Source organism: Flavobacterium lacisediminis (assembly GCF_025909975.1).
GTDB classification, from domain to species: Bacteria; Bacteroidota; Bacteroidia; order Flavobacteriales; family Flavobacteriaceae; genus Flavobacterium; species Flavobacterium lacisediminis.
In genome coordinates this window covers 461,103-518,773 of the sequence record NZ_JAPCIO010000002.1, presented here as the reverse complement: position 1 = coordinate 518,773, position 57,671 = coordinate 461,103, and the positions used below count along the sequence as shown (strand labels likewise).

Sequence of the window (57,671 nt, the reverse complement as noted above, 5' to 3'; positions counted from 1 at the left end):
CTTCCGCAGCTTGCTCTTTATATTCCCAACTTCTCCATAAGATAGAAGAACAAGATTCTGGTGAAATTACAGAATACCAAGTGTTTTCCAACATGTATACTCTATCTCCTACTCCAATTCCTAATGCTCCTCCTGAAGCTCCTTCTCCAATAATGATAGAAATAATAGGCGTTTTTAAACGAGCCATTTCGAAAATATTTCTTGCAATAGCTTCTCCTTGACCTCTTTCTTCAGCTTCTAGTCCTGGATAAGCTCCCGGAGTGTCGATTAATGTTAAAACAGGAAGATTGAATTTCTCAGCCATTTTCATTAAACGTAAAGCTTTACGATATCCTTCTGGATTTGCCATCCCGAAGTTTCTGTATTGGCGCATTTTAGTATTAATACCTTTTTGCTGTCCAATAATCATATACGATTGTCCGTTGATTTGACCTAATCCACCTATCATCGCTTTATCATCTTTAAAACTTCTGTCTCCAAAAAGTTCTAAAAAAGTTCCATTAGTAATATTCGTAATATGCTCTAATGTGTATGGACGATTAGGATGACGTGATAATTGTACACGTTGCCAAGCCGTAAGATTTTTGTATATTTTTTTCTTAGTTTCTTCTAATTTCTTCTCGATTTGCTTGCAAGTATTAGATACATCAACATCTGATTCCTGACCAATGATTTCACATTTATCTAACTGGTCTTCAAGCTCTTTAATTGGTAATTCAAAATCTAAATATTCCATAATCGGTTTATTTGGGTTTGTGTTTGTTGTGACAAAGATAAAATTTTCAATTAACTTTGGTAAACTTATCGTTAATTAGTTGTAACTTTTTTATAACTTTTTACAATTCCGTTAGCAATAACAGTGGCTAAAATTATCAAAGCGCCTACATAAAACAAAGGTGACATTTCTTCTCCATCTTTGAAAATCAGTAAGGCTAAAATGATTCCGTAAATTGGCTCTAAGTTAATGGTTAACATAACGGTAAACGGACTTAAAAATTTCATCACTTTTACCGAAGCTGAGAACGCATAGGCTGTACAAATAGAAGACAACAAGAATAACCAAATCAAGTCGTTTACAGAAAGTGAAAAGAAAGCAGGTGTAAAACTTCCAGCAAAAAACAAATAGATACTTAAAAAGAAAACACCACTTGATAATTCGTAAAGAGAAATAACATTTGGGTCATATTCTTTAGCATATTTTCCATTTATAACCGAAAAAAGCGCTGATAAAAATGCCGATGTTACAGCAAGATAAATTCCAGTCTTATATTTAGTCTCTACATTGAAAATAATTCCTAAACCTACAACTACAATAATTCCAAAAAGTAATTCGTACCAAATGACTCTTCGCTTATAAAAAATAGGCTCTAATATCGAAGCAAAAAAAGCACCAGTTGACAAACAAGCTAATGTTATAGAAACATTAGAAACTTTAATAGCTTGATAAAACGTGAGCCAATGTGCAGCAATAATAATTCCGGAAACAATAAATCCAATCAAAACATTGAATGGCACTTTAATTTTTTCTTTATTAAAAAGTACTACAAAAGTCATAATCACCGAAGCAAAAAGCATGCGATACCAAACCAAATCTAAAGCTTCTAATGAAATTAGTTTCCCTAGAATGGCTGTAAATCCCCAAATAAATACAATTACATGAAGATGTAAATAACTTTTTAGATTATCGTTTTGCATTGCGTAATAAATAAGCAGCTAAAATTCCGAAAACAATATTTGGAAACCATACGGCTAAAAACGGAGGAATACTCGATTTCTCTGCTAAGGTTCCGAAAACTTTATCAAAAAAGATAAAGGTAAAAGCAATAACAATTCCGATGGCAAGATTAATTCCCATTCCACCTCTACGCTTCATAGAAGAAACCGCAACGGCAATAATGGTTAAAATGAAAGCCGAAATTGGCAAACTAAATTTCTTATAAAAAACAACTAAATACGTATTGATATTGGCGTTTCCTCTTTCTCTTTCTTTATTGATAAAAGCATTTAATTGCCCTATTGTCATAGTTTCGGCAACATAAACAACCGGAGTTAAATCATCAGGTTCAAAATTATATTCTTTTGTTATTTTTTCACTTGATGTTATCTGATCGTTAGTTTCTCCTACAATTCTTTGACTGTAATTATATAACATATAACGCTTTGTAACATCATTGTAACGAATTCTATTAGCAGTTACTTTTTCAACCAATACATTGTCTTGAAATTTTTCAAAAGTAAAATTAAAACCTGTTTGTGATAAGTAATTATAATTACTTACATAAATATTCTCTTCAATTTTGCCTTCTTTCTTAATTTGCCTGAAAACATCAGTTGTTTCTCTGGTTTTAGAGTTATTTTTTAGATTTTCATATCTAAAATCATTAAATCCTTTACTGGCTTTTGGAACCAAAAAGAATCCCATTAATAAAGCAAATATGGAAACTATAACTGCTCCAAACATAAAAGGCCGTAAGAATCGACCAAAGGAAATTCCAGAACTTAAAATGGCAATAATTTCGGTGTTATTAGCCAATTTAGATGTAAACCAAATGATAGATAAAAACAAAAAAATCGGAAATAATAGGTTTGCAAAATAAATTGTAAAGTCACCATAATAAACCAAAATATCAGTTAATGGAATTTTCTTTTCAATCATTTTGTTTACTTTTTCCGAAACGTCAATTGTAATTCCAATCGGAATAAACATAATCAACATCACCGAAAAAGTGACCAAATAGCGTTTTAAAATGTATTTATCTATTATTTTCATTTTACAATTTAGAATTTAGAATTTAGAATTCAGAAAGAATTGATTGTAAATCCATTTTCTAAATTCTAACTTCTGATTTCTGACTTTATAATCGTTGACTCATTTGAATCACCATTTTATCTTTCCATTCTCTAAATGTTCCGGCAATAATTTGTCTTCTTGCTTCGCGCACTAACCACATATAAAAACCTAAATTATGAATGGTAGCAATTTGTTTTCCTAAGAATTCATCTGCAGCAAATAAGTGTCTAAGATATGCTTTTGAATATTCAGTATCAACCCAAGTGTGTCCCATTTCGTCAATTGGCGAAAAATCGGCTTCCCACTTTTTGTTTTTCATATTGATTGTTCCGTGAGCTGTGAATAACATTCCGTTTCTAGCGTTACGTGTTGGCATAACACAATCAAACATATCAATTCCTAACGCAATATTCTCTAAAATATTGATTGGCGTTCCTACACCCATTAAATATCTTGGTTTGTCTTCTGGAAGAATTGCTGTAACAATTTCGGTCATTGCGTACATTTCTTCAGCAGGTTCTCCTACAGAAAGCCCACCAATGGCGTTTCCTTGTGCTCCTGCATTTGCAATATATTCTGCCGATTGTTCTCTTAAATCTTTATAAGTACTTCCTTGAACAATAGGGAAAAACGTTTGTTCGTAACCGTATTTAAATGGTAATTTTTCTAAATGATTGATACATCTGTCTAACCAACGATGTGTCATGTGCATCGAACGTTTTGCATAACGATAATCACAAGGATAAGGCGTACATTCGTCGAAAGCCATGATGATGTCAGCACCAATAGTACGTTGAATTTCCATCACATTTTCTGGCGAAAAGAAATGATATGAACCATCAATATGCGATTTGAATTTTACACCTTCTTCTTTAATTTTTCTATTCGAAGAAAGCGAATATACTTGATAGCCTCCAGAATCGGTTAAGATATTTCTATCCCAATTCATAAATTTATGCAAACCTCCAGCGGCTTCTAAAATTTTGGTTTGAGGTCTTAAATATAAATGATAGGTATTTCCTAAAATAATATCTGGATTAATATCGTCTCTTAGCTCACGTTGGTGCACTCCTTTTACAGAAGCCACGGTTCCTACGGGCATAAAAATTGGGGTTTCAATAACACCGTGATCAGTAGTTATTTTTCCAGCTCTGGCTTTACTTTTTGGGTCTTTGGTAATTAAATCAAACTTCATATTGTGCTTTTACGAACCGCAAAGATAATTTATTTTAGAATTTAGAAATTGGAATTTAGAATTATTTATGATTAACACTGATTATTAATAACTTCTAACAAAATGATTTGTACCACCAAAAAAATAAAATTACTTTTGCATCCAATTAACACATATATATCTTTTATAATGTCTAACACGCAACAACTACAAGATTTTACAACACAAGTTCGAAGAGATATTCTTCGTATGGTTCATGCCGTAAATTCAGGTCACCCAGGAGGTTCTTTGGGATGTGCTGAGTTTTTGGTTACCCTTTACCAAGACGTTATGAAACGTAACGAAGTTTTTGATATGAACGGAATTGGTGAGGATTTATTCTTCTTATCAAACGGACATATTTCTCCAGTTTTTTATAGTGTTTTAGCTAGAAGCGGATACTTTCCAGTAGCAGAATTAGCAACATTCAGAAAATTAAATTCAAGATTACAAGGACACCCAACAACTCATGAAGGTTTACCTGGAATTAGAATGGCTTCGGGTTCGTTAGGACAAGGAATGTCGGTTGCAATTGGAGCTGCTCAAGCTAAAAAATTGAACAACGATAACCATTTAGTTTTTGCTCTTTTAGGTGATGGTGAATTACAAGAAGGACAAAACTGGGAAGCAATTATGTATGCTTCAGCAAAAAAAGTAGACAACTTAATTGCAACTATCGATTTAAACGGAAAACAAATTGACGGAACTACAGACGAAGTTTTAGCGATGGGAAGCGTAAAAGCGAAGTTTGAAGCATTTGATTGGATTGTATTAGAAATCAAAGAAGGAAACAACATTGACGCTATCAAAGCTGGTTTAGCTGATGCAAAATCAAAATCAGGTAACGGAAAACCGGTTTGTATTTTATTGCATACCGAAATGGGTAACGGTGTTGATTTTATGATGCACACACACGCTTGGCACGGAAAAGCGCCAAATGATGAGCAATTAGCAAAAGCGTTAGAACAAAATGTTGAAACTTTAGGAGACTACTAGAATTATGAAAAAATATACCAACACAGGCAGTAAAGATACCCGTTCAGGTTTTGGAGCTGGAATGACTGAATTAGGTCAAAAAAACGAAAACGTAGTAGCACTTTGTGCGGATTTAATTGGATCATTAAAATTTGATGATTTCAAGAAAAATCACCCAGAGCGTTTTTTCCAAATTGGAATTGCAGAAGCCAACATGATTGGAATTGCAGCTGGATTAACAATTGGTGGAAAAATTCCATTTACAGGAACTTTCGCTAACTTTTCTACAGGAAGAGTGTACGACCAAATTCGTCAATCGGTAGCGTATTCAGATAAGAATGTGAAGATTTGTGCTTCTCACGCAGGATTAACTCTTGGAGAAGACGGTGCAACACACCAAATCTTAGAAGACATCGGTTTGATGAAAATGTTACCTGGAATGACAGTTATCAACACTTGCGATTACAACCAAACCAAAGCAGCAACTTTAGCTTTAGCTGATCATCATGGTCCTGCTTATTTACGTTTTGGTCGTCCTGTTGTGCCTAACTTTATGCCAGCTGACGAACCTTTCGTAATTGGAAAAGCTATCATGTTAAACGAAGGAACTGATGTTACGATTATTGCAACTGGACATTTAGTTTGGGAAGCATTAATTGCAGCAGAAGCTTTAGAAGCAAAAGGAATTTCTGCAGAAGTAATTAACATTCACACGATTAAACCATTAGATGAAGAAGCGATTTTAAAATCAGTGAAGAAAACAGGTTGTGTGGTTACAGCGGAAGAGCATAATATCATTGGTGGTTTAGGAGAAAGCGTTTCTAGAACGTTAGTACAAAACCATTTAGTGCCTCAAGAATTTGTAGCAGTAAACGACAGCTTTGGAGAAAGTGGAACACCAGACCAATTAATGGAAAAATACAAATTAAACAATCAAGCGATTGTTGAAGCTGTAGAAAAAGTTATCAAAAGAAAGTAATGTTCTTTTAAATTTATATAGAAATCCCCAAGCAATTGGGGATTTTTTTTGTTAGAGGAATTTGTAAATAATTTTTTATATTTGAAAGACACAACTCAGTAGCGTATATACACCCAAAATTGGGTAGATTGGTGCTACTTTGTAGCGCATATATACAAGTTACCTGCTATATTAAGACGACAACGAAAATGATTGAGACTTATCCAAATCCGTGGGACTTTCACAATACTGACAAGAAACTTGTTTCGGTAGACAATCATCACAAAGTTGTGTATTACGACCTACACGAAATTGCAATGGGTGCTCCCATCGGTGGACAATGTTTCTTAGAAACTGCTGACAATAAGAAATTGAAAATACACGATTGGTGTGGTGGACCACCAGCTTGGGAAACAGACGGACAATTGGTAGCAATTCCTATTTGGACACGAAAATTTTTAAAAGGAACGGTTCAACAAATCGCTGTTTTAGATACTGCAAAAATGGAACTTAAAATATTCAGAAAAACATTTGACGTTCTTGACATTCGTTCCTTTGACAAAACGACAATTTATGGATATGATAGTCCAATTCATAAGACCAAAACTGTAACTTTTGACATTGAAAAAGAACGTGTAGAGACATTAATTAAACTGACAGAATGAAAAATACAGCAGGTAACAGGCGTTTGGCAAAAAAGCGGGTTCAGTGCTTTAATGAAGTTTTGTGCTTCGTATCAAGTTCTGTGCTGGCAGACAGTTTAGTACTTCGAAATCCGCTTCTTCGCCAAGCGCCAAAACGTTAGCAGTAATACACCAAAATTGCGAACAAAAAACAAAAAATAAAATGAAAAAAATATCTTATATCTTTTTACTGTGTTCTTCCTTCTTTTTAAATAGTTCATTTTCTCAAAATAATCAAAATGCACAAGATATATTTAAAGAAAATCTAGCCGTTTTTGAAAAGCTAGCAAATGGCGAAGATGCAAACCTAAATTCAATTTATGAAGCGAGAGGATTTTTAATTAGAATTACAGGTATTAGTTATGAAATGGAAAAATCTTTTGATATGCCAATTCTCCCTCCTCAACAAACGTTAAACGAATGGAAAACCTGGTTCGAAAAAAATAAAGAACGCTTATACTGGCATAAAAGAAAAAAAGAAGTAAGAGTCAAAAATAAATAATTGAATCAAATAAGCACTTCCGCTAACAGCAGTTTGTGATACATTACTAAACAATATCCAACAAAAATAATGAGACCATTTTACTTCACCACATTACTAACTTTATTAAGTTCTTTTTCATTTGCACAATCTTTAGATTGTAAAAAAATGCAGGTTGGGAAATTTGAATTGGTTTCCAAAACATCGGGTACAACTATTATAGAAAGAACCAAAAACACACAAACAGAAACTAATGAAACCATGCAAATTAAAACCAGCTATGATTTGGTTTGGACTAGTGAATGTTCCTACGAATTAAGAAACAGAAAAGTCATTGAAGGTTCTTCTAAGTTTGTCATGAAACCAACTGATGTAATTCGTGTTGAAATAATTAAAATAGAAGACGCTAAATTAACCGTAAAAATAACATCCAATTTTAGTGATAAAGTAGCAGAAGCTGAAATTAATAAAATATAAAAAAAAAGGCATAAAAAAAAAGTCCCAATTTCAATGAAACTGGGACTTTTTTTTTAATTTAGTTTTATTCGCAAGTTTTATCTAAATGTTTTCTTAATCGAGTTGTGGTAGTAAAGTCACCTGAGCAACTAGGAATTCCTTTTGTATCATCATAAGGAGTTAATGGATCATCTACTAAAGCTCCATTAAAAGGATAATAATAGTAAGTATCAGGATCTGCTACCAAAGTATAACGAATTTCAAACTTTGTTAATCTACCGTCTCCATCATCATCCACATCTATATAATCTGGAATATCATCTTCATCTGTATCTAATGCTTCTGCATTAAAATCAGAGCCATATTCATATTTAGATAAAATCCTGTCTCTATCATGATCTCTAAAATCTAAATTATGTAATTTAAAATTAAAAATTAAAGGAGAGTATGAAGGAATATTACCAGTAGCTGTATTAAAATATCCTAAACCAGATGGCAAAAACATAACGCCAGCACCGTAGTTATCAAAAGAAATAGTTCCGTCTGGATTCGCCGTATGTGTTCCCGTTTTAAATTGTGGGATAATTTCTCCCCAACCTCTAACAACATCTTCTAATGGAAACCATACTGGATTAACAGATTGATCAAAAGTAACCGAAACATCAGATAATAAATTTCCTTTGTATGATACAAAAGAAGAGTCAATACGTGTTGGGCTTTCCCCTGTACCTTCTCTAAGTTTTAAAAAGTAAATTTTGTAAGTAATATCATGAATATTTCTATCAATAGATTGTAATTCAGGCATTTCAGAAATAGGTGTTTGAGTTCCTCCAACTGGAATTTCAAAAAACTCTGTGTTATAATCTGCATCAACTACTACATAATGAGTATCTAAAAATTCTTCTATTTCCGCTATATCCTCTATGAATACTTCATTATAAGGCCTTGCGGGTGGCACCGTAGCTTCATCTGTTTTTTGACAAGAAAAAACACTACTGATTAATAGGAATAAAAAAACTATTTTTAAAAGACTTCTCATTATTGTAAAATTTATAGGGCGCAAGATACAATTTTCATTTATTTTTGTAGAAATATTAACATGGTTTTTTGATTTATATTATGCGTATAGATAAACTTTTATGGTGTTTACGTTATTACAAGACCCGAAGTATAGCTACAGAAGCTGTAAAAAAAGGACATATAACAATTAATGGTCAGGTTGCAAAGGCTTCAAGAGATGTTTTTCCAACTGACAAAATTACACTGCGCAAGGATCAAATCAACTACAAATTAACTATTTTAGACATACCTCAAAATCGTTTAGGAGCCAAATTAGTCGATATGTATCGAAAAGATGAAACACCAAAAGAAGCTTTTGAACATTTAGAATTACTAAAATTATCCAAAGAGCATTATAGAGCGAATGGAACTGGACGCCCTACTAAAAAAGACCGAAGAGAAATTGACGATTATTTATGGGAAAGCGACGAAAATGAAGATACCGATAAAACAGAATAAATGAATTACTGGGAAGAACGTTATCAAAAAGGAGAAACGGGTTGGGATGCTGGCAAAATAACCACTCCATTAAAAGATTACATTGATCAATTAACAGATAAAAATCTAAAAATATTAATTCCTGGCGCCGGGAATGGTTATGAATTTGATTATCTAATTGAAAACGGATTTCAAAATGTTTATGTAATTGATATTGCAGAAACTCCATTACAAAATATCAAACAGCGAAAACCAGAATTTGCTTCTCACCTATTACATGCTGATTTTTTTACACTCGAAGCTACTTTCGATTTAATTATAGAACAAACATTTTTCTGTGCTTTACCTCCGGAATTAAGACCTCAATACGTAAAGAAAATGGCTTCACTTTTAAACCCGAAAGGAAAATTAGCAGGATTACTTTTCGACTTTCCGTTAACAGCTGAAGGTCCGCCATTTGGAGGTTCAAAAACCGAATATATAAATCTGTTCTCAGAAAAATTCAATATAAAAAAACTAGATAAAGCATATAATTCTATAAAGCCTCGAGAAAATAAAGAACTCTTTTTTATCTTTGAAGTCAAATAACAACACACATGGAAAATATTATTTTAACAAACAAAGAAATTGCGCATAAAACCAAGCGAATTGCTTACCAAATTTTTGAAACGTTTGTAAATGACGAAGAAGTAATTTTAGCCGGAATTGCTAATAATGGGTATATTTTTGCTCAAAAAATAGCAGCTGAATTAGCTTTAATTTCTGATTTAAAAGTAAAGCTTTGTGAAGTTAAAATCAACAAACAAAATCCTCAGGATGTTATTACCACTTCAATTACTAAGGAAGATTACGAAAATAAAGCCTTAGTATTAATTGATGATGTTTTAAGCACTGGAACTACTTTAATTTACGGCGTAAAACACTTTTTAGAAGTGCCGTTAAGTAAATTTAAAACAGCAGTTTTAGTGGATAGAAATCACAAAAAATATCCAGTAAAAGCAGATTTTAAAGGAATATCACTTTCAACTTCATTACAAGAGCATATTCAAGTTGTTTTTGAAGACAACAACTCATATGCATATTTAATTTAACAAGCTCTCTATTTCACTTACAAGTTGCTCTACCGACTTGTTATCTACAACTACTACTTTTGTAGCTTGATGATAATAAAAGTTTCGGTCGAATAAATGTTTGTTTATAAAATCTTTCAAAGAAACCTCATCTTGATTGTGCAATAATGGTCGTTGGTCTTTTTCATTAATTAATCGACTTACCAAAGTATCAACAGACGCTTTTAAATAAATTGAAAAAACACCTTCATGTTGCAATAATTCGTGATTATTATAATAGCATGGTGTTCCACCTCCTAAACTCAAAACAAAGTCTTCCTGTTTTTCTACAAAAACTTTTAATATTTCGTTTTCTTTTTTTCTAAAATATAATTCTCCTTTACTTTGAAACAATTCGGTGATGGAGATTTGAGTTGATTTTTCAATTTCATGATCCAAATCATAGAATGGAACTTGCAACTTTTTTGCCAAAAATGCACCTATTACCGACTTACCACATCCCATGTAACCTAACAACACTATTTTCATATGTAAATAATCCCCTATAAATTAAAGGGTTAAGAAATTAATTATAAAAAAAGACAAATTTATAATAAATTCCCATTGGAAAATAAATAAATGTTTATATATTTGCACCCGCATTCAAGGAAATAATGACTTGGTAGCTCAGCTGGTAGAGCACATCACTTTTAATGATGGGGTCCTGGGTTCGAATCCCAGCCAGGTCACTACAAATAACATATTCTTGAATGCACCGACTTGGTAGCTCAGCTGGTAGAGCACATCACTTTTAATGATGGGGTCCTGGGTTCGAATCCCAGCCAGGTCACTACAAATAACATATTCTTGAATGCACCGACTTGGTAGCTCAGCTGGTAGAGCACATCACTTTTAATGATGGGGTCCTGGGTTCGAATCCCAGCCAGGTCACTACAAATAACATATTCTTGAATGCACCGACTTGGTAGCTCAGCTGGTAGAGCACATCACTTTTAATGATGGGGTCCTGGGTTCGAATCCCAGCCAGGTCACAGAAAAAAGTTATTCGCAATTGTGAGTAACTTTTTTTATTTTAGGCCAAGTGGAGAAACGGTAGACTCGCCATCTTGAGGGGGTGGTGCTCGTAAGGGCGTGAGGGTTCAAATCCCTCCTTGGTCACTATAATACTTTATAAAGCATTATTTTTATTGATATTTTTATTTTTAGGGGAGTAAAAAGGGGACTATTTTTTTTACTTAGTCCTATTAGTTTTTCTGAAGATTTTTTTGAATCATAACATAATCTTAAAAAGGAATATAAATAACTTCTATTGCTTAGAAAATTCTTAAACTACCAAAATATCAATTTGTATTTAAAAAAACCTTAAAACGATTTTAAATCACTTTAAATCTAATTTCAGCATTTCATTTTGATAAAGTAAATTTTTATTTATAAATACCAAAAATTCTAATGCACTCTCTAGATGTATTTGCTTAACAAGAACATCAATTGATTCCGAATTTTTATAAAATTCTTTATAGCCTAATCTGGAAATTAGTTTTGTTTTCATTTGAGTAAATTGTAAAAAAACACAAATTAAGCATCTAGTTATTATTTAAATAAAAATATAAATGAAACCTAGTATTTTCTATACATAGTCTAATTTTTCCAATATTGGTAATCCAAGTTCTTCCTTCCCAAAAATCTAAGGATTGTATTTCATTACCTTCTAAAATTGATTTTCCATCACAATCCATCCCTAATTTTTCGATAAATAATTGTAAAAGTTGATTAATTTCATGTTGGGTGCAAATGAAATAATTAGAAGGTGTTTCTTTACTTAACAAAAAATAAAAATCTTCGTTATTAGTTTTTGGAATTATTATTTTATTGAAAAAATTAAAATGGAAATAATCGCAGAACTTTTCCACACCAAAAAAATCTCCATTATCCAAATACAATGGTTGTCTATTTTCTATATTATTTAAGTCATTAATAACCGCTGCATATGAATCGTCAAATGTTTTTTGATTCAAATATTTGTGATAATAACTAATAAATTCTTGTGGTTTAAAAACTTTAGTTCTTACACCAAATTTATCATACACTTTTTGTGTTTTAAAAAAGTTTTTATTGTCGTTAGTGATAAAAATATCGCATAGTGATGCAAATGCAGTATGAGAGGCATCCTCAGTGGTGTTTTTAAAGGTATTGCTTTCTTTTTCGTTTACTCTAACCTTATCTGCTTTGTAACCATGCATATCTAGAGTGATATAACTATTTGTTAAATCATTAAACCATGCAGGAGCATTTTTATTTTTATCGAAATATTGATCTGGATTAAATGGTTCTATACCTAACTTTTTATAAGCATTTTGAATTACTTCATAGGGATCTTTATCATCATTGAAGTGTCCACTGTTAACACCGATTTTTTGAACTGAATCTCTTAAAAATTTATAATCTTCCTTTTCATTTAAATTTTGATACATATTCCCTAAACTTTTAAAAAAGCCATTCATATTAGGTTCTTCTTTTAAGCCCGGAAACATTTTATTCATCATATCTGCACTTTCGGGATTATCGAAAGCTGCTTTAAAAGCACTATCCAATGGCATTGCTGCCAGCATATTTTTCATTGAATTAATGAAAGGGTCGTTATCAATTGAACTAAACAAACTATCCAAACTAAAATCGGTAAAAAGAGGTGCTTCTCTTATTCTATCATCTAATAATTCTCCTGGATCTATTGTATTAATTAAAACTTGCTCCCCAGTATTGAATAGACATTGATTCTTGGAAATTTTCCTAATAAAATCTAAATCTTGATTAATCATTCTTTGTTCTTCTTCAGAATGATTTTTGATACTTGCAAAAATATCTCCGATGTGCGATGTGGAATAGGGTAAAAAGAATTTCTGTTCGTTTAAAACTATAGTTGACAACTCTGGAAAATGACCGTTTTTCATTCCTGACATTATGTTCCAATCTAGGTATAGTTTTATCATGATTAATTTCTATTTACCCTAAAATAAAGCTTTTAATTATTTGATATTTAAATTACAAATGCAAAAGGATTGGATTCACTGAATTTCCTTAAATACATTAGCGATTGAATTTTTATATTTACAAGAGTAAGCAATTACTTATAAAATCTTTTGAAGGTGAAATATTAATAAACAGTCCAGTACCAATTAGTTTTATAAAAAGTTTCATAGTTACCATTGTATAAAACTCGATATGCTGTCCACATATCCACTTTTTCATCTTGACCCCAATAGTTTTTTCTAGTTCCATATTTAACATTATCATTTAAATTACTGTATACGTAACTTGAAATTCCTATATATTCAGGGGACTTACATTCGTCACTAATTACAACTGATTTATTTACTGGGTTGCCAATCCAAATCAAATCTTTTGTGTTTGTATCACCACCAACCCCAACTTTTACACATAAAATCTTGCCATCATCTAGTCCAATCCCAAAATCTACTGCAGAATATTTTGAAAGTAATGTATTGATTCCAGATTCAGAGTTAGCTATCATATATCGAATTTGCATAGCAGCTTTTACTGCATTACTTAAAGTATCTTTAGTTGTTCCTTGAAAAAATGCAAGAACACTATCACCATTAAAACTTCTTACTTCACCTCCTAATGAAGTAGCAATTTTTACAGTAGTAAATAAATAAGCTTTATGTATTTTTGCTATGGTTGCCTTATTATGTTTATTTAAAATCTTAGTAGATTCCCTTAAATCTATATATAAAACAGTTGCTTCAAATTGTAAACCTTTATTACCAAATGTTAGTTTAGTATCACTAATTTCTGGAACATAATTAACTTCTTCAGTAATAAAATTATTATCTAAAATTTCTTTTACTTTTTGTGTGATATCATTTTTTAGTCCCATTATCTATCTTGATCTAAAAAGAGTTTGTAAATTATGTAGCTAAGAGGAGTTAATAAACCCATAAACATTATTGTTATTGCAATATTAAATAGCTTAAATTTTCGTGCTGCAATCTGACTAGTTATTATAACTTGATTGGCTAAATCTTTCTCATGATTTTCATTAGAGCGTTCACATGCATAACTTTCAATAATTTTTTTTATTAACTCTTCATCAGTCATATGTGCAAGTGTAGCATAGAAAAGCAAATTATTACTTCGATGAAGAGATAAATTATTTGGTGAATGTTTGATTTTTGCAACTAAAGCTGAAAAACTAACAAAAATCGCAATGGAAGACATTAAAATAATGTATATTAAATAATAATTTAAGTAAAGGTTATTTGTATCTGTTATTAACTTGGAAATACCAACTATAATTGCTCCATTAAAGGCAATTAATGCAATATTTTTTGCTTCACCGAATTTAAGCATTTCAAATGCATGACCATATTGTTTTTCTAGATAATCAATTGTTTTCATATAATTTGTATTTGTATGGATTTTAAATAGAAAATTTAATCATTTTTATTATTTACTACCACTAAATTTCTCAATTATACTTGTCGGCATTGTTGGCGAAGAATCTTCTTTTAATAATCCTGTATCTGCTCTACTAAACAAGGACTGTAAAATTAATTGGCGCTCTTCAGGTTCTATTGTTGTATCTTTTTTTAACGCTAAATAAAAATGAGTTAATTGTTCACGCTCTTCAGCATCTCTAGACAAGTGAAGTGAACTAAAAGTCATTTTTGCTAATATTTTTATTGCAAAAGCAAGGAATGAAACTAAAGTAATTAAAATTAATGACCATTTTATTCCTTTTACGGTGTCGCTAAATGCGGTTTCAAAAAATCCTGTTCCAAGGCTCATTAATAAAATGAAAAGAAATAATGCTGAAGTTGTTGAAACTCCAACTAACCAATTCATATAACTTTTACTTTCTTGTTTTAATAGAGTTGCTCTCTTTTTCCAATAATCAGCAGGCGCTTCTAATCTTAATTTTTCTCTATACAAGTCTTCATTTGACTTTATATTATCATTTGCATTTGAAAAAAATCTATCAAATCCAGTTTGAATTCCTTTAAACCAATCTTCAAAATTTTTATCTTTTTCCTCTTTTAATTTATCAATTGTTTCAAAATGATTTGTTAAATTTTCTTTAGAATCAGATAAATAACCATTTAATTGTTGTTCAGCTTCAACTATATATTCATTATACCTATCTCTAATTTTAGCTAAACTAATTTTTTCATTATTTCTTCTGTGGTGTAATTCACTATCTGTTTGATTTTTAAATTCATAACCGAGTAAGATTCCAGTAAAATATTCTCTATTGTTATTTACATTAATACTACCGTTGGTAAAATAATCAATTGCACCTTGAGTGAAATTTTGATTTTTGTTATTTATCTTCAGTAAAAAATCAGTTTCAGCAGAATCATATAAAAAAATATAATATCTATTTCCTGACTTTTCACTAGTGAAATGAGACACTACACTACTCCATTGAATATCAAATTGCTGGTGTGTATTTTCATTTATAAAATCAGTTAATCTAATAATGCTAGACTTAAAGGATTCGAAGAAAGTCTTAGAATGTTTTAAATAATCTGGTATGTTTTCAAGATGGTTCCAACCTTTTACCTGAGAAAGAGTAAATTTATAAATTGATTCTATACCCTCTAATTCAATTTTTGAATTTAAATGAGGGTAATTTAAAGTAATTTTTAAACTTCTAAGTTTATCCTTAATTGGACTATCTAAAATAAACTTTCTAAAATCTTTGAGTTCCATAATGTCTATTTTTTACTTTTCATCTCCTTCACAAACAATCCAGCAGTATATTTCTCATACAACTCAAATAAAAACTCCATGCGTTTAGCTTCACTTGTGAAAGCTTGTTTGCTGTATGCTGCATCAACGGCTTTGTCTAATTCACTGTGGGCTTTTACTAAAGCTGGTGGCATGGTTAATGGATTGTATAAATCTGCTAATGAACTATTAGGAAAAGAAGCTCTTACATCTAATACATTTTGTGCTTTTTCCTCAATAGTTTTTATTTGTTTATCCGAAGGATTTTCTGGCCATGGATAGTTGTTGTAAACAATATCTTTTGAATATCTAAAGTCACTTTTTAATCTACCACAAGTAGTCTTTACCCATGCCATGTGCATAGTTGACATTAATACTCCAAAATGAAATAATGATCCGTTTGGAACTGTATGACAACTATTATTAGCTATGTTATCCTTTAGAAAAAATCCCATTGGAATAAATTTTCGATTTTCTGATGTTGTACTAGGAATTAAAATGTAGGATTCTGGTTGATTTCTATCTCTAAATAAAGTTGGTGTTAATGCAAATTTTTGAGTTGATGGAGCAACACTATTCAATCTGAATTTTTTAACTAGTTCAACACGTTTCAAAACTTCAGGCATTTGTTTTAACTCACTAGGCTGAGCATTTACAAGCCATAAACACCATCGTTTATATCCATTTAAAAATTCAAATGCAGAGATTAAAGGCAAAATGAATCTCTCTGAATCTGGTTCAATAGAAATAAATTTTATTTTTTCTTCATCAGTAAAAAGCAAATTTCCACCATCTAAAGGCATATTGCCAAAACTCATTTTAGGAACATTACAAATTGGATTTGTGTTTTTATCAATTAATATATTTTTAGCATCCACTAAGTATGGATTTATATTTTTTGCTTTTATTTCGTGTGCTTCGCCTTTGATATCTTCATATTCAAAAATTCGCTTATTATTTGTATCAAAATTCGCAAAACCAACTATAACACAATACACCGCTGCGTTTCCTTTTGCTTCGTTACTCCATTTAAAAGTACGATGTGCAAAATGAATTGTAATGCCATATTTGTTTAACATTTGTCCCCAAAGTAAGCTGGTTTGTTCTCCTTGAACTATTGAGTTAGTAGATACAAAAGCTACTTTTATCTTGGTGTTCTGAATATACTTTGCGGCTTTAATATACCAACCACTTACATAATCTAAAACACCCGAGCCTTGACTATTTTCAAACTCTTTAACAATTGCATCTCTTTGTAATTGGCTCATAATCTTCGCACCTATAAAAGGCGGATTTCCAATAATATATGAAAGTTCTTTTTTAGCAACCACTTCTTCCCAATTTACCTCTAAAGCATCACCATGCACAATTTTAGCTGATTTTTTTAATGGCAAACGTGCAAAGTATTGTCCAAATTCATTACTAATTTGCATGTTCATTTGGTGGTCAATTAACCACATAGCTACTTCGGCAATACGTGCTGGAAATTCTTCGTATTCAATACCGCACATCATGTCGACGTCAAGCCAAATGATATCGCTTACATCTAAAACCCCTTGACCTGATTTATAAGTTGCTCTTAAAATCTCTAATTCCAACAAACGTAATTCACGATAGGTAATTACTAAGAAGTTACCGCAACCACAAGCGGGGTCTAAGAATTTGAGTTGGCTAATTTTTTTATGGAACTCGGGTAATTTGTTTTTGTTTCCTTTGATGCTTTCAAACTCCGTCCAAAGTTCATCTAAAAATAATGGCTTTATTAATTTTAAGATATTGCTTTCACTGGTGTAATGCGCTCCTAAATTTCTACGCTCTTTTGGATTCATTACACTTTGAAACATGGAACCAAAAATAGCTGGTGAAATTTTACTCCAATCGATGTAACAACAATCTAATAATGCTTGGCGCATTTTACTATCAAAACTTGCCATTGGCAAAATTTCCTCAAACAATTTTCCATTCACATACGGAAAGTCGTTTAATTGTTCGTCCAAGTTTTTGAATCGTTTATCTTTTGCCGTATTTAAAACCTGGAACAATTCTTGAATTTTTGAAGCTAAATCACTTCCATCTTCAGCGGTTCTATGTTCTATGTAATCTTGAAATTGTTGCTTATCAAAAATAGTAGTGTCTTCAGCAAACAAACAGAATAAAATTCTAACCAAATATACTTCTAACGGATGTCCTTCGTACCCAATTTCTTCTAATCGGTCGTGCAATTTCCCCATTAATTCTGCTGCTTTGATGTTGGCAGGGTCTTGTTCCTTATATGTTTTCTTTTGATACCCTAAAAGATAACCAAAGCTTTGCACATTTAGTACTAATTCGTCTAAAGTAAAGGATAAAGTCGTTTGTTCTTCGGTATCGTATAATCTAAAAATGTGGAAATCACAAACCAAAACGTATTTTGGTAGTTCGTTTTGTTTTAAACCGTGTGTATAATCAATTGCTTGTTGAAAAGCTCTGTCTAGGTTTTTACCACGACTTTTCATTTCGACTAGAATAGTTCCTTTCCATAGTAAGTCGATATATCCATCGGCATCCGATAGTTTTTTTACTCGGTGTTCAAACGTTCCAATCTTCTTACGAGTGATTCCAAAGACATCAAAAAAAGCGTCTAAAAATGGTTTAGCATCCGCTTCTTCATTAGTGGTATCTTTCCATTCTTTTGAAAACTTAACTGCTCTATCTTTTATCTCATTCCAGCTTAACGCCATTTGTGTTTTGTTTTAATTGTAGTATAATTCCCAAATATATCGAATAAAAAGTATCTGTACAACCCGTAAAAATACCTGATTTTCAAACCAAGTAAAAATACGTAGGAAATTACAACAGCTAAGGTAAATAAAGGGATTTATAAAACTTTACGGTTTTCCGTAAATGGAATTTTAAATTTTACTTCCGCAGATTTTATTAAATTTTGTTATATTGAAAATTAAACTTAAAGGAATAAAAAAATCACTTGATTTTATTTAATTGGATTAATCTTCTAATATGCTTAAATGTTATAAATGGTAAAGCAAAAAAACCAATAAATATAGCAGTAAATAACTTAATCAATAAATATCCAAAATAAAAAATAGATAAATTAAAATACATCTTTGGAAAACCTTTATCTAATATTTTCCAACCTGGCACAATACCTGAATATCCATAAAACATGGCTAAATAAAATGAGAATCCAACATTTTGTGGTTGTTTATGTATTGAAAATTTACTAATCATAAACATAACTAGTAAACCAAAACCATAAGCAAAGATCAAATCTTTAACAATTTGACTTTTCTCATTTTGGATTCTAATACTATTGCAAACAATACATATAGGAAAAGAAAACTTTTTTGAGCAATTTCTACAAAGTCCTTTTTTACAATCTTGACATTGTGCTACTGAAACTTCTTCATTGTGGTTGTAACAATTCATATCTCTGCGGTATTAAATAGGTTAAAAAAGCACGTGGGCTAATTCCCCAAGCTAGTCACAGAGGTCCGACCAAGAACCCACACTACATAGCAAAAAGGAACGCCCACGCTTACCGCAGACGTTTCCACTCTTACTTCCTGTAGTGTTAAAAAATTTGGTCGATTTCTGTAACAGGAAATTTTAAGCGAAACGCAATATTTTAATTATATATATCTTATACTTTACTTAACAAAACTAATTTATTTTTGAATACTTAACAACTCTTTTTGAGTTAAACTTAATCTTAAAAACTACCTCTTCAAACTAAAATGCCCTTTTACAACTCGTCCATCTTCTAACTGAACAGAATACCAATAATCTGATGAAGGCATTTGATTTCCATTAAAGGTTCCATCCCACCCTTGACTTAATGGATTAATCTGGTTTATTAGTTTACCATAACGATCAAAAATATAAATGATGGTTTCGGCATTTAAACGGTTGTTTATTCCTTTTATATTCCAATAATCATTATATCCATCTCCGTTTGGCGTGAAATAATTTGGAATTCCTAATACACTAATCTCTTCTGTTGCAACACCACAACCATTTAAATCTTTCACATAAACGGTGTAAATACCTGCTTCAATATTGGTAAATACATTGGATGTTTGCCAATTTTCATTATCCAGACTATATTCATAATCCCCTAATCCTGTTACTAAAACTGTAACGGAATTTTCATCTGACAAATCAACCACTTGAACATTGTCTATTGTAGCAATATTTGATGCTGTAACGGTAAGTGTTCTGGTTCTTACACAACCATTTGAATTCGTTACTTCAACTGTATAAATTCCTTCAGTATTTACAGTTAATATATAATTTGTTTCTCCTATAATTTGATTATTATTCAAAAACCATTGATAGGTATAATTTGAAACAGTAGTTTCATCTAATAATCCTGCGCTGATTTCTTTTGTAAATAATGGATTGTTGCTACAAATTAGCTCATCACCATACAATTCAATTTCAGGAACTGGGTAAACCACTAAAGGAATTGTCAAATACGCTTTACAAGTTGTATTTAATGGATTTATAACTTCAACACGAATATTTTGTGTCGTAGTTAAAAACGGATTTGGTAATGGACTCGAAAGCGAATTACCATTTCCGTCGAAATAATTCACAATCATTCCCGTTTGTGTTCCTATAATCGTATTTTGAAAACTGCTCGTATCAAAAGGATAAATACCATCTTGATTTATTGGATTGGCCTCATCATCACAAACCGTTGTTAAATTGGTTGGAATTGCAAAAGCTTCGGGTAAATCATCCACTTTGAAAGTAATGGTTGATTCATAGTAACAAGCTGATGTGGTATTATTGGTGGCTCTAACTCTTATGATTTGTGAAGTAGTATTGAAAGGATTTGGCAACGGACTTGGTAATGGATTGTTATTTGCATCCCAATAACTCAAGGTAACATTAGTTAATCCGTTTAAAATATCGGATTGTAAATTAGTGATATTAAATGCAAAAAATCCATCGTGATTATCATCACACTGAGAATAAGTTCGAGGTTGAATGATTGGAATTCTTTCTACATGTAATGTTATGTGATGTCCTAAACCAATACACTCGTTATTGAGTTGGCTATCCACACGGACGTAAATATTTTGAGTATTTGGATAACCAATATTCGTATAATGTGAAATGTCTATTATGGCATTTTGTTCTGCTAATGCGTCTGCAATATTTCTGTAATAAGTTATATCTAACAATTGTCCGCTAGGATATTGTGAAGCTATTTGTGCATTGGCACTACTGAAATCAAAAGTAGCAATTCCATCAGTAATGGAACCGGAAGCTACATCATCGCAAACATAAAAATGTTCTTGAATTAAATTCGATATTTGAGTGGTTGAAACGACTAAATTTAAAGTTGCAACTCTAAAACAACCATTACTATTTTGAACTCTTACAAATACTTGATCTGTACTTACGGTTTGATTGGTGTAAGCTGTAAAATTTGGTATCGAGTTTGTATTGCTTTGTGCCTCAGTAGATGTTTCAAAATAGGAAAAAGTTAAACCTGAAGTTGCTCCAACTAACAAAGCATTTGCTTGAGTTAAATTAAAAGCGCTATAACCATCATTATTATCATCACATTGTTTTAAACTAGCAACGGTAATAATGACAGGCAAACTAAATACTTCTATTTGAAACGAAGTAGTAGCAAAACAAGTTGTATTTTGGTTATTCGCTACTTTCACATAAATAGTTTCTTGTAGATTTGAATTTACATAGGTTGTTGGGTTACTAATTAAATCGGTTAAAGCTGCATCTTTATAATATGAAACTGTAAAATTAGTTGATGACTGACCATTCAAAATAGCGCCTTGTCTACTAGTCAAATTAAAAACTACTCTGCCATCTGTATCGGTGCCAAAAGAAGTATTGTCACAAATTTGAATTGGCGAAACTGATAAACTTGGTCTTGGACTTTCAAAAACTTGAATATCAAATGTTGTTGTTGTTTTACAATTTGGATTAGCAATATTATAAACTTCTGCAATAATCGTTTGACTTTGATAAGCTGTTGTATTAGGAAAACTTGTAGGATTAGCAATTACAACATTGTTCGAATAATTTGTAGCATTAGCAAAATAACGCACATTAAATTGCGATTCTGATTGACCGTTTAAAATAGCTGATTTTCGTGACGTTAAATCAAAATTATAGAAACCATCATTGTTGTCATCACAAATCGAAATATTGTTAGGTTGTGTTGCTGTGGGAACTGCAGAAATTATAATATCTCTAGTAGTAACTCCAGTTCCACTACTACTTGTTGCTGTAACCGAAACTGTATAAGTTCCTGGCGCTGTATAAGTATGAATTGGTGATAAACTATTTGAGGTATTTCCATCGCCAAAATTCCATATAGCACTTGTTGCTGTTGCATTTCCTAATTGGAATTGTGTTACCTCTCCTACACATGAGTTTTGAAACCTTATACTTGGAGCAAAAAATGATTGATTAAAAGATGGTAGACCTAATTTGCTCAATCTTCCTGACAAATCAATTCCATCTAAAACAAAATTACATCCTAAACCTAGAATATTTGGGTTATTTATTACTCCTAATTTTGTTCTGTTGTTAACAGCTACATATATCTTATTATCTGGACCGACTTGCATTTGACCTATTGGAGGAATCCAACCACCATTGTATATCGTAATAATAGAGTTTGGTATATCAGCAGCATTTAAGTTAAATTGATGAATTTTACCAAAACTATTGGAAATATACAATAAAGATTCGTCAGGAGAAAAAGCAATTCCTGATAATTCACCAGCTTCAGTGGTTAAAGTTATAACATTTGAAAGCACACCTGTGTTTGCATCAAAATCATATAACTGTGCAAAATCGGAAACACTTGTTATAGCTAATTTTGAACCCGAAGGAGATAATTTTAATGATCCAGCAGCTTCAAATCCACTGCCACCAGATATTGGCAAACCTATTGATGTAGTAACAGGAACACTGCTTAAGCCTGATGCAGTTAATAAATGAGCATTAAAATTATTATTATTCCACTCATGAGTAACAACCCAAAAATCAATCCCATTAGCATGTTTGGTAATTCCTAAACTTTCAGTGGTTGGAGTATATACTAATATATTTTTTGCAGATGTTACAGCTCCGTTTCCTCCATCCAAATTCATATCCACTACAGAATATCTAAAACCATTTGGAAGTGTTTCAGCATCAGTCGTAAAAATATAAAACAAATTACTTGAGCCTGGCTTAGGAACTATTGTAGCTGATTGCATACTTGAAGAATGCCCTAATAAACCCGTGCCATTCACCATTATAGTATGATTCTTGTTGTAAACGGTAACACCATCTGTATAAAACAACAATTGACCACTTGAATTTGAAATGGTTGCACAACCTTCATCAGTAACTAACTGCCCATTAGTTAAAGTTATAGGAACACCACTATTAAAATCTAAACCTGCATTTTGACCAAAATACCAAATGTTGGCTTCACCTTGAGCATGTGAAACCAACATTGACATTAAGAATAATATACTAAAATATATTTTCACAAAAAATTAATTAACCCATTCAACAAACAACTTAAATTCTAAATTTATTTCAGGAAAAGTATAAGTAATTGTTGTTGGTTTTGTAACTATGTAATTATTAAAACTAATTTCTCGATAGTCTGGTGGTCCATTTAATAAATCGGCACCAGCTATGCCATTATCAATATCTACTAATCCAAATTTTAATGAAGCATTTGGATTTAGATATAAACTTGCATTGCTGCAATCCCATGTCATGTTGCCTTGATTTTCTATTACACTAGATAAATACCAATAAGCCGGACTATAAATATTGTCTAATGGATTGCCTAATTTGTTTTTTGAAAACCCAAAACGCAAATCGGCCAAATGGTTTGGATTTGTTGCTGGGAATTCAGGGTCATACGTGGTGTTTATACCATAAAAAGAAATAACTTGCACTCCATTTATTTTGAGTGCGTTTCCCCTTGATACTGTAACAATCACTTGCTTTTCTGAAACCACGTTATCTTGATTTTTGGCTCTAACCGAAATCGTCTTTTGACCTAGTGTATCAAAATTAAAGTTCAGTGTATAAATTGTCCCAAATTGTCTTTGAGCATAGCCCCCTGTAGCAAAATTATCTGTGGAAACCCACAGTTCTTTGATTTCCTCATTAGCACCAACATTTATAGTAAACGATTGATCGATAACTACACTAGATGCTGATGGTGTAAGATTGATTGAAAATATACTATTTGATGATTTATTATCATCTGATGAACATCCAATAAATAATTGAATAACTAAAAATACGAATATTTTATTTTTCATAATTTAATTCGATTTTTTTAAAAATTTTTCAAATCTGAATTCATTACATTCTATAATATCACTTTTCACTAAATCTTCAAAATCTTTATCAATCATTTTATAGATTTTTCCTTTATTTTCATCGCTAAGTGAATGTTCTTTTATCTTCAAAAAAGCATAGGTTGTAAAAATTTTTTTTCTTTTACCAGTGAATGAAGATTTATATCCTATTTTTTTAAGTTTAAATTCCTTATCTAATTTATAATTAAAATAAAACAAATCTTCATTTTTGTAAAACAAAACACCTTCTTTACTTTTTGAGATTGTATCCTTATCATTAATTTTTATTAATTTATCTATAAATCCATATTTTATGCCACCTATCTCAACAATATCACAATTAATATTATTTTTAGGATTATAAAAAACATACCAAGGAAAGTCATTTGAATAATATAATGATTTTTTTTCTTTAATTAGAAAAGAATCATTCTTTAAAAAACTAAAAATAAAAACAACCAAAACAATTAATTTCATTTTAAAATAATTTATATTGATTTAATATAAAAGCAGGTCTAAAACCTAGGCTTCTCAAATAAACTTGAGCATGTAAAATAAATGGGTGAATACCAAATGTAGGAACCCCTGAAAGTGTTAAAGCTCGTGCAGTATGATTAACACAGCTTGAAAAATATAAATTATATTTTGCTCCGTTAGCCAAATCGTTACTATAATTTGAAATAGATTTTAAATTTACTCCTTTAACTATTGTTTTCCAAGTACCATCATGGCTAACATAATTATGCCATTTAGTATCTGCCTTGTTAGTCAAATCAAACGGATTAAATATTCTTTTTCCAGTAACATCTGGTCCTACTGAAACTAAAGAATTTAATTCATCTGTTTCTCCTACCTCTGTAATTGCACTATGTCCAATTGCATCTGAGGTATCAGTATTAAGCTGAACCTCACCAGGATTCATACCTGCTAAAACATCAGAGATATTAGCTATTGTTCCAAAACTATATCCTAAATTAACCATAAATGAATTACCTTTCTTAAATAGATAACCAAACTCTCCAGTTGTAAAATCTAATGAAGCAAATCCAAAACTCAATACAATATTTGTTTTGCCTCCAGTATACATATGTGTACCCATTCCATTTATTAGAGAGCCCACAAATATTGCTTTAGTATTAGCAAAAGCAACTCCTGAAGTGGCTATACCATTTGATACCCCACCAGTAACTCCACCCACTATAGCTCCACCAATCATATATCCCATGGTCTTTATATTCCATTCCCATTTTGTTGGATTTAATTGACCACCATTTGCAATAACCCCACCACTATAGGCACCAATAACTGCACCAATTATTATAGGAATCCATGCAAACTCTCCACTTGCATCAGTAAACTTTAATGGATTATTAAGAACATAAGAGTATCTATTGAAATTCTGTGAATTATACGGATCCTGAATAAAATTATCAGGTTGTAAAAATCGATGCACTACAGGGTCATATAATCGACCATTCATGTGGATAAGATTTACACCTTGTAAATGTTCATGCCCAGTATATCCTCTGTCAATTACACTTAATTTGGTTAAGGTATTTCCTACTCCGTCTTGTACTTTTGCTATATTACCCCAAGCATCAAAATGTCTTTTTTCTTCTACTACACCTGCTTGGTTGGTTATGGCTACTATACTGCCTAAATAATCCCTGTGCAAATATAAATAATTTTGTGTAGTACCATCGCTTTTGAGAATTATTGGAGCTGAATAAGCATCACCACCTATGTAGGTAATAAATTCAACAGTTCCGTTAACCATATCTTGTTTAATCTCCATGCTTCCATCAGCTGCATAATGTTTTCTATATCTTCTAGATAACTTATCAGCTTCTAAACTACCATAATACATGGTAGAACGGCTATTATTCATGTTGTAGATAAAACTTAACTTATCTTTTCCTTCTTCTATAATATCTATTGGGCTTTTAAAAGCATTGTATGTAATATCTAAATTTGCTCTACTCAAATAATAATCAGAATATTCAAAATTTGTTTCAATAGAGCTATTTTGAAAATGTTTTGGAATAGAATTAGATGGGTTTATGTTTGTATAGTTATATGTTCCAACATTATTTTCATCAATTCTTCCTAATGCATCATACGTTTGAGTAGAAGTTTTTACTTCACTAACTTTTATATTGTCTAAATGAAAAACAACAGGTGCTTGAAAGTTAAAATCATTTCCAGCCACTACCTTTAAATATATTTCAGAAAATTGAGAAACTGTATGTTGAAATGAAAACGTATTTGATTGCAAATCTGAACCTAGTTGAAATTCATTTGTTTGACCAGTAGTTGGATTTCTTTCTATAACAGAATATTTCACATAATTACTTTCTAATAGAAATCCATTTGGATCTTGTGTTAAATTTCTAAAAAATAAATCTCCCGAAAATTGAATTACTTCACCTACAGTTGCATTATTCTTAACAATTCTTTTTGTTCCTTCAAAATTTGAATTTGTAGTAACTGTTAGTCTTGAAAAGAATGTTGAAGTCGTATTTGTCAACACTACACTACTTGTTGTTGGTTCAAAACTTTCAGTATTTCCTGTAAAAGTGAAATTTTGAATAAAATTATTATTACTCCAAGTAGATAATCGATCTAAATTATCATAAGTAAAGTTCTCTTGATAATCAAACATACTGTTATTTCTGCTTGTTAAATTACCTCTTTGGGGCTCGAAAACAGTATTTAAAGTCATTACATTTACTGTAGGTGTACCCGTCTTATCATGCTTTAATTGTGTTGGAAAACCATATTGATCATAAGTATTAATTACATTTATTCCATTACCATAGTTTCCATTAGTCAATTGCCCACGAGCATTAACTTTTGTCGTTTGCCATAAAACTTGATTTGTTGCATCATCTAAAATTTGCCAATGATGTCCATTTTTATAAGTGTTTTTTACCCACTTAGAAGATTGTTTACTATCAGAGGTATTTATAGCAGTATATAGTTCTTTTTCAGGTCTTCCAAAGGCATCAAATTGTGTTGCTTTTTGGTAATAAGTATTAAAGCCGCTTTCATCACTAAAGTTTATTCTTTTATAATTATCATAACCATAAGAGTAAAGCGTATAAAATCCTCCAGTAAAATCATCATACCTTGTGTTGGTTAATAATTTTGTTGTTGGGTTATAAGTATAAGTAGTTTTTGTGTTTGTTGGATCTCCACCTGTACCTGTAGTTGTTTTTTGGGTAACTTTTCCAAAATTATCTATAGTGTAATTTGTTACTCCTTTAGGAGTAATCTCCTTTGTCATTTCTCCAAACTCATTGTACTGATATTCATAAGTACCTGCACTAGGATCAATTAATTTTGTTTTTCTACCCCAACCATCTTTTTCAACAGCTACAATTACACCATTAAAATTCGATTCCTTTAAATTTCCATTAGCATAATATTGATAATTTATTGTACCTCCGTTATCTGTCATTGAAACAACGTTTCCAAATGAATTTTTAACTACTGTAGTATTGCTTACTCCATCGCTGGCTGTAGTTATTAAACCACTGTAATTAATGTTTGAAGTTTTACCTGTATGTTCAACTACTTGAGTAGTTCTACCATAAGCATCAAATGAAGTTATACTAAATAAACCATCCCAAGTTGGTAAAAGTGTAAGTTTGGGTTCGTAAGTTTTTATAGATCTATCATAGATATCATACTCAAAAGTTTTCCATGTATTATTTGATTCGGAACTACTTGCATCATTAATTGTTCTAAAACCATCTGCTATTTTTCTACCTAAATCATCATACCATGCAAACGACGCAGAATTATCATCTCCAACTGAAGTCGTCCCAAAAAATCCATTAGTGCCAGCACTCAACCAAGAATATGAATAATTTAAACTTTTACCTAAATAATCTGTTTCTTTTGTTTTTTTACCCCAAACATCATATTGGTATGTTGTAGTTAATGGGTAACCTGCATTTGATGGTAAAGTTTGGGACAATAATAATCCATTACTTGCATTATATGTGTAAGTAGTAACTAATCCTTCAATATCAGTACTAGTTAGTAAAAATCTTCCTGTAGCATCATAAGTAAAGTTAGTAGTTCTAGGAGTTAATCCTACAGCAGTAATTTTCTTTTGCGTTATATTTCCAAAGATATCATAGATATTATCCTCTGTTAAATAATTTGTCAAATGTCCTTTCTTTTGAATTTTAGAAACCAAATGAGCAGTATTATAAGTGTAAATTTCTTCTCCTGTCATCGTGTCTCCGTTATGAGTAACAGAAGAGTTTTTCTTTTTTAATCTACCTACAATATAAGTTGGACTTAAAGTATTAGGAAAATATTCAACGTTGACTACTTCCGTTCTTTCAACAGTTGTCCCATTTTTTGATACAGATGTAGTGATTAGTGGATTATTATTAGCATCGTAAGAAGTTGTTACTTCTTTAGATGTGCTTTCCAAACCATTTACTGAATTAGTAAACGTATTATTAATTTTATAAACCTTATTTGGAAGTAATTGAACCACATAGGTCATGTTCGTTTTATTAATGAAGCTAGAAGGGGTATAGCTAGTAAAATTTCCATAGGCTTCTCCTAATGAAGAATAAGTTTCCGTAATCGCACCTCTTTTGCTTATATCGTGTTTTGAAACTGATGTAATAATTGGGTAATCTTCATTATGCCAATTACTTCTTGCTAAACCTCTAAAACCTAAAAACCCTAATCCATCTACATTGGATACTGCACCGTAATATTTGAATTTTTGTTGTTTGTTTTGCGTTGCGGAGATCTGTTCTAATTTTGATACAACTTGAAAACCATTTGCCTGCTTTATATCAAAATTAGGATAATTTTCTGTATATGTTGAGGGTTGAAATACCACATCACAATTGTATGGTAAATCACAATACGAATTTAGAGGGGAATAAGTAATAACTTCTTTTAAACCATTACCTAGTACAATCTCATTTAATCTTGTGTCTATTCTATTGTCTTTTGTTGACTTAAAAGTTCTAATGTTATTTCCTGAAATAAGAGCATATTCTAAATTTTGGTTAACATTATTATGGTCTAAGAAAACAGGCAATGGATTTCTTCTTATACCTCCAAATTGAGCATTTGTATTAACTAAATTAAATCCTATTCCAATGCCGTTTGTAAATTTATTTTCTAATAGAACTAATTTTGTTACCTGTGGATCACCGTAGTTTGTATAATCTGCTCCGTCTCTAGTCATAACGTATTCTACAGTTAGATTCTGTTGAAAAAGAATATCCGTTTTCCCATCACCATTAAAGTCATTCATTAGATAACTTTTCTCATTCAAACTATATGTTCTACTACTAAAACCAACTACGCCAAAATAACCACCATTTGCTATGTAATATGGTAAACCTATCGAAGTTGTTATTTTTTGAAAGCCATTACCTTTAGAAAAAAAGAAACTCCAGCTATCGGTATTATCCGCTTGAGGTATTACGAAATCAGTTTTTCCATCTCCATTAAAATCACCCATATATCTTGGCTTATCCGACAAAATATTAGTATCAGGATAATTGATATGTTGTACCAATTGATTATTCTCATTTAAATAATATGTTTTTACATTACCCGAATCAAAAACCATTAAATCTGACTTTCCATCTCCATTAACATCTGCAACAGTAAATTTTGAATTAGCAGTTACTTGAAGATATCCAGCTATATTAATATAATCAGTTGTAATTCTCCTGTCTAGATTTAAAAAATACGATTTTCCACCCGGATTAGTGTGTGTAGTGTTATATCCACTACATCCACCAGTGTAATAACTTATACTAACAGGTTTTTCAACAATTATTACATCTGTTAATCCATCACCATTATAATCTCCACTTAAATATTCTTTAGGAATATCTCTAATAATTTCATGATATACAGGATCATTAGTATCATCTGGTGGCAATAACGTATTAAAATTATTATCTAAATAAAGATCAGTTGATATTCCACCATTATTACATGGATCTGTCCAATAACCGAAAGTAAATTTTGGAAATTGATAAGTTCTTGCATATTGAAAATAGATAGGACTTGCTATTCCAGTTGAATAAGTATTAAAAGTTGTGGTATTTGTTATTGAATTTGTTTGAACTGCACACCATCCCTGTGAAGGCATTAATATATTATTCCAACTCAACCAAGACATAGGGAAGATATCAGTAAATGAACCTAAATTATGCTCACTTCCTATATTAATCCCAGAACCTTGAATGTTATTAAACAACCAATATTTCTTTTTGGCATTAGTTCCTGTTGTAGGATATAATATAAAATCCATTTTTCCATCTCCATCGAAATCACCAGTAATATTATTTGAATTAGTAAAATTTATATTGCCTACATTTAGTGGAATATCATTTGAAATTTGAAACAAATCGCCATTGGTTGTAGTTTCATAATTAAAAACTGTAGGATTAAAGCTCTTAGAATTGTCTCCACTCTTTTCAGTTATACTTTTTAATCTTTCGTAGCCAAGGGAAGTTGCTTCATGAGTAAGAAGATAATTTCTAAAACCAATATTATTCCCATTAACCCTGATTTCACTTAAAATAGTACTTCTTACAAAAGATTGCCCACCAATATATGCTTGTTCTGATCTTGTTCTATTTTTATAAATAAATAATATCTCATTAATAGGAGTGTCAGCTCCTCTCGTTCCATATTTAATAGTACTAATTGATAAATTATTATTTGAAAGAACATAATTATAAGAAATCCTAACACCTTGAGGGTTTTGCCAGAATGTTATCGCCCAATCAGTCAAAGACCTTGATGCTGTAGAGTTACCATAATGAGCAATTGAACCATCTGGATATTGGACTATAAAATAAGCTGGCCCATAATTAGCTCCGCTAGGATGAACCCCATATGAAGTTATTTGCACGTTTGAAAAACTTTCAGTTTCGTAAATTGTTCCATTAGCTCCATAAACACCAGATGTACCATTTTTTACTATTAATCTTTGTCCATCAAATGCAAATCTATCTAAAGTATTAAAATCAACTGCATCTATTGTGTTATCATGAAATTTTGTAGTTGGAATTCTTGTAATAACAGAAACTCCAGATACATTCCATCCGTAACCAGCTAATCCATTTCCTCCTTGACTATTGTAGCTCAATGATACTTGAGGTGCTATGCCATTTATTCCTGGAGGTACTGTTATAGGTATATTGTAAGTTGCTCCACCTGTTAAAGATACCGAAAGTTGCCCCTCTGTAACACCAACTTCAGTTGAATTACCTGTTGGTGCACTAGGAGAAGTACTATTAGTTGTTTCTGTTGCAACCCTATTTGTAATAACATTATTTTCTTGTATATCTCCTCTTTTGATGGGTATAATTCCTTGAACGGGTGAATTTCCAAAAACATTTTCTTGAGAAAATGATGAAAATGAAATAAATAAAATTGAAAGGATAAAAAACTTTTTCATAAATTATTTTTTTACAATTTTTATTGACTTTTGCTCACCATTAATGTAATTCAATGTTAAAAAATAAACACCTACTGGATATTCCTGAAATGAAATAACTAATGAATTTTCAGACAAGTTTTCCTTTATACTTCTTAATACCTGACCATTTAAAGTGAATACATCTATACTTAAAACTTTATTATTTTCAACTAACTTCCATTTTAGAAAAAGTTCTTCTTTAACAGGATTGGGATAGTATGAAATAACATCCTCAGGAAAGAATTTTTGCATATCAGTTTCTTCTAAATTAGAAACCTCTTTGTATGTCTCTTGAGCATTTCTAGATAAACAGCTAGGACACCATTTCCTTTGAATTTGATTACCTGCTGCATCGTATTCAAAACGAATTTTTTGAGCTTGTGTAAATAAAGAGACAAGCATAAATAGAGATAATAGTTTCAATTTCATATTATATAATCTTTTGAATTTCGTGTAAAATTCAAATAATTGAAACTAAGAGCAAAGAAAATTTTAACATTTAACCAAATATATACCTGAGGTATAATTATTGTTAAAATTTAAATATAACCACGAGATTTGGCTTCTTTTACAATGTTTTCATCCTCATTAAGATTAAAGGATTGTCTTATTTTTGAAATTCTTTTCTTGATTGTAATTTCAGAAACTGACAATTCACTTGCAATTTCATTAATCTTAAAACCAAGTGATAAATATTGAAGTATTAATCTATTTTTCTCATTAATGAAAACTTCATTTTCCCAGATCTCTTCTAACTGTTCAACAACATAACTACTTCTGAATTTCTTTCCTGATAAAACAGTTTCAATAATTTCTAAAAAAACAACTCCACTCACATCCATTTTGGTAGCAATTCCATCAGGAGATACATTTTGAACAATATCAAACAATGTAATATTATCAATACTAGCCGTTAATATTATTATCTTACAATTTGGAAAAATCTTCTTTAAATATTTACATACATCTGCACCATTGAAAATATTTTCCTGACGATAAATAGGCATTGAGTAATCAATAATAGCTAAATCAATTTTCGTATTTAATTTTAGAGCATTATTAATTTTTAAATAGGCTTCCTCACATGAATTTGCTTCAATGTAATTAATGTTGTCCCCCAATATACTTGAAAATGAAAGTATCATCTTATAACCTTCAATTGTCATTTGATGATCTTCTGCAATAAAAATATTCAAAATTTAAAAAATTTCTAAGTTAATATTATTGTATCATTAGGGGATAACACAATAATAATAATTTTATTTGATTCACAATAAAATTTAATCAATTTTAATTTAAAAACTTATAAAATAATATAATTTGAACTTCGTAAAATAATCTAAAACCCTTTTTGCGACCTTCGGGAGCAAAAACGAGATTGCCTTTGTGTTCGCAAATTCGGAGAAATTTGTGGACACAAAGGCACATCTCGATAAGTTTGACCGCTAAAGGATTTTAAGGTTTTTTAATTCTAATCAAATACAATATCACTTTTGAAGTCGTAGACAATCTTTTCTTTTAATTTAATTTTAAATTCATCATACATTTTATCATAGGCTTCTTGAGATAAATCTTCAAGCTCTGCTATTTTCTTTTCATCAACTTCATTTTCAATTAAACTCTCCAAATAAGCTTCAAATTCATGAATTGAATACATATTAAATCTATGTCCAAAGTTTTCTAATGTTGTTGTATAATAGGAAGAAATAGTTTGATGTAAGAATTCTAATTCCTTTTGTGTAAGCTCTTCTTCATTTGCTTCACAATCTTCATTTTCCTCTTCCTCAGAATCATCATAATTCACATAAGACTCAAATTCATCTATAATATCAGAAACAAATTCAGCAGCATAAAATCCGATTCCTGAATTTGTATTCCAATTGGGGAATTTCTCATTCATGTAGCGTATTATTTCATTTAAAATTGGAGTATCAGAGTAATTCTCCATAACGTTGTAATAATCTTCATGCTTTTCTCTATTGGCCACATACTCATCCCAATAAAATCTAAAATTTTCCATAATAATACATTTAAAATACAACACTAAATTTAACAAATAATTTCATACTAAATATGAAATTATTCTAAATTATTTACCCAAATTTCTAAATCATGCATAGCCGCTGGATTATCAAGAAAAAATTGTTTGTATTTATTAGTACAATCCATATAACCTTTATCATAACTGATTTTTTGAAACTTCACAGATGTTGCATTTAATTGATTTACTTGGCTATGGTGCCAACTCATCAAAATATAAAGAATGGCTAATAATAGAGTTGTGTAAAGTATAGATAATAGGTATACAAATTGAACTTTGACATATTTTGAATAAAAACGCAATTCAGTATGACTATTTTCAATTTCAAAATTGATGTTATCTAGACTTTGACTTAGTATCTTACTAATCGCCTCTAGTTCCCTTTTCAACTTTAATAAATCAGTCATATTTATTTACTATTTAATGTTGTTCTCAGTTCAATTAACGTTGATAAATTTGAGTTTGACTGATATAATAGATAACTTATGTAAATTGAATAAAAGCTTAAAAATATTATCAACCATACTTTTATGTCAAGGTACCAACTTAATTCATCTGGGGGTTTAATTTGTGACATTTCTAATTGGTGCCTTTTTAGCGATTCAATATGATTGTAAACTAATTTAATCATTTCGTTTTTGTTCAGATTAGATTGATTTTGAAATTTATCTAATTCAACTTTTAGAGAATCAATATTCAATTTAGGATTGTGATTTTTCAAACTATCCATTTTTGAATTTAATGTATCTGCAACAGCAAATAAATCTTTAGTTGATTTTCTATTTTTCTCCATTTCTTCTAGTAAGATTGAGACCATATCAATCAAACCAGGTTGTTTTTTAACTGCCATGTCTAAACTTTATTTTTGGCTTTTGATTAGTTTCTATTATAGGTTTTCCAACTATATCTTTTAAGTTAATTTTTCTATTAACTTCAGAGGCTTTGAAGCTTTCTTTTGTGGCCACATTTACAAATCTGTAACCTTGAATTAATCCTTGCTTATTTACTGAAGGTTGCACTTCAACACCCATTGTTTTCATCACTAGAAAATATTCTTCCAAAGAATTATATTGTCTTTCAATAGCTTTTAAATGCTTATTGTAAATTTCATCTTTTGTAGATTTTGGAATTGTAAAACCTTCATTTTGATTAGCTTTAATTTTACAAAACATAATTTGTTTCGCCGAAAGTAGATTTAGACGCGAAGCAATACGATGAGCTGCCCATTGTGCCTTCTTACCAATAAAGTGATCATTAACCATTTTTCCAGTTTCCATATTCAAACGCCCGCAATAGATGTGTATATGCTTGTGACGTTTTTCTGTGTGAACAAATGCCAGTATCTGGTGGTTATCAGCATTAATACCAAGCTCTTCCATAAATTCGACTGTCATCTTCTTAAGTTCAGAATTAGATAACTTATGACCATCATCAATTGAAGGAGATAGAACCAAACTTAACGTTTTATTCTTTGCTCTGTGGTTTAAATCCTGAATCATATTCATTTCTTCAATTATTTCTTTTGGATTTAATCCACAGAGATTGTTTCTGAACAACTCGTAACCTTTCCTATCATTCATAATGTAATTCAATAAAGAACCACCACCAGAACATGCTTTAGCCATACCAATCATATATCTATTTTAGTTTCATTAAGTGTTCTCTAATTATTCTTGAGGTTTCTAATGTTTCTTTTTTTAATCCTTCTACATCTCCCAGCTTAAATAGATTACTAATTCTTGTAAAATTTGTAGAAAAGTTGGCCAGTGTTTTGTATACTTCAATTTCTTCAGGACTCAATTTTGATGTCAATTTATAGCCTAAGACAAGTCTTCGCAATAATTCTGAAACAGCCATTCCGGAATCTTTTGCTTTCTTTTTAATTATGGCTTGCTCTAATTTTGATACACGAAATTTTATTATATGTTGTTTCATAAATATTCTCTTTATTCCCTTAAGTTAAAATTGGAATTGAAAAAGTTATTAAAATCTTCTACTAGTACCATTAAGCTCTATAAGATTAAACATAGAAACAAATCTATCTCTAACTCTCGATCCATATCGTTTCTCGATTTGTATTAATGATAAATTTGTAGTAATAAAGGTTTTTGTGTTTTTTGCAATAAACTCATCATAACGGTTCTCAAGAATTCTAATAAAAATATCCTCTTTAGAACCCCAGACATGGATATTATTTGCTTCGTTTTCACTTCCTAAATCATCAAAACAAAAAGTACCAATTGAGTAATTTTCAATTATTGAATCCTTATTTTTCTCAACATTAAATTTTTCAACCACTTTTTTTGTTTCTACAATAGGGAACCAAAGGCTTTTTAATCCATAAATTTTTGATATCATTTGAATGATTTTAAAACTGGATGATTTTCCTGTACCAGGATTACCAATTACTAACAATCCTTTTCTCAGTTCACCACGATGTATAGTCTCAAATTCAATATCTCTAGAAAAATATTTACATAACAAATTCAGATAATTTTGATTGTTTTCATCAATTGTAAAATCACGATTTTCTCTGCTATAATATTCACTAGCTACTTTAATGTAAATTCTTTTCATTTCGAAGGTCCCCATAATTATTTCTTTTTTTTCTACAACTTTTTTTCTTTCTTTTATACTCATCAGAAAATGATTGAGTACTATCTCGATAGGTGTAAGTTTTGTCCTCATTCTAAAAATTTTTCACGTGAATTATTACTATTTTCTTTAAAAAAAATATTAGATTTATTATTAATAATTTTCTTATTATCTTTTAGATAAATGTCTATAGGTATATTTATATTTTTAACAATACCGCTACCTTTAATCTCTAAATACCTATTTAGAATTTGTTTAGTACCTTCTTTATAGATAATTTTTGATTCAATGTATCCATGTTTTACCAATGAATTAATCCATAAACTGACTGTTTCAGTTCTTACTTCAAATAAATCTGCAAAATATCTATTTGTGGCCCAGCAAAATCCGTATTGAGAGGACAATGCTGTAATTTCACTATAAAGCAGCTTTGCGCTAGGTTTTAATCTTTTATCATATCTAACGGCTGATGTCAAATAAGAATAATATGAAGGTTTTACGCTCATAATTTGAATTGTTTTTAATTAATTTCACTACATTTACATTTTATTGGATTGATGCAACAAAAAAAGACCTAAGTAGAACAATAGTTCTAATTAGATCTTTAGTCATTGATCAAATGGGGGTTTTTTAAAGCTAGGTTTGTCAACTGAGATTTACTAAATATTGGAAATCTCCCTAGTTGAAAATATGGAATTTTACCTTGCTTTTTCCAAGCAATTATTGTTTGTTCAGTTCTACCAAAAAGTTCTGCAACTTGTCTTTGATTTAATCTGTCATCTGATTCTGGAATAATAATTTTAGAATCATTTTCGGTGTGTTTTTTCTGTAATGCCATTTTAACTTATTTTATTTGGTTAACATTGGCAAAACTAGATTTAAGTTGGAAAATAAACTTTACACCGCATTACTCTACTTTTAAAAAAAATTATATTTCTGGGATTTTTATTGATTTCATTTTTAATATGTTATTAATTATCTTAGGAATCTAATCTTTTTTTACCTGTCATCAAAAGTTTTATATTATCATATCCCATACCTTTAACTTCATTAAAATACATTGAAAGCAATTTTATAAGTTTAGCCCTAGAAATATCTAGTACTCCTGTATCAAGTAGATCATTGTTTAAACTTAAAAATTCATGTACACTATTTTTTTTACTTAATGCTTTTTTTAAGGTTTCTCTAGAATCAAAAATTTCAAATTCATCGTATTTTGGATTTGATTGTGTAAAACAAGAAAATAAAACGTCAATGTGCTTTTCGGTAACTTTTTTTGAAATATTTTGAAAAAATATAAGATAAATTCTTGTAAACTTTTCTTTATTAACAATTTTATCTTTTCTAATTAAATCTTTGATATCAACTATAAAACCTCTCTGATTAAAATAATCTCCATCATCAATAATTGACTGAATCTTATCTCTTGTCACATATTTTCCATCTTCATTAGACAAACAAACAGGGGCATCATAATTATTAATATCTATCAAAGGAATAAAATCTAAATTTAACTTTTCAAAAAATATTCTAGTCATTTCAAAATATTCAGCTTGAAAAGATGAATCAAGCCTTGATTCTCTATCAATATTTAGTAACCTTTTAAATTGTATAATTGCCACATTCTTTTCATTTCTAAAGAATAAAGACAAAGCTTGACGAACTGGAACATTAGATTTTTGTTCCACTTCAAAATAATTTAATGTAAATGGAGCTATAAGCTCCTTATTTAAAATATGATCTAATTTTGAATATATATCATTAAAAAATATAGAATCATTAAATTTTTTAAGCTCCACTTTTTTTCCAATTATAAATGCTATATATTCAGAAGTATTTAGAGATAATCTGGCATTTTTGATATTTAATTTAATCTCATATTCTATTTGGTTATACCATCTATAATTTTCTTGAAGTATTATTTTTTTAATAATTTCTTTCTTATCATCATCATCTATACTTTCAATTAAATCATCTAATTGACTATATTTTAAATAATTAATTATATCATATTTAATATCATTAAGTATTGAATTTGTCAATTCTAATTTATTGATATTAGATGAAATAGCAGAAAAATAAGGAATTATTTTTTTGTATTTAACTTCTTCAACTTTTTTGTCTTTTAAAAAATCTTTAAAGCTTTGTCTAATGAAAATTAGTGCATTCATATTTAAAATATTTAAAAGTTTTCATCCCAAGTTCTCTTCATTTCCTGCTGCTTTAAAGCATTTGTTAATTTTACATACTTCTTAAACGATCTTTCGGAAGAATGATTAGTAAAATCTCTTAAAACCCTTTCATTCATTCCCATTAATAATGAATTTGTAACAAAAGTCTTTCTCGATACATGACAAGTTATAAGTTCATATTTTTTATATGTTTCTTCTATTCGTTTTGAACCTATATATCTTGTTATTGTTGTATTTTTATCAATCCCAACAATCCTACAACATTCCTTTATATAATCATTTAATTTCTGTGATGAAAACTTTGGAACTGGTTGATGTATTGTACCTCTATACTTATCTAATATAGCTTTTGAATATTTATTCAATTCAACTCTATGACTAATGGTCTTAGTTTTTATTATGTTTAATTCAATAAAACTCTCGCTAATATTAGCATTATGAAGGTTATAAATATCGGAGTATCTTAATCCTGTAAAACATCCAAAACAGAAAAAATCTCTAGCCCTAGAGAGCTTGTTATTCTCAAAAGGGTATTCAAACAAACTTATCAACTCATCCTTTTCAAGATATATAACCTCAATCTCATTTTCTACATGCTTAATTTTTTTAAACTCCAGATTATTATGTAAACCTCGATTGAATGCCCAGTTCATGAAAGTCTTTATAATGCTTATTAATTTTCCATAATAATTATTCAGTGTCTTTCTTTCTTCAAAGGCATAATCCATGAACTCTTCCTCAAAATTTAAATTGATGGTATCAAGACGGATAGGATATTTAGTTGCCTGAGTAAAATGAATTAAAAAATTTCTCAAAGTAATATATCGCTTAATAGTTCCCTCAGTTTTGGTATGCTTGGAGGCTTTTACAAAGTCATCAAATGCTTCAAAAAAATCAATTCCAACAGACACTTCATCTCTACCAAATTTCTCTAGGAAAATTTTTTCAGAAAACTCTATATCATTGAATTTAAAAAAGTTAAAAATCTTCTCTACCTTATCCTTAGTATTTTGAATCTCCTTGTTTGAATCTAGATACTCTTCATAAAATTGGTGTTTCTTATGGTTTTTAATATATCCGTTTTTTGAGTCCCAATCCTCCAATAAAGTTTTCACATTAGGTAGATTTTTCCGAATTTTAATTTTATTAGAAGTTATGACTATTCTGACTGGAATGAGTCCGTTCTTATTTACCTTATCCTTTCTAAGTTCAAACAAATAGTTCATATTAAAATTCATTATAATCAATTACACTAGGGGAGCAAAAGGGGGATTATTTTAATATTAAAATCAGTTAAAACTAATTAAAATTTAATCTTATAACCCTTTATTTTTCAAATATAATGAATTATTATGAATTAAAAACAGTTTAAAAAAATAGGAACTCCCTCCTTGGTCACAAATATTACACTACACAACTACACAGAAATTTCCATTAAAACATTCTTTGTTTAACTTATTTTGGAATTAAATAAACATTTTTTAATCAAAAACTTATTTTGTTTACTTTTTTTATTACTTTTGTTTAACAAAATAAAGTAAAAGATGAACAATGTTAAAAATGTTTTCAGTATCAAAGATTTAGAAAATCTTTCTGGCATAAAAGCACACACGATTCGCATTTGGGAAAAAAGATACAATGTGTTAGAACCAATGCGATCGGATACCAACATTCGTTCTTATGATATTAAAAATCTTCAAAAATTATTAAATATCGTATTACTACATAACTATGGTTATAAAATTTCAAAAATAGGCACACTTAATCAAGAACAGATTAATAAGTTAGCCAACGATATTATTTCAGAAAAAAGCGCAAAAAATCATGCTATCAGCACCTTTAAAATGGCAATGATGAATTTTGATCAATCGCTATTCTTTAACACCTATAACCAATTACTAAACGAAAAATCATTTAGAGAAGTTTTTTATACTGTTTTTGTTCCACTAATGCAAGAATTGGGGTTTTTGTGGCAAACCGAAACTATTTCTCCAGCTCACGAACACTTTATTACCTACCTTATAAAGCAAAAACTATTAATTAATACTGAAAAAGTTCAAATATTAGAACCAACTAAAACAGATAAAGTTTATGTTTTATTTCTTCCTTTAAACGAAATTCATGAATTAGGATTAATGTATTTGAATTATGAAATTTTGCTTCAAGGATATCAAACCATATATTTAGGCGAAAGTATTCCCACAGAAAGTTTATTAGATCTTAAAAAATCATTCGAAAAAATAACTTTTGTGAGTTACTTAACCGTAGAACCAAACCAAGAAGAAGTCGATGCATACCTTATTGACTTACATTCTAAATTGTTAGAAAACACAAACAATGAACTACTTTTACTAGGTAGAATGACACAATTTATAACATCCAAAACAATACCAAATAACGTACATATTTTTAGTAGCATAGAAGAGCTTTCAAATACTTTGTAAAAAGATTTGTTTTGTTTAACTTTTTTACTATTTTTGTTAAACAAAATTAGAGTCAAGTGAGTAAAAAAATTGCCATAATCGGTTCAGGATTTTCATCATTATCTGCAGCTTGCTATTTAGCAAAACAAGGAAATGATGTAACAATCTATGAAAAAAATAGCACAATTGGAGGAAGAGCACGTCAACTTAAAAAGGAAGGCTTTACTTTCGATATTGGCCCAACTTGGTATTGGATGCCTGATGTTTTTGAACGTTTTTTTGCTGACTTCAATAAAAAGCCTTCCGATTATTATGAATTAATCAAGCTATCTCCTGCTTATCAGGTATACTTTGGGCATTTAGATTTTGTAACTATTGCTGATAATTTACCAGAAATTGTAACCACTTTTGAATCTATTGAAAAAGGAAGTGGTAAGCAATTAGAGCAATTCATGGCAGAAGCTAAAAGTAATTATGATATTGCCATCAAAGATTTAGTTTATCGTCCAGGTGAATCACCTTTAGAATTAATTACGCTTGAGACTGCTAAAAAAGTGAATCAATTTTTCAGTAACATTAAAAAAGATGTTCGAAAAAGATTCAAAAACATGAAATTGGTTCAAATATTAGAATTTCCAGTTTTGTTTTTAGGCGCCAAACCTAGCGACACGCCATCCTTTTACAATTTCATGAATTTTGCTGATTTTGGTTTAGGAACCTGGCATCCAAAAAACGGAATGTATTCAGTAATCTTAGCTATGGAAACATTAGCAAGAGAATTGGGAGTTAAAATCGAAACCAATGCCAACGTAGAAAAGATTGATGTAACCAACGGAAATGCTACAGGTTTAATTGTAAATAATAAAATTGTGTCTTCGGATGTAGTTCTTAGTGGTGCCGATTATCATCATTCTGAAACTTTATTAGATAAAAATTACCGCCAATATTCTGAAAATTATTGGGAAACCAAAACATTTGCACCATCGTCTCTCCTATTTTATGTTGGATTTGACAAAAAAATAGAAAATGTAGAACATCACTCTTTATTTTTTGATGTAGATTTTGATATTCATGCCGAAGCTATTTATGACAATCCGAAATGGCCAGAAGAACCTTTGTTTTACGCTAGTTTTCCATCTAAAACAGATGAAAATTGCGCTCCAGAAGGAAAAGAAGCTGGAATCTTTTTAATTCCACTAGCACCAGGATTAGAAGACACAAAAGAGTTAAGAGAACTGTATTTTGAAAAAATAATTACACGTCTTGAGCGTCTAACTGACCAAAAAGTAAAAAATAATATTATCTTTAAGGAATCGTTTTGTGTAAATGATTTCATAAAAGACTATAACTCGTACAAAGGGAATGCGTATGGTATGGCAAATACTTTACTGCAAACTGCTTTTTTAAGACCTAAATTGAAAAGTAAAAAAGTGAAAAACTTGTATTTTACTGGACAATTAACTGTGCCGGGGCCAGGTGTGCCTCCATCCTTAATTTCAGGAAAATTAGTTGCTGATTTAATAAAAAAGTATCAATAGTATGAAGTCCATTTTTGATAACGTTTCATTTGATTGTAGCGTAAAAGTTACTAAAGCGTACAGCACTTCGTTTTCGTCTGCTGTAAAAATGTTGGCTCCCAGCATTCGACAAGATATTTATAATATTTATGGATTTGTTCGCTTTGCCGATGAAATTGTAGACACATTTCATGATTATGATAAAGACGCTCTTTTTTCACAATTCGAAAACGATTTACAGCTAGCTCTAACCCAAAAAATAAGTTTAAATCCAATTTTAAATTCATTTCAACATACTGTGAATAATTATAATATTCCACAGGAAATGATTGATGCTTTTATGAAAAGCATGAAATTAGATTTAAGTAAAAGTGAATACAAAACAACTGAAGAATATCAAGAATACATTTATGGTTCGGCTGATGTTGTGGGTTTAATGTGCTTAAAAGTTTTCGTTAACGGAAATGATGAAAAATACAATGAATTAAAAGATTCGGCTATGCGATTAGGTTCAGCTTTTCAAAAAGTGAATTTCTTACGCGATTTAAAAGCAGATTTTGAAGATTTAAGTAGAACTTATTTTCCTAATACCGATTTGAATCAATTAGACGAAAAATCGAAACAAGAAATTATTGCGGATATTGAAAGTGATTTTGAAGCTGCATTTGAAGGTATTAAAAACTTACCATTAGAAGCTAAATTTGGAGTTTACACAGCTTATAGATATTATAAGAAGTTATTGAAAAAGCTTCAAAAAACGCCTTCTTTAGAAATCAAGAATACGCGAATACGAGTTTCTGATTATCAAAAAGTAGAATTATTAGCAAGATGCTATGTTAAATACAGATTAAATATAATTTAATACTATTGTTATTATGTGGTTACACGTTTTAGTTTTTTTTACAACCTTTTTCTTTATGGAATTTATGGCTTGGTTTAGTCACAAATACATTATGCACGGCTTTTTATGGAGTTTACACGCAGACCATCACAAGAAAGACCACGATTCATGGTTTGAGCGTAATGATGCATTCTTCATTTTTTATGCGATAGTTAGTATTGGTTGTTTTTTACTATGGCAGAACAATATCTTAGAAATAGGATTAGCTATTGGACTAGGTATTTTTGCTTACGGATTAGCTTATTTTCTAGTTCATGACATCTTTATTCACCAACGATTTAAGTTGTTTAGAAACGCTAATAATCGTTATGCAAGAGCTGTTAGAAGAGCTCACAAAATGCATCACAAACACATAGGAAAAGAACACGGAGAATGCTTTGGAATGTTAATTGTTCCTTTTAAATATTATAAAAACTAAAAAATCCCGCAGATGCGGGATTTTTTTATTTCATAAGTTGTTGTAAGGGTTTCAGTTGGTCCATATCTACTTGTGATTTTTGGAGTAAACTCAACATATTCATAATATGAGTTGGATTCATATCGTTTCCTAAAACGCGAACTACTGCAAAACCATTTTCTTTCTTTCCAGCTAAAACAACAAACTCCTCAATATGTTCGTCATCATTTCCAACGAAATAAATAGCGGCACCATCATTTCCAGAACCTGCTTTCATTAATTGCTGATAGCTTTCGTCTTTCAAAATAGCTTTTACTTCTCTGATTTCTTTATCATATCCACTTATATCTGTAGAATCAGTTCTAAAAGCTAAAATATTCATTTTTTCGAACGATTCTAAAGCTGCTTTTTCTGTTTCAGATAAAGCAACTTTATCGGTTTTAATGATATTAGAAGCTAAATCTAATGCAATAAACTTAGATGATTCTGTATTTTTTACAAAATACTTTTGAAGTGTGGGTTTGTCCTCACAACTCCAAAGTAAAATCACACAAGAAACAAGAGCTATTAACTTTTTCATAGTTTATTTTTTTGAAGCTTTTTTCAAATCATCGCCGCCTGGTAAGCTCATTTTTTCGGTTAAAACAGAAATTTCATCCAAACTAAAGTTTCCTGTTAATGATAAAACAACCGTGTCCGCATCTTTTACATTAGAACCTTCAATAAACATTAAAAGTTCTCTAACAATATTTTCATTAGCTCCTGATTTTACATAAATCCTTACATTTTTACCATCGCTATTAACTCTCATTAATTCCTCTAATGGATTCGATTTTAAGTAACTATTTACAGTTGCTTTCATATCGGCACTAATTTTTGCGCTACTTGTGGTGAATACTTTCAAATTGTCTAACTTTCTAAGCAAATTCATGTATTGTTGCATTTCTTTATCTTTTGCATCAACTTTTACTTTGCTCATCATTTCAAACATTTTCTTATTTACAACCACTGTTGCAACACCTTCTTTATCTTCAAATTTATCAAATGCTCCTTGTGCAAAAGATACTGTTGAAGCCATTAAAAACGCTATAACTACTACTAAATTTTTCATTTTTCTATTATTTAAAAATTGTTTTTTTTGTTTTTTCGTATTCTTCTAAATATACTACACTTTCCATGCCAACATTTACTTGTTCAGAAACCATTAACAAAGCTTTATGTGTAGCGGCAAAAGCTTCTTCTGGATTATCAAACGTTCCTAAATCTTCATGTTTAGGTTCTGATGGATAAAAATAGAAGGTTGCCAATCCAAAAAGCACTACAAAACTTGCTGCAATACCTATCCATTTTACAGTACTTTGTTTTCTAGGTTGTAATGGAAGTTTTTGCTCGAATTGCGTTTCTTTTTGTGTTTCAAAGTAACCAAACAGCGCTTGATATTTTACCAAATGTGGCGCCACATCGCTTGAAGAAAAATAGGCCTTTAATTGTTTTTCTTCTGCTATTGTAGTTTCTCCTTGAAAGTATTTTTCCAATAATTGTTCAACTAACTTGAGTTCCATAATTATGTGTTTTTTCTATTTGTTCTCTTAAGGTTTTTCGTGCTCTTGATAAAGCTACTCGAACCGCTGTTTCATTCATTTCTAATACTTGAGCTATTTCCGAAAATTCGTATTCTTCAATCTCTCTTAATTGTAATATCAATCGTTGTTGTTCTGGCAAATCATTGATTAACTTTTCTGCCCATTGCAACGTGTTTTGATGTTCTATTTGTGTTTCTACACTAGCTTGCTTATCTTGATAATTGTTATGTACAATTTGCAAATTCGTAGCTCTCTTGCTTTTGAGTTGATCCAAACAATAATTTTTGGTCATCGTCATCGCTAGAGCTTCTACACTATTATATTGCTCTAAAGCACTATTTTTATTCCATAACCTTACCAACACTTCCTGAGTAGCATCTTCTGCTTCTTCGGTACTTACGAGCATTCGTTTCGCTAAACGAAATAACTTATCCTTAAAAGGAGTGATTATTTGTACAAACTCGTTTTGGTTCATTTTAATTAGTTGGTTTATAATGAAGACGAATGTAATTTAATTTTGTTACAAAATGAAAAAAGGTTTTGATAAATAAATATCAAAACCTTTTAAAATCAAATAATTAAATTTTATCTAAAACAGAAAATTCAAACCTAATTTAAAGTTTCTTCCTCTTGTATTGTATCCAATTAATTCTTGGAAATCATCGTTTAAAATATTCGTTACAGTTCCAAAAACATGCAAACGATTTGGCAATAATTCATACGAAATATTCGAATTAACCAACTGATAAGCAGCTAAATTAACAGCTTGTGTTGCCCAAATATTCGAATCGTAATACGCATCACTTCTATGATCTACATATTGATAATTAATTCCGAATGTTCCTCTTTTAAATTTGTAATTCAAATCTACATTTCCTTTATGCTTTGGAATCAAACGGTTTAATTGCTCTTCCACTTGAGTAAATGTATAATTTCCACCAATATTGAATCTTTCAGATAATGTGTAACGAACGCTTGCTTCAACTCCTTTTGCGTTGTAAGTTCCGTCAACATTAATATAATACGATTCAAATGTTGCTGAATTGTAATAGAATCCAAAAGTGTTTTCTTCTTCTCTATAAAAACCAACCGCATTAATAGTCAACTTCTTATCCAATAATTGCGATTCAAAACCAAATTCTGCCGTAGCATTTTCTTCTGGAGTTAAGTCTAAGTTTCCATAAGGTCCGTATAATTGATATAAACTTGGCGTAATATATCCACCACTAATAGAGCCTAAAATCTTTAATGGTAAATTTTTAAAAGTATAGCTTGGATTAATATTTAACACATAATATGTATCATATTCACTGTGAAAATTTAACCTAAGACCAGCATTCAAATTAAAACCGAAATTAGAATTATAAACAAAATTTGCATACGGGTCTAACAAATTGAACTTCGCTCCTTCTCTTGTAACATCGGTGTAAGCATCTTTTTGCGTCATATCGAAATATTGATATTGCGCACCTAAAACTAAATATACTTGCTTGCTGAAATTGTATTTATTGAAAGCATCAATCGAAGCACTTCTTCCTGAATAATTATAATTATCAATCGTTCCCGACCACGAATTTGAAATATTTAAAACTCTATCAATAGTTGAAGCTCCAGCATTAATTGCAAATTCGCCTTTATTATATTTGTATTTTGGCAAGAATCCTATTCTGAATTGTTCCGAAAAACTATTGTTGTTCAAATCATCAGCATTAGCTATAATTCCGTCAAAAGAATTGTCAAATGTATTTTTAATTCGGTCGTAATTTCCAAAAAACTCAAAACTTAATTTATCGTTCGCTTTAAAACCAATTTTTTGCAACACATTCACTCTCGAAAACGTATCTTCTTCAAAATCTTCTCCAGCAGCTTCCGACATTCCTTTGGTTTCCGTGCTGTTTAAAGTGGTCATGTAGGAAACTTTATTAATCGTTCCGTTTACCGATAATCCTTGATTGAAATCTTGCGCACTCGTTTTTGAAGTATTCGAAGTATTTTGCGTTCCCATATTGATGTACGCATTACCTGAAATTTCCTTTTTAGCTGATTTTTTCAACGTAATATTGATAACTCCAGTTGCAGCTCCTGTTCCGTATAACGTACTTGAAGCGCCTTTCATTACTTCAATTTTCTCAATTTGTTCTACTGGAATCAAACGCAAATCGTATTCGATATTAATTCCTGAAGCATCAGAAACCGGAACACCATCAATATAAATGGCTACTTGACGATTACGACCACCACGAATGTAATAGCCTAAGTTTTTTCCGTTGAAAGATTGATTTCCATTGATTTCAACTCCAGCAACTTGACTCAACACATTAGCCAAATTTTGACCTTTTTTAGCTTCTAAGTCTTGAGCGGTAATCACTTCAATAATTTTACCTGATTTTTCTTTGCTTTGTGCAAATTTAGTGTCGGAAACGACCACTTCTTTTAAATTAGTAACTTTTAGCGTATCTGATTCTTGAGCATACGCAAAAGCAGTAGCTAGTGTAAATACACTTAAGCCAATAAACTTTTTGTTCATTTTAAGGTTAATAAAAATTTTAATAAATTGGGGAGAAAAGCACAGAATTTACCCATACTCAAACTTTTTTTCCCGAAAGTTTGTTACTCAATGAATGTGGCAGGTCTCCTGGCTTGCGTCTTGTTATCAACCTTCCCATCGAAAGTTAGAAATTAGAAGTTAGAAGTTAGAAAATTTCTAAATTCAGAATTCTTAATTCTAAATTAACAACAGTGGTAATGTAGATAATAACAAGCTTTATAGCTTACAGTTGCGGGTACAGCTTAGGTCTTACACCTAATTCCCTTTTAATGTTGTTTTGAAAAATTCAGAAACAACAACCAAAATTCGAGGGCAAAGGTATTATATTTTTATAAAAATGCAATATTTACTAAACATCTTTCAAAAAACTACTTCTTCTTATTCATCTTACGCCACAACCAAATAAAGCCAATAACAAAATGTGCTAAAATAATAGTTGCTACTGCATAAAGGAAAGCGTTTGAATCTGTTCTCATGTTTTTTTATGACAAATTTAGTGGTTTTTGATAAATCGTTTGGCATCATTTGTTACATATAATCTGTTTTTGAATGTAAAGTACTACTTTTGCAAAAAACATTTTCATGCGCCATTATTTCTTGTTAGTCGTTTTATTTTTGGGATTTATCCAATGTAAAGAATCGGAAAGTACTGCAAATCTGAATACTTCTGCACAAAATAGCATTCAACATGCGGAAGGATTTTCTATTGAAAAATATGATGGTTTTTCGGTTGTAAAAGTTTCGAATGCGTATCCTGAAGCTAAAAATGATTACACTTACATACTTCATAAAAAAGGCGTTCAAATTCCAGATAGTTTACAACAATTTACTTCGATTGAAGTTCCAATTAAAAAAGTAATTGTAACCTCAACCACGCATATTCCTGCATTAGAATCATTAGGCGTAGAAAATACTTTAATTGGTTTTCCAACCACACAATATATTTCTTCTGAAAAAACAAGAGCGTTAATTGATGCTGGAAAAGTGAGAGATTTAGGTTCCAATCAAGGATTAAATACCGAAGTTATTTTGGACATTCAACCTGATGTAATCGTAGGATTTAGTGTGGATGGCGATTTGAAAACCTATAAAAGCTTAGAAAAAAACGGTCAGAAAATCATCTTTAACGGAGATTGGACAGAAAAAACACCTTTAGGAAAAGCGGAATGGATTAAGTTCTTTGGCGCTTTGTACGATTTAGACGAAAAAGCAACCGAGATTTTCAATTCGATAGAGAAAGAATACAATTCGGTGCTAACTTTGGCTAAAAACGCAAAAAAACAACCGACTATTTTTGCAGGTGCCATCTACGAAGATCAATGGTTTTTACCCCAAGGCGATAGTTGGGCTGCCTATTTCTTAAAAGAAGCCAACGGAAATTATCTATGGAAAGATTCCAAAGGAACGGGAAGTTTAGCTTTATCGTTCGAAAGTGTTTTAGACAAAGCCAAAGATGCTGATTTTTGGATTGGTCCAGGGCAATTTGGTTCAATTCAACAAATTTTAGATAATAATCCAAATTACATTCACTTCAAAGCGGTTGCAAACAAAAACGTTTACTCATTTAGCACCAAAAAAGGCAAAACAGGTGGCGTAATTTATTACGAATTAGCGCAAAATCGACCAGATTTGGTTTTGAAAGATATTGTAAAGATTTTACATCCTGAAGTGTTGCCTGATTATGAGTTGTTCTTTTTTGAGAAATTAAAATAACGTAATTTAGCCAAAAATTCAACGCATGCCATTAACCAAAAAACAAAACTTTCTTTTTATCATCTTACTTTTAGTAATGGTGTTTTTGTTTTTGGTAAATATTAGCTTAGGTTCCGTTTCTATTCCTTTAAAAGAAGTGGTTAACGGACTTTTATCGCAAAAAATGAGTAAGGAAAGTTGGGAAATAATTCTGTGGAATTTCCGCTTTCCAAAAGCTATTACCGCAATTTTAGTAGGAATCGGACTTTCGATGAGCGGATTGTTAATGCAAACTTTGTTCAGAAATCCATTGGCTGGACCTTATGTTTTAGGATTGAGTTCAGGCGCAAGTCTGGGAGTTGCTTTCATTATTTTAGGAACTGGATTTTTACCAACATTCATTTCATCTTTCTTCTTATCGAATTATGGATTGGTTTTAGCTTCAAGTTTAGGTAGTTTTTTAGTTTTGATGGCGGTTTTATTGGTTTCCCAAAAGTTAAAAGACACAATGGCAATCTTGATTGTAGGATTGATGTTTGGAAGTTTCACTAGTGCCATAGTTTCGGTTTTATCTTATTTTACTTCTGCTGAAAAACTGCAGAAATTTACTTTTTGGTCGATGGGACGTATTTCGAATTTATCTTGGAATGAAATTTCGCTTTTATCGCTTTTTGTACTCATTGGAATAGGAATTAGTTTTATGGTAATCAAACCTTTAAACGCATTACTTTTAGGAGAAAAATACGCTCAAAGTATCGGAATCAACTATAAGAAAACGCGTTTTTTAATTATTATGGCAACGAGTATTTTAGCTGGAAGCATCACCGCTTTTGCTGGTCCGATTGCTTTTATCGGTTTGGCAGTTCCTCACATGGCAAAATTGTTGTTTCAAACCAGTAATCATTTTGTGTTGTTTTGGAGTACGCTTTTACTTGGCGCGATTGTCATGCTTTGTTGTGATACTATTGCTCAAGTTCCAGGAAATGATATTACATTACCAATAAATGCGATAACCTCAGTAATTGGAGCGCCAGTGGTAATTTGGTTGTTAGTTAGAAAGAGACGATTTTAATTATGAGCGAACAAAATTTCACTATACAAACCTCAAACCTTTCGATTGGCTACAAATCCAAATCGGAAACGATTACTATTGCTCAAAATATCAATCTTGATTTAGAAAAAGGCAAATTAATCGCTTTAATTGGTGAAAACGGAATTGGAAAATCAACATTACTAAAAACATTAACAGGAATCATTCCACCTCTAAAAGGCGAAGTCACATTACTCCACAAACCACTTCAAAGTTATAAACCACTTGATTTAGCGCAAGAATTAAGCATCGTGTTAACTGAAAAATTACCTCCAAGTAATTTAACCGTTTACGAAATCATCTCTTTAGGAAGACAGCCATATACTAATTGGTTAGGTACTTTATCCGAAGAAGATACAATCAAAATTGAAGAAGCTATTTCGTTAACCGAAATCCAACATTTAGTTCATAAAAAACACGATGAAATTAGCGATGGTCAGTTGCAAATTGCTCTAATTGCACGTGCTTTGGCGCAAGATACTTCGATTATTATTTTAGACGAACCTACAACGCATTTAGATTTGGTTCACAAAGCTACTTTGTTGAAATTATTGCAAAAATTAACACACGAAACAGGCAAAACCATTCTCTACTCTACGCATGATATCGATTTAGCGATTCAAATGACAGACGAAATGATTGTGTTTACGCCAACTCAAATTGTACAAGACCAACCTTGTAATTTAATTCAAACTGGGATTTTTAATACCTTATTTGATACGGAACATTTGACTTTTGATGCTACTATTGGTAAGTTCAAAATTAAATAATTTATACATCAAAACCACTGACTTCCAAAACTTCACCTGCTTTTAAGTCATTCAAATGAATGTTTCCTACACGCACGCGAACCAATCGTAATGTAGGAAAACCAACAGCCGATGTCATTTTTCGTACTTGACGAAATTTTCCTTCGGTCAAAGTTATCGAAACCCAAGAGGTTGGTCCGTGACGTTCATCTCGAATCTTTTTACCACGCTCTCCTAAATTGGGAATAGATTCTAATTTGAAAGCTTTGCACTTTTTGGTTTTGTATTTTTTACCGTGTAAACCAATTTCAACTCCGTTTCTTAATTGTTCAACGGCTTCTTCGGTAATGATTCCATCGACTTGAGCGTAATATTCTTTTTCTACTTTTTTGCTTCGCACAATCTCACTCATCATGCCGTCTGTAGTTAGCAAAAGTAAGCCTTCAGAATCTTCGTCTAAACGACCAATTGCCATCGTATTTTCGGGAAAATCATATAATTCTCCTAACAACTTTTTCTTGCGTTTTAATTGGTAAATAAACTGCGATAAATAACCGTAAGGCTTGTGAATAAGAAAATGATGATGCATTTAGAAAATTACGTTTAAGAGGCAACGAAGATAGTAAAAACTCTTGGAGTGATACAAAAAATAAGGAGGCCTTGTTTAAGACCTCCCTGTGTCGATTTTGATTTATTACGTTTTTCTGATCTGCTATAACTTGAGAGGAATAAACGACTGAATCTCTTTTTAGATATGTAACTAACGATATATTCAATAACTAATCAAAATCACATAGTAAAAGTACAAAACATTTCAACACAAATAAATGATTTTTAAATGTTTAACATATAATTATCATTAGCATTCGACGAACGAATCATTACATCGACGAACTTATTTTCAATAAAATTTCGAAGAGTTTTAAGTACTAATATAGCTTCAAATTTTATTTTTTGTTACATTTACATTGTTAAATAAAATCAACAACCATGTCACAAACACTTTTAGTACTTGCCGCATTTATTATTGCTTTAGGAATTGGAATTTTCATTGGAAAAATAGTATTTTCTGCCAAATCACAATCTGAAAAATCAGGTTTAGAAGAACGAATTAACGGACTTTTAGGTCAAATTGAACAATTGAAAATTCAATTTCAAACGGAAAGAAATCAATTAGAAAAATCGTTTGCCCAACTTTCATCCGAAAAAGAAAACGTTCAAAAAGAAAAAGAATCGTTAGCCATTCATTTGGCAAAAAAAGAAAATGATTTCGATAATTTATTAGAACGAAACAAAGAACAAAAGCAAGAAGTAGAACAACTTCAGGAGAAATTCACAAAAGAATTTGAAAACTTAGCTAATAAAATTCTGGAAGAAAAAACCGTAAAATTCACCGAGCAAAATAAGGAGAATTTGAAAAATATTTTGTCGCCACTACAAGACAAAATCCAACTATTTGAAAAGAAAGTAGAAGACACCCATAAAGAAAGTATTGATTATCATGCAGCTTTGCGCCAACAAATTTTGGGACTTCGCGAAATGAACGAACAAATGAGCAAGGAAACCATCAATTTAACCAAAGCGTTAAAAGGTGATAGTAAAATGCAAGGAAATTGGGGCGAATTGGTGTTAGAACGCGTATTAGAAAAATCAGGATTAGAGAAAGATAGAGAATATTTTGTGCAACAAAGTCACGTTACTGAAGAAGGCAATCGTGTTTTTCCTGATGTTATCATCAATCTTCCTGATGGCAAAAAAATGATTATCGATTCAAAAGTAACGCTAACCGCTTACGAGCGTTACATAAATGAAGAAGATTCGGATGTGAAAAATCAGTATTTGAAAGAACATATTGTTTCGATAAATCGTCATGTAGAGCAATTGGGTAGCAAAAATTATCATGATTTGTACCACATGGAAAGTCCTGATTTTGTGTTGTTGTTCATTCCTATTGAGTCTGCATTTGCAGTAGCTTTGAATGAAGATACAAGCTTGTACAACAAAGCTTTCGAGAAGAATATTGTGATTGTAACTCCTTCTACCCTTTTGGCAACATTACGCACGATTGATAGCATGTGGACGAACCAAAAGCAACAAGAAAATGCAATTGAAATTGCGCGTCAAGCAGGCGCATTATATGATAAATTTGAAGGTTTTGTTGGCGATTTGATTAAAATTGGAAAAAAAATGGATGAGGCCAAAATCGAATACGGCAATGCCATGAATAAATTAGTTGACGGAAAAGGAAATTTGGTTAACAGTGTTGAAAAACTGAAGAAAATGGGCGCCAAGGCAAAAAAATCGCTTCCAGAAGCTGTTTTAAAAAGAGCAGGTGAAGAAGATGCTACCGTTTTAACAGAAAGTACTAACGAATAAAAACAAATATTATGTTACGAAAAATCATTCTTTATATTGTATTGTCCTTAAGTTTAATTACGGCTGGATACTTTTCATTTATCTACTATGTTCCGTATAGCGAAGGAGTTCGGTCTGGCGAATTAATTAAAATTAGTCATAAAGGATTTTTAGTAAAAACCTGGGAAGGAGAACTTAGTCAAGGTATTTCTGGAGCACAAATTTTTGCATTTTCTATAATGGATAATGAAACTACTGTCATTGAAGAACTGAAACAAAATCAAGGTAAAAAAGTAACTTTAGAATATGAAGAACGCTACAAAACATTCTTTTGGTGGGGTGACACACGCTATTTTATTACCAAGGTTACTATAGAAAAATAATCCCCTATATGGAAACAGCCAACACCGTTGAAGCTTCAAAAATTACACTATCTGAGCTAATGCTCCCATCCCACTCTAATTTTAGTGGAAAAATTCATGGTGGTTATTTATTAAAATTAATGGACCAAATTGCTTTTGCATGTGCTTCCAAATACTCAGGTTGTTATTGTGTTACGGCTTCTGTTGATACCGTTGATTTTTTGAATCCTGTTGATGTGGGCGAATTAGTTACTTTGAAAGCTTCTGTTAACTATGTTGGAAAAACGTCTATGATTGTTGGAATTCGCGTTACTTCTGAAGACATTCGAACAGGAATAATCAAACATTGTAATTCGAGCTATTTTACCATGGTCGCAAAAGACGAACAAGGAAATAATGCAAATGTCCCGCGTTTGATTTTATCAAACATGAACGAAGTCAGACGATTTTACGATGGCGTAAATAGAATTAATAATAAAAAAAGACACAAAGAATTAGAAAACAATTTTGATTATAAATCAGAAGAAGCATTAAAAAATTTAGAAAATTTTAATGTAGTGCTTTCTGAAAAAATACAATAAATAAAGTCGAGCAATGCTCGACTTTATTTTATTTAAAATACTCTTACCAAATTAAACCCAAAACCAAACTCACCCTTACCCCAATCTCCAATTGTTTGACCTAAATATCCTGTTTCGTGCATAGCGGTTGCGTTTGTGAAATGCATTTGAAAAACATGACCTCCTGTTTCCAAATCAAAACCAATTGATAAAGGATTTTTATACATCGATTCATTTGCTCTGTTTAGATGAGCCGCATAATCAACATTAATCGACCATCGTTTGGTTAATTTATAACGTCCTCCAATTCCTATTGCATATTGCGTGTTATCTTGAGGATTTGGAGAAATCACCATATTGTTTTCATCTAAAATATCACGTAACGTATTTTCATGAAAAACAGTAGGTGCCAATTCTAACGATAACTTATCTGAAAATTTACGAGAAATTAAAAGCTGAGTTACATAACTCAATCGATTTTTAAACTTTAGTTTAGGATAGTCTTCATCCTTTAATTCTGTATTAACTGCAATGCTGTTAAATCCAACAATAGTTACTGGAAAATTATTTTCCTCTTGAGAAAACAAACGGTACTTTGCCGCAGCATCATAGGTTTCCTGAAAACCACTTCTCGAAACATGAACAGTTAACCAATCATTTACTCCGTATAAAAACTTTAATTGTGTATTGGCATTATCCAAACCAAAAAAATCATCAAAACCATTATTTACAAATCCAAAACGATGCGCTACTACAAAATAGAAATCGCCTTTAGCGGCCAATTTTGTAGATTCTAAATTCACAATTTTTAACGATTTAAATGCTGATTCTACTTTTTGATTTTGGGGAATTGAATCAATTTCATTAAGTAAATCATCTTGAGCAAGTCCAAAAAAAGGAAACAACAAGGATAAGAAAATTAGTTTTTTCATATAATTAGTTTTAATCAACGATTAATATTTTTGTTGCGAATCCATTTTCAGAAGCAACTTTTACTATATACGTTCCTTTTTGTAAATTGGATGTTACTATTTTCAAACTACTTTCATCAAAGCTCTCTTTAATTACAATTCTTCCTAAATAATCATAAATAGAAACTACTGCTGATGAAATGCCATCAGGTAATTCAACTGTAATTAATTCACTTGATGGATTAGGATACATCTTAAATTGAGCTAATAAAAAATCGTCTGAACCCAATGTAAAATTAGCAGATGTAACTCCTCTACCTCCGTGATAAGTCAAAGAATAATTATTAGCCGTACTTCCGTATGCCCAAATTAAATTAATAGCATTTGGTGTAGATGAAAATGTATAATCATTTGTATCACTAGTATTCAAAGCTCTAGTTGCAATAATAGTTCTAACCGTTCCACTCACAGTATTAGAAGTAATTGTCCAATGTTGAGAACCATCAGAAACTGGAGCTGAAAAACCTGTTAAATAACGATCAAATGACGGCAACGTTGCTGTATTAGCATGACAAACTACTACATCGGTTCCAGCTGTCATAGAAGTTGCTCCAAAACCTAATGCAAACCAACGATCCGAAGGTCCAGTTAAACGCAATGTAACATTAGTTGACACATCAATTTTAGCGGTCATTGCTACACCAGTAGTTGTATTTAAAGTAATTGTACCGGTTGTATATCCTTGAGCTGCAATGTAAAAATTGGCTAAAAAATAAAATAAAAAAGTAATTTTTTTCATAATTTATAGTTTTAATAAGTGTTGAATTTGTTCGTCTTTTAGTTTTATCGCATAATCTGCTACAGACATTTCCATATTATCTTTGATATGTATGTTTACTTGAAATTGCATTAGAAGAGTTATCATTTCATAATTTCTGAATTGAATAGCATAATGCAATGCGGTATAACCATTTCCATCTTGCAAATTGGCATTAGCTTTAGCTTCTAATAATAATGAAGCTATTTTTTTGTTATTTTTAACAACAGCTGCCATAAGTGCGGTCCCATTTGAGCTGTTAAAATTTAAATTTGCTTTGTTCTCTACTAAATAAATAGCTACCAATTCATTTCCGTTGTAACAAGCTAAAATCAAAGGAGTAAATCCTTGAGGCGAAACAGCATCTATTAATTCTGGATTATTAGATAATATCATTTTCATTTCTGCTACTGTACCTCTTCTAGCAACATCAAATACATTTACTTGCGAAAAAACCGAGACAGAAACAAAAAATATCAGGATAGGAAAAAAGATTCTCATGATGTTATATATTAATCTTCCACAATGCATTGATCCATTCTTAATTCTTCGAAAAGCTCATCATACCCAATGAATCGGCCTTTTAGTTTTACCAAATCGCCTTTATTCACTTTATCAATTTCATCATTTGATGTTAAAGCTATAAGCTTGTCGTCAAGAGTTATGATATTCTGATTTAAATCCAAAGCTGTTACTTTTCCGTATATCGTAATAGTTTGGTCAGCATAAGTAGCGCTAGAAGAAACAGCATCTGTAGCAAAGTTTTTTCCTAATTCACTTACACTAATTTCAAATGCAGCTGCTTCAGATTGAATGTCTCTGTGCGATTGATATAAATAAAAATACAATGCAGAAATGGTAACAATCATAACCGAAGAAATGCCCAATAATAACTTAAACTTTAATTTTTTATTCATAACTAATATTTTTTAAAATGAAAAAAACAATAACCAAAATCACACTTTTTACACTTGTCTTAATCGTATTTAATAGCTGTACTGAAGACAGTGTTTCTGATTTAACCGAAACTGAAATCCCAACTACAGTTAGCTATCAAAATGATATCAGACCTATTATTCAAAACAATTGTTTGAATTGTCATGGAAATCCAACCAACTTTGGAGCACCAAATTCTCTTATTACTTACGAAAATGTTAAAGCTTCGGTTTTAAATAATTTAATTAATCGAATTTCGAGAGCAGAAGGCACATCAGGAGCAATGCCGT

At 30.7% G+C, this 57,671-nt stretch carries 57 protein-coding genes, 5 tRNA genes and 1 riboswitch (2 of these 63 cut by a window edge); of the genes, 24 read left to right on the top strand and 38 right to left on the bottom strand.

All coding sequences use genetic code 11. The annotated features are described in order from the left end of the window. The 4 genes from OJ995_RS05030 to tgt form a co-directional block, all read right to left on the bottom strand. A protein-coding gene (locus OJ995_RS05030; RefSeq protein ID WP_264368418.1) for an acetyl-CoA carboxylase carboxyltransferase subunit alpha crosses the window boundary here: on the bottom strand, nucleotides 1-736 show its 5' portion. The gene continues 218 nt to the left of window position 1, outside the view; 736 of the gene's 954 nt are visible here — the first part of the coding sequence; it begins with the start codon at nucleotides 734-736; its stop codon lies beyond the left edge, outside the window. A 71-nt stretch (nucleotides 737-807) separates the two neighbouring features. Beyond that, the gene (locus OJ995_RS05025; protein WP_264368417.1) at nucleotides 808-1,695 is read right to left on the bottom strand and encodes a DMT family transporter; all 888 of its coding nucleotides are present in this window, start codon (nucleotides 1,693-1,695) and stop codon (nucleotides 808-810) included. Next, nucleotides 1,682-2,770, bottom strand: coding sequence for an LptF/LptG family permease (locus tag OJ995_RS05020; RefSeq protein WP_264368416.1), 1,089 nt, complete (start codon nucleotides 2,768-2,770; stop codon nucleotides 1,682-1,684). Before OJ995_RS05020 ends, OJ995_RS05025 begins: the two co-directional genes overlap by 14 nt. 85 nt (nucleotides 2,771-2,855) lie before the next feature. Then, on the bottom strand, nucleotides 2,856-3,986 hold the full coding sequence (gene tgt, locus OJ995_RS05015; RefSeq protein WP_264368415.1) for a tRNA guanosine(34) transglycosylase Tgt: 1,131 nt from the start codon (nucleotides 3,984-3,986) through the stop codon (nucleotides 2,856-2,858). A 168-nt stretch (nucleotides 3,987-4,154) separates the two neighbouring features. Here tgt and OJ995_RS05010 point away from each other — a divergent pair, with 168 nt between their 5' ends. From OJ995_RS05010 to OJ995_RS04990, 5 genes are all read left to right on the top strand, one after another. Then, complete coding sequence (locus OJ995_RS05010) at nucleotides 4,155-5,000, top strand: transketolase (protein ID WP_264368414.1); 846 nt, start codon at nucleotides 4,155-4,157, stop codon at nucleotides 4,998-5,000. Between the two features lie 4 nt (nucleotides 5,001-5,004). After that, nucleotides 5,005-5,958: a transketolase family protein gene (locus OJ995_RS05005; protein ID WP_264368413.1), complete on the top strand. Its 954-nt coding sequence runs from the start codon at nucleotides 5,005-5,007 to the stop codon at nucleotides 5,956-5,958. Between the two features lie 188 nt (nucleotides 5,959-6,146). Beyond that, a complete protein-coding gene (locus tag OJ995_RS05000; RefSeq protein WP_264368412.1) occupies nucleotides 6,147-6,602 on the top strand; it encodes a hypothetical protein in 456 nt (151 codons plus the stop codon). Nucleotides 6,603-6,783: 181 nt separating this feature from the next. Then, nucleotides 6,784-7,122 carry a hypothetical protein gene (locus OJ995_RS04995; protein WP_264368411.1) on the top strand — a complete coding sequence of 113 codons (339 nt, stop codon included), beginning with the start codon at nucleotides 6,784-6,786 and terminating at the stop codon, nucleotides 7,120-7,122. A 69-nt stretch (nucleotides 7,123-7,191) separates the two neighbouring features. Then, nucleotides 7,192-7,578 carry a hypothetical protein gene (locus OJ995_RS04990; RefSeq protein ID WP_264368410.1) on the top strand — a complete coding sequence of 129 codons (387 nt, stop codon included), beginning with the start codon at nucleotides 7,192-7,194 and terminating at the stop codon, nucleotides 7,576-7,578. Between the two features lie 64 nt (nucleotides 7,579-7,642). On the opposite strand, the gene OJ995_RS04985 is transcribed toward OJ995_RS04990, so the two are convergent. After that, a complete protein-coding gene (locus tag OJ995_RS04985; protein WP_264368409.1) occupies nucleotides 7,643-8,596 on the bottom strand; it encodes an FKBP-type peptidyl-prolyl cis-trans isomerase in 954 nt (317 codons plus the stop codon). 80 nt (nucleotides 8,597-8,676) lie between these two features. On the opposite strand from OJ995_RS04985, the gene OJ995_RS04980 reads away from it, so the two are divergent. The 3 genes from OJ995_RS04980 to OJ995_RS04970 are packed head-to-tail and all read left to right on the top strand — an operon-like array spanning nucleotide 8,677 to nucleotide 10,145. Then, nucleotides 8,677-9,075: an RNA-binding S4 domain-containing protein gene (locus OJ995_RS04980; RefSeq protein ID WP_264368408.1), complete on the top strand. Its 399-nt coding sequence runs from the start codon at nucleotides 8,677-8,679 to the stop codon at nucleotides 9,073-9,075. Then, a complete protein-coding gene (locus OJ995_RS04975; RefSeq protein ID WP_264368407.1) occupies nucleotides 9,076-9,642 on the top strand; it encodes a TPMT family class I SAM-dependent methyltransferase in 567 nt (188 codons plus the stop codon). It abuts the gene before it with no gap. 8 nt (nucleotides 9,643-9,650) lie between these two features. Continuing rightward, nucleotides 9,651-10,145 (top strand): phosphoribosyltransferase family protein, encoded by a 495-nt coding sequence (locus OJ995_RS04970; protein ID WP_264368406.1) that lies wholly within the window; start codon nucleotides 9,651-9,653, stop codon nucleotides 10,143-10,145. On the opposite strand, the gene OJ995_RS04965 is transcribed toward OJ995_RS04970, so the two are convergent. Then, nucleotides 10,137-10,652, bottom strand: a complete 516-nt coding sequence (locus tag OJ995_RS04965) for a shikimate kinase (protein ID WP_264368405.1) — start codon at nucleotides 10,650-10,652, stop codon at nucleotides 10,137-10,139. The two genes, OJ995_RS04970 and OJ995_RS04965, sit on opposite strands and share 9 nt — an antisense overlap. Before the next feature lie 127 nt (nucleotides 10,653-10,779). On the opposite strand from OJ995_RS04965, the gene OJ995_RS04960 reads away from it, so the two are divergent. The 5 genes from OJ995_RS04960 (at nucleotide 10,780) to OJ995_RS04940 (ending at nucleotide 11,282) form a co-directional block, all read left to right on the top strand. Continuing rightward, a tRNA-Lys gene (locus tag OJ995_RS04960) sits at nucleotides 10,780-10,852 on the top strand. Nucleotides 10,853-10,880: 28 nt separating this feature from the next. Then, nucleotides 10,881-10,953 (top strand) — tRNA-Lys (locus tag OJ995_RS04955). A gap of 28 nt (nucleotides 10,954-10,981) precedes the next feature. Continuing rightward, nucleotides 10,982-11,054 (top strand) — tRNA-Lys (locus OJ995_RS04950). Between the two features lie 28 nt (nucleotides 11,055-11,082). Next, nucleotides 11,083-11,155: transfer RNA gene (locus OJ995_RS04945), tRNA-Lys, on the top strand. A gap of 44 nt (nucleotides 11,156-11,199) precedes the next feature. After that, nucleotides 11,200-11,282 (top strand) — tRNA-Leu (locus OJ995_RS04940). 425 nt (nucleotides 11,283-11,707) lie between these two features. Here OJ995_RS04940 and OJ995_RS04935 read toward each other — a convergent pair. The 22 genes from OJ995_RS04935 to OJ995_RS04830 form a co-directional block, all read right to left on the bottom strand. Further along, the gene (locus tag OJ995_RS04935; protein WP_264368404.1) at nucleotides 11,708-13,111 is read right to left on the bottom strand and encodes a hypothetical protein; all 1,404 of its coding nucleotides are present in this window, start codon (nucleotides 13,109-13,111) and stop codon (nucleotides 11,708-11,710) included. A gap of 164 nt (nucleotides 13,112-13,275) precedes the next feature. Further along, on the bottom strand, nucleotides 13,276-14,019 hold the full coding sequence (locus tag OJ995_RS04930) for an adenylate/guanylate cyclase domain-containing protein (protein ID WP_264368403.1): 744 nt from the start codon (nucleotides 14,017-14,019) through the stop codon (nucleotides 13,276-13,278). Further along, a complete protein-coding gene (locus OJ995_RS04925; RefSeq protein WP_264368402.1) occupies nucleotides 14,019-14,540 on the bottom strand; it encodes a Pycsar system effector family protein in 522 nt (173 codons plus the stop codon). Before OJ995_RS04925 ends, OJ995_RS04930 begins: the two co-directional genes overlap by 1 nt. Before the next feature lie 48 nt (nucleotides 14,541-14,588). Continuing rightward, nucleotides 14,589-15,854: a DUF6161 domain-containing protein gene (locus OJ995_RS04920; RefSeq protein WP_264368401.1), complete on the bottom strand. Its 1,266-nt coding sequence runs from the start codon at nucleotides 15,852-15,854 to the stop codon at nucleotides 14,589-14,591. 5 nt (nucleotides 15,855-15,859) lie between these two features. Beyond that, on the bottom strand, nucleotides 15,860-18,592 hold the full coding sequence (locus OJ995_RS04915; RefSeq protein ID WP_264368400.1) for a class I SAM-dependent DNA methyltransferase: 2,733 nt from the start codon (nucleotides 18,590-18,592) through the stop codon (nucleotides 15,860-15,862). A 241-nt stretch (nucleotides 18,593-18,833) separates the two neighbouring features. Next, entirely contained in the window at nucleotides 18,834-19,298 is a 465-nt protein-coding gene (locus OJ995_RS04910) for a hypothetical protein (RefSeq protein WP_264368399.1), read from the bottom strand. Between the two features lie 290 nt (nucleotides 19,299-19,588). Beyond that, nucleotides 19,589-23,395 carry a T9SS type B sorting domain-containing protein gene (locus OJ995_RS04905; protein WP_264368398.1) on the bottom strand — a complete coding sequence of 1,269 codons (3,807 nt, stop codon included), beginning with the start codon at nucleotides 23,393-23,395 and terminating at the stop codon, nucleotides 19,589-19,591. Nucleotides 23,396-23,401: 6 nt separating this feature from the next. Further along, nucleotides 23,402-24,187, bottom strand: a complete 786-nt coding sequence (locus tag OJ995_RS04900; RefSeq protein WP_264368397.1) for a hypothetical protein — start codon at nucleotides 24,185-24,187, stop codon at nucleotides 23,402-23,404. 3 nt (nucleotides 24,188-24,190) lie between these two features. After that, on the bottom strand, nucleotides 24,191-24,703 hold the full coding sequence (locus OJ995_RS04895; protein ID WP_264368396.1) for a hypothetical protein: 513 nt from the start codon (nucleotides 24,701-24,703) through the stop codon (nucleotides 24,191-24,193). Between the two features lies 1 nt (nucleotide 24,704). Next, nucleotides 24,705-31,691 (bottom strand): RHS repeat-associated core domain-containing protein, encoded by a 6,987-nt coding sequence (locus tag OJ995_RS04890; RefSeq protein WP_264368395.1) that lies wholly within the window; start codon nucleotides 31,689-31,691, stop codon nucleotides 24,705-24,707. A gap of 3 nt (nucleotides 31,692-31,694) precedes the next feature. After that, the gene (locus OJ995_RS04885) at nucleotides 31,695-32,141 is read right to left on the bottom strand and encodes a T9SS type A sorting domain-containing protein (RefSeq protein ID WP_264368394.1); all 447 of its coding nucleotides are present in this window, start codon (nucleotides 32,139-32,141) and stop codon (nucleotides 31,695-31,697) included. Nucleotides 32,142-32,251: 110 nt separating this feature from the next. Next, entirely contained in the window at nucleotides 32,252-32,908 is a 657-nt protein-coding gene (locus OJ995_RS04880; RefSeq protein WP_264368393.1) for a response regulator transcription factor, read from the bottom strand. Nucleotides 32,909-33,183: 275 nt separating this feature from the next. Next, a complete protein-coding gene (locus OJ995_RS04875; RefSeq protein WP_264368392.1) occupies nucleotides 33,184-33,732 on the bottom strand; it encodes a hypothetical protein in 549 nt (182 codons plus the stop codon). Between the two features lie 59 nt (nucleotides 33,733-33,791). Further along, on the bottom strand, nucleotides 33,792-34,160 hold the full coding sequence (locus OJ995_RS04870) for a hypothetical protein (protein ID WP_264368391.1): 369 nt from the start codon (nucleotides 34,158-34,160) through the stop codon (nucleotides 33,792-33,794). Between the two features lie 2 nt (nucleotides 34,161-34,162). Further along, the gene (locus tag OJ995_RS04865) at nucleotides 34,163-34,603 is read right to left on the bottom strand and encodes a hypothetical protein (protein WP_264368390.1); all 441 of its coding nucleotides are present in this window, start codon (nucleotides 34,601-34,603) and stop codon (nucleotides 34,163-34,165) included. Next, a complete protein-coding gene (locus OJ995_RS04860; RefSeq protein WP_264368389.1) occupies nucleotides 34,593-35,387 on the bottom strand; it encodes a relaxase/mobilization nuclease domain-containing protein in 795 nt (264 codons plus the stop codon). Before OJ995_RS04860 ends, OJ995_RS04865 begins: the two co-directional genes overlap by 11 nt. A gap of 4 nt (nucleotides 35,388-35,391) precedes the next feature. Beyond that, a complete protein-coding gene (locus OJ995_RS04855; RefSeq protein ID WP_194096250.1) occupies nucleotides 35,392-35,688 on the bottom strand; it encodes a plasmid mobilization protein in 297 nt (98 codons plus the stop codon). Nucleotides 35,689-35,736: 48 nt separating this feature from the next. Next, a complete protein-coding gene (locus tag OJ995_RS04850) occupies nucleotides 35,737-36,393 on the bottom strand; it encodes a P-loop NTPase family protein (RefSeq protein ID WP_264368388.1) in 657 nt (218 codons plus the stop codon). A gap of 44 nt (nucleotides 36,394-36,437) precedes the next feature. Next, entirely contained in the window at nucleotides 36,438-36,854 is a 417-nt protein-coding gene (locus tag OJ995_RS04845; protein WP_264368387.1) for a helix-turn-helix domain-containing protein, read from the bottom strand. A 98-nt stretch (nucleotides 36,855-36,952) separates the two neighbouring features. Further along, complete coding sequence (locus OJ995_RS04840) at nucleotides 36,953-37,186, bottom strand: helix-turn-helix domain-containing protein (protein WP_035692805.1); 234 nt, start codon at nucleotides 37,184-37,186, stop codon at nucleotides 36,953-36,955. Between the two features lie 142 nt (nucleotides 37,187-37,328). Further along, nucleotides 37,329-38,519, bottom strand: a complete 1,191-nt coding sequence (locus tag OJ995_RS04835; RefSeq protein ID WP_264368386.1) for a hypothetical protein — start codon at nucleotides 38,517-38,519, stop codon at nucleotides 37,329-37,331. 11 nt (nucleotides 38,520-38,530) lie between these two features. After that, the gene (locus OJ995_RS04830) at nucleotides 38,531-39,766 is read right to left on the bottom strand and encodes a site-specific integrase (protein ID WP_264368385.1); all 1,236 of its coding nucleotides are present in this window, start codon (nucleotides 39,764-39,766) and stop codon (nucleotides 38,531-38,533) included. A 318-nt stretch (nucleotides 39,767-40,084) separates the two neighbouring features. Here OJ995_RS04830 and OJ995_RS04825 point away from each other — a divergent pair, with 318 nt between their 5' ends. From OJ995_RS04825 to OJ995_RS04810, 4 genes are read left to right on the top strand one after another with little or no spacing between them, the layout of a single operon-like run. Then, a complete protein-coding gene (locus OJ995_RS04825) occupies nucleotides 40,085-40,984 on the top strand; it encodes a MerR family transcriptional regulator (RefSeq protein ID WP_264368384.1) in 900 nt (299 codons plus the stop codon). 56 nt (nucleotides 40,985-41,040) lie between these two features. Next, on the top strand, nucleotides 41,041-42,501 hold the full coding sequence (locus OJ995_RS04820) for a phytoene desaturase family protein (protein ID WP_264368383.1): 1,461 nt from the start codon (nucleotides 41,041-41,043) through the stop codon (nucleotides 42,499-42,501). Nucleotide 42,502: 1 nt separating this feature from the next. Continuing rightward, nucleotides 42,503-43,342 carry a phytoene/squalene synthase family protein gene (locus OJ995_RS04815; protein WP_264368382.1) on the top strand — a complete coding sequence of 280 codons (840 nt, stop codon included), beginning with the start codon at nucleotides 42,503-42,505 and terminating at the stop codon, nucleotides 43,340-43,342. A gap of 13 nt (nucleotides 43,343-43,355) precedes the next feature. Beyond that, the gene (locus tag OJ995_RS04810; RefSeq protein WP_264368381.1) at nucleotides 43,356-43,799 is read left to right on the top strand and encodes a sterol desaturase family protein; all 444 of its coding nucleotides are present in this window, start codon (nucleotides 43,356-43,358) and stop codon (nucleotides 43,797-43,799) included. 25 nt (nucleotides 43,800-43,824) lie between these two features. Here the strand turns inward: OJ995_RS04810 and OJ995_RS04805 are convergent, their stop codons facing one another. The 5 genes from OJ995_RS04805 to OJ995_RS04785 form a co-directional block, all read right to left on the bottom strand. Next, a complete protein-coding gene (locus tag OJ995_RS04805) occupies nucleotides 43,825-44,358 on the bottom strand; it encodes a GFO_1091 family lipoprotein (RefSeq protein WP_264368380.1) in 534 nt (177 codons plus the stop codon). 3 nt (nucleotides 44,359-44,361) lie between these two features. Continuing rightward, nucleotides 44,362-44,889, bottom strand: coding sequence for a DUF4252 domain-containing protein (locus OJ995_RS04800; RefSeq protein WP_264368379.1), 528 nt, complete (start codon nucleotides 44,887-44,889; stop codon nucleotides 44,362-44,364). A 7-nt stretch (nucleotides 44,890-44,896) separates the two neighbouring features. Continuing rightward, nucleotides 44,897-45,340 (bottom strand): PG0215 family putative anti-sigma factor, encoded by a 444-nt coding sequence (locus OJ995_RS04795; protein WP_264368378.1) that lies wholly within the window; start codon nucleotides 45,338-45,340, stop codon nucleotides 44,897-44,899. Then, the gene (locus OJ995_RS04790; RefSeq protein WP_264368377.1) at nucleotides 45,321-45,836 is read right to left on the bottom strand and encodes an RNA polymerase sigma factor; all 516 of its coding nucleotides are present in this window, start codon (nucleotides 45,834-45,836) and stop codon (nucleotides 45,321-45,323) included. The genes OJ995_RS04795 and OJ995_RS04790 overlap by 20 nt, the downstream gene beginning before the upstream one ends. A 114-nt stretch (nucleotides 45,837-45,950) precedes the next feature. Next, a complete protein-coding gene (locus OJ995_RS04785; RefSeq protein ID WP_264368376.1) occupies nucleotides 45,951-47,888 on the bottom strand; it encodes a TonB-dependent receptor plug domain-containing protein in 1,938 nt (645 codons plus the stop codon). Nucleotides 47,889-47,969: 81 nt separating this feature from the next. Next, nucleotides 47,970-48,228: riboswitch (cobalamin riboswitch) on the bottom strand. A gap of 263 nt (nucleotides 48,229-48,491) precedes the next feature. Between OJ995_RS04785 and OJ995_RS04780 the strand changes: the two genes are divergently transcribed. From OJ995_RS04780 to OJ995_RS04770, 3 genes are read left to right on the top strand one after another with little or no spacing between them, the layout of a single operon-like run. Beyond that, complete coding sequence (locus OJ995_RS04780; RefSeq protein WP_264368375.1) at nucleotides 48,492-49,622, top strand: ABC transporter substrate-binding protein; 1,131 nt, start codon at nucleotides 48,492-48,494, stop codon at nucleotides 49,620-49,622. Between the two features lie 25 nt (nucleotides 49,623-49,647). Beyond that, on the top strand, nucleotides 49,648-50,673 hold the full coding sequence (locus OJ995_RS04775; protein ID WP_264368374.1) for a FecCD family ABC transporter permease: 1,026 nt from the start codon (nucleotides 49,648-49,650) through the stop codon (nucleotides 50,671-50,673). 2 nt (nucleotides 50,674-50,675) lie between these two features. Beyond that, nucleotides 50,676-51,461, top strand: a complete 786-nt coding sequence (locus OJ995_RS04770) for an ABC transporter ATP-binding protein (RefSeq protein WP_264368373.1) — start codon at nucleotides 50,676-50,678, stop codon at nucleotides 51,459-51,461. Between the two features lies 1 nt (nucleotide 51,462). Here the strand turns inward: OJ995_RS04770 and OJ995_RS04765 are convergent, their stop codons facing one another. Then, complete coding sequence (locus OJ995_RS04765; RefSeq protein WP_264368372.1) at nucleotides 51,463-52,029, bottom strand: pseudouridine synthase; 567 nt, start codon at nucleotides 52,027-52,029, stop codon at nucleotides 51,463-51,465. A 401-nt stretch (nucleotides 52,030-52,430) separates the two neighbouring features. Here OJ995_RS04765 and OJ995_RS04760 point away from each other — a divergent pair, with 401 nt between their 5' ends. From OJ995_RS04760 to OJ995_RS04750, 3 genes are read left to right on the top strand one after another with little or no spacing between them, the layout of a single operon-like run. Continuing rightward, entirely contained in the window at nucleotides 52,431-53,816 is a 1,386-nt protein-coding gene (locus OJ995_RS04760) for a DNA recombination protein RmuC (RefSeq protein WP_264368371.1), read from the top strand. 11 nt (nucleotides 53,817-53,827) lie between these two features. After that, nucleotides 53,828-54,178 (top strand): 6-phosphogluconate dehydrogenase, encoded by a 351-nt coding sequence (locus tag OJ995_RS04755; RefSeq protein WP_264368370.1) that lies wholly within the window; start codon nucleotides 53,828-53,830, stop codon nucleotides 54,176-54,178. An 8-nt stretch (nucleotides 54,179-54,186) separates the two neighbouring features. Continuing rightward, nucleotides 54,187-54,738 (top strand): acyl-CoA thioesterase, encoded by a 552-nt coding sequence (locus OJ995_RS04750; protein ID WP_264368369.1) that lies wholly within the window; start codon nucleotides 54,187-54,189, stop codon nucleotides 54,736-54,738. A gap of 32 nt (nucleotides 54,739-54,770) precedes the next feature. Here the strand turns inward: OJ995_RS04750 and OJ995_RS04745 are convergent, their stop codons facing one another. The 4 genes from OJ995_RS04745 to OJ995_RS04730 are packed head-to-tail and all read right to left on the bottom strand — an operon-like array spanning nucleotide 54,771 to nucleotide 57,362. Beyond that, entirely contained in the window at nucleotides 54,771-55,649 is an 879-nt protein-coding gene (locus tag OJ995_RS04745) for a DUF5777 family beta-barrel protein (RefSeq protein WP_264368368.1), read from the bottom strand. A gap of 10 nt (nucleotides 55,650-55,659) precedes the next feature. Further along, nucleotides 55,660-56,427 (bottom strand): T9SS type A sorting domain-containing protein, encoded by a 768-nt coding sequence (locus OJ995_RS04740; RefSeq protein WP_264368367.1) that lies wholly within the window; start codon nucleotides 56,425-56,427, stop codon nucleotides 55,660-55,662. 3 nt (nucleotides 56,428-56,430) lie between these two features. Continuing rightward, entirely contained in the window at nucleotides 56,431-56,946 is a 516-nt protein-coding gene (locus OJ995_RS04735) for an ankyrin repeat domain-containing protein (protein WP_264368366.1), read from the bottom strand. A gap of 11 nt (nucleotides 56,947-56,957) precedes the next feature. Then, entirely contained in the window at nucleotides 56,958-57,362 is a 405-nt protein-coding gene (locus OJ995_RS04730; RefSeq protein WP_264368365.1) for an OB-fold protein, read from the bottom strand. Nucleotides 57,363-57,379: 17 nt separating this feature from the next. On the opposite strand from OJ995_RS04730, the gene OJ995_RS04725 reads away from it, so the two are divergent. Next, a protein-coding gene (locus OJ995_RS04725) for a c-type cytochrome (protein ID WP_264368364.1) crosses the window boundary here: on the top strand, nucleotides 57,380-57,671 show its 5' portion. The gene runs 74 nt beyond the window's last position; only the first 292 of its 366 coding nucleotides appear in the window; it begins with the start codon at nucleotides 57,380-57,382; its stop codon lies off the right edge, out of view.

What these genes read in the sequence shown, in the direction of transcription:
- OJ995_RS05025 (WP_264368417.1), bottom strand. Translation starts at nt 1,695, where the DNA reads ATGCAAAACGATAATCTAAAAAGTTATTTACATCTTCATGTAATTGTA.
- OJ995_RS05020 (WP_264368416.1), bottom strand. Translation starts at nt 2,770, where the DNA reads ATGAAAATAATAGATAAATACATTTTAAAACGCTATTTGGTCACTTTT.
- tgt (WP_264368415.1), bottom strand. Translation starts at nt 3,986, where the DNA reads ATGAAGTTTGATTTAATTACCAAAGACCCAAAAAGTAAAGCCAGAGCT.
- OJ995_RS05010 (WP_264368414.1), top strand. Translation starts at nt 4,155, where the DNA reads ATGTCTAACACGCAACAACTACAAGATTTTACAACACAAGTTCGAAGA.
- OJ995_RS05005 (WP_264368413.1), top strand. Translation starts at nt 5,005, where the DNA reads ATGAAAAAATATACCAACACAGGCAGTAAAGATACCCGTTCAGGTTTT.
- OJ995_RS05000 (WP_264368412.1), top strand. Translation starts at nt 6,147, where the DNA reads ATGATTGAGACTTATCCAAATCCGTGGGACTTTCACAATACTGACAAG.
- OJ995_RS04995 (WP_264368411.1), top strand. Translation starts at nt 6,784, where the DNA reads ATGAAAAAAATATCTTATATCTTTTTACTGTGTTCTTCCTTCTTTTTA.
- OJ995_RS04990 (WP_264368410.1), top strand. Translation starts at nt 7,192, where the DNA reads ATGAGACCATTTTACTTCACCACATTACTAACTTTATTAAGTTCTTTT.
- OJ995_RS04985 (WP_264368409.1), bottom strand. Translation starts at nt 8,596, where the DNA reads ATGAGAAGTCTTTTAAAAATAGTTTTTTTATTCCTATTAATCAGTAGT.
- OJ995_RS04980 (WP_264368408.1), top strand. Translation starts at nt 8,677, where the DNA reads ATGCGTATAGATAAACTTTTATGGTGTTTACGTTATTACAAGACCCGA.
- OJ995_RS04975 (WP_264368407.1), top strand. Translation starts at nt 9,076, where the DNA reads ATGAATTACTGGGAAGAACGTTATCAAAAAGGAGAAACGGGTTGGGAT.
- OJ995_RS04970 (WP_264368406.1), top strand. Translation starts at nt 9,651, where the DNA reads ATGGAAAATATTATTTTAACAAACAAAGAAATTGCGCATAAAACCAAG.
- OJ995_RS04965 (WP_264368405.1), bottom strand. Translation starts at nt 10,652, where the DNA reads ATGAAAATAGTGTTGTTAGGTTACATGGGATGTGGTAAGTCGGTAATA.
- OJ995_RS04935 (WP_264368404.1), bottom strand. Translation starts at nt 13,111, where the DNA reads ATGATAAAACTATACCTAGATTGGAACATAATGTCAGGAATGAAAAAC.
- OJ995_RS04930 (WP_264368403.1), bottom strand. Translation starts at nt 14,019, where the DNA reads ATGGGACTAAAAAATGATATCACACAAAAAGTAAAAGAAATTTTAGAT.
- OJ995_RS04925 (WP_264368402.1), bottom strand. Translation starts at nt 14,540, where the DNA reads ATGAAAACAATTGATTATCTAGAAAAACAATATGGTCATGCATTTGAA.
- OJ995_RS04920 (WP_264368401.1), bottom strand. Translation starts at nt 15,854, where the DNA reads ATGGAACTCAAAGATTTTAGAAAGTTTATTTTAGATAGTCCAATTAAG.
- OJ995_RS04915 (WP_264368400.1), bottom strand. Translation starts at nt 18,592, where the DNA reads ATGGCGTTAAGCTGGAATGAGATAAAAGATAGAGCAGTTAAGTTTTCA.
- OJ995_RS04910 (WP_264368399.1), bottom strand. Translation starts at nt 19,298, where the DNA reads ATGAATTGTTACAACCACAATGAAGAAGTTTCAGTAGCACAATGTCAA.
- OJ995_RS04900 (WP_264368397.1), bottom strand. Translation starts at nt 24,187, where the DNA reads ATGAAAAATAAAATATTCGTATTTTTAGTTATTCAATTATTTATTGGA.
- OJ995_RS04895 (WP_264368396.1), bottom strand. Translation starts at nt 24,703, where the DNA reads ATGAAATTAATTGTTTTGGTTGTTTTTATTTTTAGTTTTTTAAAGAAT.
- OJ995_RS04890 (WP_264368395.1), bottom strand. Translation starts at nt 31,691, where the DNA reads ATGAAAAAGTTTTTTATCCTTTCAATTTTATTTATTTCATTTTCATCA.
- OJ995_RS04885 (WP_264368394.1), bottom strand. Translation starts at nt 32,141, where the DNA reads ATGAAATTGAAACTATTATCTCTATTTATGCTTGTCTCTTTATTTACA.
- OJ995_RS04875 (WP_264368392.1), bottom strand. Translation starts at nt 33,732, where the DNA reads ATGGAAAATTTTAGATTTTATTGGGATGAGTATGTGGCCAATAGAGAA.
- OJ995_RS04870 (WP_264368391.1), bottom strand. Translation starts at nt 34,160, where the DNA reads ATGACTGATTTATTAAAGTTGAAAAGGGAACTAGAGGCGATTAGTAAG.
- OJ995_RS04865 (WP_264368390.1), bottom strand. Translation starts at nt 34,603, where the DNA reads ATGGCAGTTAAAAAACAACCTGGTTTGATTGATATGGTCTCAATCTTA.
- OJ995_RS04860 (WP_264368389.1), bottom strand. Translation starts at nt 35,387, where the DNA reads ATGATTGGTATGGCTAAAGCATGTTCTGGTGGTGGTTCTTTATTGAAT.
- OJ995_RS04855 (WP_194096250.1), bottom strand. Translation starts at nt 35,688, where the DNA reads ATGAAACAACATATAATAAAATTTCGTGTATCAAAATTAGAGCAAGCC.
- OJ995_RS04850 (WP_264368388.1), bottom strand. Translation starts at nt 36,393, where the DNA reads ATGAGTATAAAAGAAAGAAAAAAAGTTGTAGAAAAAAAAGAAATAATT.
- OJ995_RS04845 (WP_264368387.1), bottom strand. Translation starts at nt 36,854, where the DNA reads ATGAGCGTAAAACCTTCATATTATTCTTATTTGACATCAGCCGTTAGA.
- OJ995_RS04840 (WP_035692805.1), bottom strand. Translation starts at nt 37,186, where the DNA reads ATGGCATTACAGAAAAAACACACCGAAAATGATTCTAAAATTATTATT.
- OJ995_RS04835 (WP_264368386.1), bottom strand. Translation starts at nt 38,519, where the DNA reads ATGAATGCACTAATTTTCATTAGACAAAGCTTTAAAGATTTTTTAAAA.
- OJ995_RS04830 (WP_264368385.1), bottom strand. Translation starts at nt 39,766, where the DNA reads ATGAACTATTTGTTTGAACTTAGAAAGGATAAGGTAAATAAGAACGGA.
- OJ995_RS04825 (WP_264368384.1), top strand. Translation starts at nt 40,085, where the DNA reads ATGAACAATGTTAAAAATGTTTTCAGTATCAAAGATTTAGAAAATCTT.
- OJ995_RS04815 (WP_264368382.1), top strand. Translation starts at nt 42,503, where the DNA reads ATGAAGTCCATTTTTGATAACGTTTCATTTGATTGTAGCGTAAAAGTT.
- OJ995_RS04810 (WP_264368381.1), top strand. Translation starts at nt 43,356, where the DNA reads ATGTGGTTACACGTTTTAGTTTTTTTTACAACCTTTTTCTTTATGGAA.
- OJ995_RS04805 (WP_264368380.1), bottom strand. Translation starts at nt 44,358, where the DNA reads ATGAAAAAGTTAATAGCTCTTGTTTCTTGTGTGATTTTACTTTGGAGT.
- OJ995_RS04800 (WP_264368379.1), bottom strand. Translation starts at nt 44,889, where the DNA reads ATGAAAAATTTAGTAGTAGTTATAGCGTTTTTAATGGCTTCAACAGTA.
- OJ995_RS04795 (WP_264368378.1), bottom strand. Translation starts at nt 45,340, where the DNA reads ATGGAACTCAAGTTAGTTGAACAATTATTGGAAAAATACTTTCAAGGA.
- OJ995_RS04790 (WP_264368377.1), bottom strand. Translation starts at nt 45,836, where the DNA reads ATGAACCAAAACGAGTTTGTACAAATAATCACTCCTTTTAAGGATAAG.
- OJ995_RS04785 (WP_264368376.1), bottom strand. Translation starts at nt 47,888, where the DNA reads ATGAACAAAAAGTTTATTGGCTTAAGTGTATTTACACTAGCTACTGCT.
- OJ995_RS04780 (WP_264368375.1), top strand. Translation starts at nt 48,492, where the DNA reads ATGCGCCATTATTTCTTGTTAGTCGTTTTATTTTTGGGATTTATCCAA.
- OJ995_RS04775 (WP_264368374.1), top strand. Translation starts at nt 49,648, where the DNA reads ATGCCATTAACCAAAAAACAAAACTTTCTTTTTATCATCTTACTTTTA.
- OJ995_RS04770 (WP_264368373.1), top strand. Translation starts at nt 50,676, where the DNA reads ATGAGCGAACAAAATTTCACTATACAAACCTCAAACCTTTCGATTGGC.
- OJ995_RS04765 (WP_264368372.1), bottom strand. Translation starts at nt 52,029, where the DNA reads ATGCATCATCATTTTCTTATTCACAAGCCTTACGGTTATTTATCGCAG.
- OJ995_RS04760 (WP_264368371.1), top strand. Translation starts at nt 52,431, where the DNA reads ATGTCACAAACACTTTTAGTACTTGCCGCATTTATTATTGCTTTAGGA.
- OJ995_RS04755 (WP_264368370.1), top strand. Translation starts at nt 53,828, where the DNA reads ATGTTACGAAAAATCATTCTTTATATTGTATTGTCCTTAAGTTTAATT.
- OJ995_RS04750 (WP_264368369.1), top strand. Translation starts at nt 54,187, where the DNA reads ATGGAAACAGCCAACACCGTTGAAGCTTCAAAAATTACACTATCTGAG.
- OJ995_RS04745 (WP_264368368.1), bottom strand. Translation starts at nt 55,649, where the DNA reads ATGAAAAAACTAATTTTCTTATCCTTGTTGTTTCCTTTTTTTGGACTT.
- OJ995_RS04740 (WP_264368367.1), bottom strand. Translation starts at nt 56,427, where the DNA reads ATGAAAAAAATTACTTTTTTATTTTATTTTTTAGCCAATTTTTACATT.
- OJ995_RS04735 (WP_264368366.1), bottom strand. Translation starts at nt 56,946, where the DNA reads ATGAGAATCTTTTTTCCTATCCTGATATTTTTTGTTTCTGTCTCGGTT.
- OJ995_RS04730 (WP_264368365.1), bottom strand. Translation starts at nt 57,362, where the DNA reads ATGAATAAAAAATTAAAGTTTAAGTTATTATTGGGCATTTCTTCGGTT.